Source organism: Bacillus sp. MMSF_3353, from assembly GCF_030733445.1.
In the GTDB taxonomy this organism is placed as follows: Bacteria; Bacillota; Bacilli; order Bacillales; family Bacillaceae_G; genus Bacillus_A; species Bacillus_A wiedmannii.
Window position 1 is genome coordinate 230687 of the sequence record NZ_JASHJA010000005.1, and the last position, 57671, is coordinate 288357.

At 33.7% G+C, this 57671-nt stretch carries 48 protein-coding genes, 3 pseudogenes and 2 other annotated features (1 of these 53 cut by a window edge); of the genes and pseudogenes, 43 read left to right on the forward strand and 8 right to left on the reverse strand.

The window, feature by feature from the left end:
- Positions 1 to 26: 26 nt before the first annotated feature.
- Positions 27 to 3128, forward strand: a complete 3102-nt coding sequence (ileS, locus tag RBB48_RS14690; RefSeq protein WP_306007798.1) for an isoleucine--tRNA ligase — start codon at positions 27 to 29, stop codon at positions 3126 to 3128.
- Positions 3129 to 3460: 332 nt separating this feature from the next.
- Positions 3461 to 4972 carry a M36 family metallopeptidase gene (locus tag RBB48_RS14695; RefSeq protein WP_097906562.1) on the forward strand — a complete coding sequence of 504 codons (1512 nt, stop codon included), beginning with the start codon at positions 3461 to 3463 and terminating at the stop codon, positions 4970 to 4972.
- A 103-nt stretch (positions 4973 to 5075) separates the two neighbouring features.
- On the opposite strand, the gene RBB48_RS14700 is transcribed toward RBB48_RS14695, so the two are convergent.
- On the reverse strand, positions 5076 to 5558 hold the full coding sequence (locus RBB48_RS14700) for a hypothetical protein (protein ID WP_306007799.1): 483 nt from the start codon (positions 5556 to 5558) through the stop codon (positions 5076 to 5078).
- A 244-nt stretch (positions 5559 to 5802) separates the two neighbouring features.
- Here RBB48_RS14700 and RBB48_RS14705 point away from each other — a divergent pair, with 244 nt between their 5' ends.
- The 21 genes and pseudogenes from RBB48_RS14705 to RBB48_RS14805 all read left to right on the forward strand — a co-directional run bounded on the left by RBB48_RS14705 (position 5803) and on the right by RBB48_RS14805 (position 29111).
- Positions 5803 to 7158, forward strand: coding sequence for a UDP-N-acetylmuramoyl-tripeptide--D-alanyl-D-alanine ligase (locus tag RBB48_RS14705; RefSeq protein ID WP_306007834.1), 1356 nt, complete (start codon positions 5803 to 5805; stop codon positions 7156 to 7158).
- A gap of 66 nt (positions 7159 to 7224) precedes the next feature.
- Positions 7225 to 7436 (forward strand) — a binding site (T-box leader).
- Positions 7437 to 7544: 108 nt separating this feature from the next.
- Positions 7545 to 8831, forward strand: coding sequence for an aspartate--tRNA(Asn) ligase (gene aspS, locus RBB48_RS14710; RefSeq protein WP_306007800.1), 1287 nt, complete (start codon positions 7545 to 7547; stop codon positions 8829 to 8831).
- 195 nt (positions 8832 to 9026) lie between these two features.
- On the forward strand, positions 9027 to 9791 hold the full coding sequence (locus RBB48_RS14715; protein ID WP_044792564.1) for a vWA domain-containing protein: 765 nt from the start codon (positions 9027 to 9029) through the stop codon (positions 9789 to 9791).
- 14 nt (positions 9792 to 9805) lie between these two features.
- On the forward strand, positions 9806 to 10576 hold the full coding sequence (locus RBB48_RS14720; protein WP_306007801.1) for a PP2C family serine/threonine-protein phosphatase: 771 nt from the start codon (positions 9806 to 9808) through the stop codon (positions 10574 to 10576).
- Positions 10577 to 10605: 29 nt separating this feature from the next.
- A complete protein-coding gene (locus RBB48_RS14725) occupies positions 10606 to 10968 on the forward strand; it encodes an EsaB/YukD family protein (protein ID WP_000391141.1) in 363 nt (120 codons plus the stop codon).
- A gap of 31 nt (positions 10969 to 10999) precedes the next feature.
- Entirely contained in the window at positions 11000 to 15007 is a 4008-nt protein-coding gene (gene essC, locus RBB48_RS14730) for a type VII secretion protein EssC (RefSeq protein ID WP_306007802.1), read from the forward strand.
- A 127-nt stretch (positions 15008 to 15134) separates the two neighbouring features.
- Positions 15135 to 15407, forward strand: a complete 273-nt coding sequence (locus tag RBB48_RS14735) for a WXG100 family type VII secretion target (RefSeq protein WP_000136048.1) — start codon at positions 15135 to 15137, stop codon at positions 15405 to 15407.
- Between the two features lie 83 nt (positions 15408 to 15490).
- On the forward strand, positions 15491 to 18166 hold the full coding sequence (locus RBB48_RS14740; RefSeq protein ID WP_306007803.1) for a tetratricopeptide repeat protein: 2676 nt from the start codon (positions 15491 to 15493) through the stop codon (positions 18164 to 18166).
- Between the two features lie 23 nt (positions 18167 to 18189).
- Positions 18190 to 20889 (forward strand): hypothetical protein, encoded by a 2700-nt coding sequence (locus tag RBB48_RS14745; protein ID WP_306007804.1) that lies wholly within the window; start codon positions 18190 to 18192, stop codon positions 20887 to 20889.
- 164 nt (positions 20890 to 21053) lie between these two features.
- Positions 21054 to 21809: a DUF975 family protein gene (locus RBB48_RS14750; RefSeq protein WP_306007805.1), complete on the forward strand. Its 756-nt coding sequence runs from the start codon at positions 21054 to 21056 to the stop codon at positions 21807 to 21809.
- A 69-nt stretch (positions 21810 to 21878) separates the two neighbouring features.
- Positions 21879 to 21995 (forward strand): annotated as a pseudogene (locus tag RBB48_RS14755) (SseB family protein); the annotation flags it as partial.
- Between the two features lie 91 nt (positions 21996 to 22086).
- Positions 22087 to 22743, forward strand: a complete 657-nt coding sequence (locus RBB48_RS14760) for a hypothetical protein (protein WP_097889502.1) — start codon at positions 22087 to 22089, stop codon at positions 22741 to 22743.
- Positions 22744 to 22823: 80 nt separating this feature from the next.
- Complete coding sequence (locus RBB48_RS14765) at positions 22824 to 23309, forward strand: deaminase domain-containing protein (RefSeq protein WP_141499179.1); 486 nt, start codon at positions 22824 to 22826, stop codon at positions 23307 to 23309.
- Positions 23310 to 23336: 27 nt separating this feature from the next.
- Positions 23337 to 23693 carry an Imm3 family immunity protein gene (locus tag RBB48_RS14770; RefSeq protein ID WP_098082497.1) on the forward strand — a complete coding sequence of 119 codons (357 nt, stop codon included), beginning with the start codon at positions 23337 to 23339 and terminating at the stop codon, positions 23691 to 23693.
- Positions 23694 to 24104: 411 nt separating this feature from the next.
- A pseudogene (locus RBB48_RS14775) lies at positions 24105 to 24419 on the forward strand (WXG100 family type VII secretion target); the annotation flags it as partial.
- Entirely contained in the window at positions 24393 to 24815 is a 423-nt protein-coding gene (locus RBB48_RS14780) for a CdiA family toxin C-terminal domain-containing protein (RefSeq protein WP_306007835.1), read from the forward strand. The pseudogene RBB48_RS14775 and the gene RBB48_RS14780, both read left to right, overlap by 27 nt.
- A gap of 95 nt (positions 24816 to 24910) precedes the next feature.
- A complete protein-coding gene (locus RBB48_RS14785; protein ID WP_306007806.1) occupies positions 24911 to 25300 on the forward strand; it encodes a hypothetical protein in 390 nt (129 codons plus the stop codon).
- A 361-nt stretch (positions 25301 to 25661) separates the two neighbouring features.
- Positions 25662 to 25968 (forward strand): annotated as a pseudogene (locus tag RBB48_RS14790) (polymorphic toxin type 15 domain-containing protein).
- Between the two features lie 29 nt (positions 25969 to 25997).
- Positions 25998 to 26354: a hypothetical protein gene (locus tag RBB48_RS14795; protein WP_098204519.1), complete on the forward strand. Its 357-nt coding sequence runs from the start codon at positions 25998 to 26000 to the stop codon at positions 26352 to 26354.
- A gap of 99 nt (positions 26355 to 26453) precedes the next feature.
- Positions 26454 to 26702 (forward strand) — a binding site (T-box leader).
- Between the two features lie 116 nt (positions 26703 to 26818).
- Positions 26819 to 28159, forward strand: a complete 1341-nt coding sequence (locus RBB48_RS14800) for a sodium-dependent transporter (RefSeq protein WP_087982573.1) — start codon at positions 26819 to 26821, stop codon at positions 28157 to 28159.
- Positions 28160 to 28196: 37 nt separating this feature from the next.
- Complete coding sequence (locus tag RBB48_RS14805; protein WP_306007807.1) at positions 28197 to 29111, forward strand: alpha/beta fold hydrolase; 915 nt, start codon at positions 28197 to 28199, stop codon at positions 29109 to 29111.
- Between the two features lie 38 nt (positions 29112 to 29149).
- Here RBB48_RS14805 and RBB48_RS14810 read toward each other — a convergent pair whose 3' ends face one another.
- Positions 29150 to 29725, reverse strand: a complete 576-nt coding sequence (locus RBB48_RS14810; RefSeq protein ID WP_306007808.1) for a nucleotidyltransferase family protein — start codon at positions 29723 to 29725, stop codon at positions 29150 to 29152.
- Positions 29726 to 29749: 24 nt separating this feature from the next.
- Positions 29750 to 30547, reverse strand: coding sequence for a lipid II flippase Amj family protein (locus RBB48_RS14815; RefSeq protein WP_087982567.1), 798 nt, complete (start codon positions 30545 to 30547; stop codon positions 29750 to 29752).
- Positions 30548 to 30738: 191 nt separating this feature from the next.
- Between RBB48_RS14815 and RBB48_RS14820 the strand changes: the two genes are divergently transcribed.
- The 6 genes from RBB48_RS14820 (at position 30739) to RBB48_RS14845 (ending at position 36301) form a co-directional block, all read left to right on the forward strand.
- Positions 30739 to 31404 (forward strand): HAD family hydrolase, encoded by a 666-nt coding sequence (locus tag RBB48_RS14820; RefSeq protein WP_306007809.1) that lies wholly within the window; start codon positions 30739 to 30741, stop codon positions 31402 to 31404.
- Positions 31405 to 31761: 357 nt separating this feature from the next.
- Positions 31762 to 33201 (forward strand): GntP family permease, encoded by a 1440-nt coding sequence (locus RBB48_RS14825; protein ID WP_087982563.1) that lies wholly within the window; start codon positions 31762 to 31764, stop codon positions 33199 to 33201.
- Positions 33202 to 33253: 52 nt separating this feature from the next.
- Positions 33254 to 34456, forward strand: a complete 1203-nt coding sequence (eutG, locus tag RBB48_RS14830; protein ID WP_088063241.1) for an alcohol dehydrogenase EutG — start codon at positions 33254 to 33256, stop codon at positions 34454 to 34456.
- 148 nt (positions 34457 to 34604) lie between these two features.
- Entirely contained in the window at positions 34605 to 35303 is a 699-nt protein-coding gene (locus RBB48_RS14835; RefSeq protein WP_098649408.1) for an aspartate/glutamate racemase family protein, read from the forward strand.
- A gap of 87 nt (positions 35304 to 35390) precedes the next feature.
- Entirely contained in the window at positions 35391 to 35864 is a 474-nt protein-coding gene (locus RBB48_RS14840) for an SAM-dependent methyltransferase (RefSeq protein ID WP_087982557.1), read from the forward strand.
- A complete protein-coding gene (locus RBB48_RS14845; RefSeq protein ID WP_061679521.1) occupies positions 35861 to 36301 on the forward strand; it encodes a GNAT family N-acetyltransferase in 441 nt (146 codons plus the stop codon). Before RBB48_RS14840 ends, RBB48_RS14845 begins: the two co-directional genes overlap by 4 nt.
- A gap of 57 nt (positions 36302 to 36358) precedes the next feature.
- Here the strand turns inward: RBB48_RS14845 and RBB48_RS14850 are convergent, their stop codons facing one another.
- Both RBB48_RS14850 and RBB48_RS14855 read right to left on the reverse strand, forming a co-directional pair.
- A complete protein-coding gene (locus RBB48_RS14850; RefSeq protein WP_306007810.1) occupies positions 36359 to 36886 on the reverse strand; it encodes an HAD-IIIA family hydrolase in 528 nt (175 codons plus the stop codon).
- A gap of 29 nt (positions 36887 to 36915) precedes the next feature.
- Positions 36916 to 37347, reverse strand: a complete 432-nt coding sequence (locus RBB48_RS14855; protein ID WP_087982553.1) for a GNAT family N-acetyltransferase — start codon at positions 37345 to 37347, stop codon at positions 36916 to 36918.
- Positions 37348 to 37500: 153 nt separating this feature from the next.
- Between RBB48_RS14855 and RBB48_RS14860 the strand changes: the two genes are divergently transcribed.
- The 8 genes from RBB48_RS14860 (at position 37501) to RBB48_RS14895 (ending at position 46439) form a co-directional block, all read left to right on the forward strand.
- Entirely contained in the window at positions 37501 to 38211 is a 711-nt protein-coding gene (locus tag RBB48_RS14860) for an ABC transporter ATP-binding protein (RefSeq protein WP_073518496.1), read from the forward strand.
- Positions 38204 to 39403 (forward strand): ABC transporter permease, encoded by a 1200-nt coding sequence (locus RBB48_RS14865; protein ID WP_306007811.1) that lies wholly within the window; start codon positions 38204 to 38206, stop codon positions 39401 to 39403. The genes RBB48_RS14860 and RBB48_RS14865 overlap by 8 nt, the downstream gene beginning before the upstream one ends.
- Positions 39404 to 39685: 282 nt before the next feature.
- Positions 39686 to 40273 (forward strand): YpjP family protein, encoded by a 588-nt coding sequence (locus RBB48_RS14870; protein ID WP_306007812.1) that lies wholly within the window; start codon positions 39686 to 39688, stop codon positions 40271 to 40273.
- Positions 40274 to 41163: 890 nt separating this feature from the next.
- On the forward strand, positions 41164 to 43302 hold the full coding sequence (locus RBB48_RS14875) for a DEAD/DEAH box helicase (RefSeq protein ID WP_306007813.1): 2139 nt from the start codon (positions 41164 to 41166) through the stop codon (positions 43300 to 43302).
- Entirely contained in the window at positions 43295 to 44053 is a 759-nt protein-coding gene (locus tag RBB48_RS14880; protein WP_270709146.1) for a DUF2290 domain-containing protein, read from the forward strand. Before RBB48_RS14875 ends, RBB48_RS14880 begins: the two co-directional genes overlap by 8 nt.
- Positions 44054 to 44474: 421 nt before the next feature.
- The gene (locus tag RBB48_RS14885) at positions 44475 to 45110 is read left to right on the forward strand and encodes an HAD family hydrolase (protein ID WP_306007814.1); all 636 of its coding nucleotides are present in this window, start codon (positions 44475 to 44477) and stop codon (positions 45108 to 45110) included.
- Between the two features lies 1 nt (position 45111).
- Entirely contained in the window at positions 45112 to 45498 is a 387-nt protein-coding gene (locus RBB48_RS14890; protein WP_306007815.1) for a VOC family protein, read from the forward strand.
- A gap of 11 nt (positions 45499 to 45509) precedes the next feature.
- Positions 45510 to 46439: an aminoglycoside phosphotransferase family protein gene (locus tag RBB48_RS14895; RefSeq protein WP_306007816.1), complete on the forward strand. Its 930-nt coding sequence runs from the start codon at positions 45510 to 45512 to the stop codon at positions 46437 to 46439.
- A 35-nt stretch (positions 46440 to 46474) separates the two neighbouring features.
- Here RBB48_RS14895 and RBB48_RS14900 read toward each other — a convergent pair whose 3' ends face one another.
- On the reverse strand, positions 46475 to 47758 hold the full coding sequence (locus tag RBB48_RS14900) for a S41 family peptidase (protein ID WP_088609127.1): 1284 nt from the start codon (positions 47756 to 47758) through the stop codon (positions 46475 to 46477).
- 124 nt (positions 47759 to 47882) lie between these two features.
- Complete coding sequence (locus tag RBB48_RS14905; RefSeq protein WP_306007817.1) at positions 47883 to 49340, reverse strand: serine hydrolase; 1458 nt, start codon at positions 49338 to 49340, stop codon at positions 47883 to 47885.
- A gap of 184 nt (positions 49341 to 49524) precedes the next feature.
- Here RBB48_RS14905 and RBB48_RS14910 point away from each other — a divergent pair, with 184 nt between their 5' ends.
- The 6 genes from RBB48_RS14910 (at position 49525) to RBB48_RS14935 (ending at position 57506) form a co-directional block, all read left to right on the forward strand.
- Positions 49525 to 52107, forward strand: a complete 2583-nt coding sequence (locus RBB48_RS14910) for an alpha-L-rhamnosidase (protein WP_306007818.1) — start codon at positions 49525 to 49527, stop codon at positions 52105 to 52107.
- Positions 52108 to 52214: 107 nt separating this feature from the next.
- Positions 52215 to 53171: a thymidylate synthase gene (locus RBB48_RS14915; RefSeq protein WP_002085878.1), complete on the forward strand. Its 957-nt coding sequence runs from the start codon at positions 52215 to 52217 to the stop codon at positions 53169 to 53171.
- Positions 53172 to 53190: 19 nt separating this feature from the next.
- Complete coding sequence (locus RBB48_RS14920; protein ID WP_061679531.1) at positions 53191 to 53679, forward strand: dihydrofolate reductase; 489 nt, start codon at positions 53191 to 53193, stop codon at positions 53677 to 53679.
- A 155-nt stretch (positions 53680 to 53834) separates the two neighbouring features.
- Positions 53835 to 55820 (forward strand): penicillin-binding protein 3, encoded by a 1986-nt coding sequence (pbpC, locus tag RBB48_RS14925; protein ID WP_087982535.1) that lies wholly within the window; start codon positions 53835 to 53837, stop codon positions 55818 to 55820.
- A gap of 219 nt (positions 55821 to 56039) precedes the next feature.
- Positions 56040 to 56675 carry an FMN-dependent NADH-azoreductase gene (locus RBB48_RS14930; RefSeq protein ID WP_048541201.1) on the forward strand — a complete coding sequence of 212 codons (636 nt, stop codon included), beginning with the start codon at positions 56040 to 56042 and terminating at the stop codon, positions 56673 to 56675.
- 111 nt (positions 56676 to 56786) lie between these two features.
- Complete coding sequence (locus tag RBB48_RS14935) at positions 56787 to 57506, forward strand: lysophospholipid acyltransferase family protein (RefSeq protein ID WP_306007819.1); 720 nt, start codon at positions 56787 to 56789, stop codon at positions 57504 to 57506.
- Between the two features lie 40 nt (positions 57507 to 57546).
- Here the strand turns inward: RBB48_RS14935 and trhA are convergent, their stop codons facing one another.
- Positions 57547 to 57671, reverse strand: the final stretch of a protein-coding gene (gene trhA / locus RBB48_RS14940) for a PAQR family membrane homeostasis protein TrhA (RefSeq protein ID WP_000136880.1). It continues 532 nt past the right edge of the window; the window shows 125 of its 657 coding nt (coding positions 533–657); the start codon falls outside the window, past its right edge — the gene reads right to left on this strand; its stop codon occupies positions 57547 to 57549.

Consider the following 57671-nt stretch of genomic DNA (forward strand, 5'->3'; position numbering starts at 1 on the left):
AAAATATTCAAAAGGAGTGATTGTAGATGAAGAAAGTAGATGTAAAAGAGTCAGCTGTAGGGAGAGAAACACGTATTCGTAAGCAGTGGAACGAGCAAAGTATTTTCGAGCAATCAATTCAGAATCGAGAAGGCGCACAGTCTTTCGTATTTTATGAAGGACCACCAACGGCGAACGGTTTACCACACGTCGGACATGCACTTGGACGGACAATTAAAGATGTAGTAGCGAGATATAAAACGATGGCTGGTTATAAAGTGCTACGAAAAGCGGGATGGGATACACACGGTTTACCTGTAGAATTAGGTGTTGAGAAGCAACTCGGTATTTCTGGTAAACATGAAATTGAAGAGTATGGAATTGAGCCATTTATTCAGAAGTGTAAAGAGAGTGTATTCACATATGAGAAGCAGTGGCGTGAATTCACTGAAAGCATCGGTTATTGGGTAGATATGGATGATCCATACGTTACGCTAGAGAATCCATATATCGAAAGTGTATGGCATATTTTAGGGACGATTCATGAAAAAGGATTATTGTACAAAGGGCATAGAGTCTCACCATACTGCCCAAGTTGTCAAACTTCACTAAGTTCACATGAGGTTGCACAAGGGTATAAAACAGTAAAAGACTTAAGTGCAACAGTTAAGTTTCAAGTAAAAGATAGTGAAAATGAATATTTCCTAGGGTGGACAACGACACCTTGGACACTTCCAGCAAATGTTGCGCTCGCTGTACATCCAAATATGGAATACGTGAAAGCGAAACAAGAAGGTCATGTATACATTGTTGCGAAAGAACGTGTACAAGATGTATTAAAAGAAGACTATGAAGTATTATCTGTTCATAAAGGTGAAGAATTAGTAAACACATCTTATATGCCACCATTTCCAATGAAAGAAGTTACAAATGGCTATCACGTTATCGCAGCAGATTTTGTCACGGCAGATAGTGGTACAGGACTCGTTCATATCGCTCCAGCATATGGGGAGGACGATTATAGAGTCGTTCAAAGTGAAGGATTGTCATTCTTGCATGTTGTAGATGAGAAAGGTGAGTATACAGAAGCAGTACCATTTTTGAAAGGGAAATTTGTAAAAGATTGTGACGTGGATATTGTTCGTCATTTAGCGAAGGAAGGCTTACTATATCATAAAGAAAAGTATGAACATAGCTACCCACATTGCTGGCGTTGTGATTCACCACTTCTTTATTATGCAGGAGAGAGTTGGTTAATCCGAACAACTGCAATTAAAGATACATTTTTGCAAAATAACGATTCTGTTACTTGGTATCCAGACCATATGAAACATGGACGCTTTGGTAAGTTTTTAGAAAATATGGTGGACTGGAATATTAGCCGAAATAGATATTGGGGAACACCATTAAACGTATGGGAATGTGAAAGTTGCGATCATCAATTCGCACCGAAAAGCATTGCTGATTTAAGAAAGCATAGTACAAAAGAAACACCGGAAGATTTGGAATTGCATAAGCCATATGTAGATGAAGTGCAAGTTTGCTGTGAAAAATGCGGAAGTACAATGAATCGTACACCAGAAGTAATTGATGTTTGGTTTGATAGTGGTTCCATGCCATTTGCGCAATATCATTATCCATTTGAAAATAAAGAGTTATTTGAAGAACAGTTTCCAGCGGATGTTATTGCAGAAGGCATTGATCAAACACGTGGATGGTTTTATAGTTTATTAGCAGTATCAGCACTATATACAGGAAAAGTGCCTTATAAACGAGTGTTATCACTAGGGCATGTATTAGACGAAGAAGGACAGAAAATGTCTAAAAGTAAAGGGAATGCACTAGATCCAGTTGATTTAGTAAATCAGTTTGGTGCAGATGCTTTAAGATGGGCGCTACTCGTTGACAGTGCACCGTGGAATGCGAAACGTTTTTCTGAAAGAACAGTACTGGAAGCAAAATCTAAGTTTGTAGATACATTAGTCAATGTGTATAGCTTCTATGTTTTATATGCAAATTTAGATGGGTATAATCCGAAAGAAACGTATGATGTAAAGCGGACGAAATTGGATGAATGGGTATTATCAAGATTGCATAGCACAACGAAAAAAGTGAGAACTGCACTTGATGATTATCAATTTACGAATGCAGCTCGTGAAATCGCGGCGCTTGTAGATGCAGTAAGTAACTGGTATGTAAGACGATCACGTAATCGTTTCTGGGAATCTGGTATGAATGCTGAAAAAGCAGCTGCGTATGAGACACTTCATGAAGTGCTTGTGACAATTAGTAAATTAATTGCACCATTTACACCGTTTGTCGCTGAAGATATTCATTTAAATTTAACTGGAAGTAGCGTTCATTTAGAGGATTATCCAGTTGTAAATGAATCACTACTTCAGCCGAAACTAGAAGCGGAAATGGATGCTGTTTTACAAGTTGTTGAACTAGGAAGAAGTAACCGTAATCAGCATTCTTTAAAAGTAAAACAGCCGTTAGCAGAACTTGTATTACTAGCGCATAATGAAAATGATATGGATTGGGAATCTTATCGTGATATCGTCATGGATGAGCTAAATGTCAAAGCGTTTCATGTTGAACTCGATGAAACGAAATATACGTCCTATCAATTAAAGCTGAATTTTAAAACAGCTGGGCCGAAGTTTGGTAAAAATGTGAATGCAATAAATGGATGGTTAAAACAATTATCAAAAGAAGAAGTACAACACTTTGTATCTACAGAAAGAGCAGTTTACGAAACTGCACCAGGAGAAGAAGTAGTTGTAACGGCTGAAGATGTAGTAGTAGAGAAAGTTGCGAAATCAGGGTTCTCTAATACGACTAACGGACAATATACAGTTATGTTAGATACGAATGTAACAGAAGAGTTGTTACAAGAAGGAGTGGCGCGTGAATTTATTCGAGCGGTTCAAGAATATCGTAAGCAGTTAAATTTACCGGTTAATTTACGAGTAGATGTTATTCTTGATACAGAGGAAGAGCTACAACGAACATTAACGAACCATAAAGATTTATTGGAAGAAAATTTACTCGTTAAGCAATTTACATTTGATCACTTAACGAATGAAGACGATGAACTATCTTTAGGTGAAGCGAAAGTTCGAATTAAATTAAGCGCGGCTCATTAAAGAAAAAAGGAAGTTGGAATCATTCCAACTTCCTTTTTGTATGATGGAAATTTATCCGGCTAACTTCCTCATAATCCGTTCGATAGGTCCTCTAGTAAATGTCTTTCTTCATAGCACACTAAATAAAATACTGTAGAAATATATTTCTACAGTATTTTTCTCATTTTATACATAAATATTGAGAAAATTTCACTCAACCTAAATGGAAAGGTAATAGAATTGTTTATAGAGAATTACTCGTAGATTCAATTTTTATCCCCCCATTTTGTGGGGAATGATTGCCTAGTGGTAATGGGATAAGGTTGAGCTACTTTATTAGGGGGAGTGGTTCTATGTTTAATAAAAAAATGGTGGCAATGGCAATGACTGTGCCGTTAGTAATGGGGACGATTTCTACGGTTTCGGCATTGGAAAAACAGCAGCAAGTAAAGCTAGAAGCTTATTCGCCGCAGAAAAAAGCAACTGAATATTTAAAAGAAAATGCTGCGCAGTATGGATTAAAAACAGACCTTTCAGACTTGCAATATATTTCTACAACAGAAACGTCAGTAGCTTCATATGTTAGGTTCCAGCAAGTTATTAATGGTGCACCTGTATTTTCAAAACAAATTACAGTTACTCTTAACGGAGAGGGAAAGGGCGTACTTGCTGTTTCTGATTATCAATCCGTCAAAGGTGTGAAGGAAGTAACGACAAAAATTAGTGAAAAAGATGCAATACAAAAATCAATGGCGTATGTTGGAGAAGCAAGTGAGCAAAACTTATGGGCTCCTACAGAGAAAGAATTTGGATATATTGTTGAAGAGGGAATTGCTCGTCCAGTATATAAAGTGGTAGTCCATTCTAATAATCCATTTGGTGCATGGGAAACATTTATTGATGCGGAAAATGGGAAGTTAATTAAAAAGGTTGATATAAACCGAAAAGCTGAAGGGACAGGAAAAGTATTTTTACCTAACCCAGTCGTATCTAGCGGTAGTAAAGTAGGCTTAAAAGATAATAACGATGCAGATTCAACAGCGTTAACGAATCAATTGAAGACTGTTACGTTAAAAGGTTTAGATGGGACAGGATTTTTAATTGGAGAGTATGTAACGATTTCTTCAAAAGCAAAAACAAAATCTACAAATTTACAATTTAACTATACACGTGCAAATGATAGCTTTGAAGATGTTATGTCGTATTATCATATCGATACATTACAGCGTTACATTCAAGGGTTAGGATTTAAAAATATTAATAATCGCTCTATTAAAGTGAATGTGAATGGAACGACGGCTGATAACTCATTTTATTCTCCGACAACTAAAGCTTTAACTTTTGGTACTGGCGGAGTAGATGATGCAGAAGATGCTGGTATTATCGCACATGAATACGGGCATTCAATTCAAGATAACCAAGTGCCTGGCTTTGGTAGTTCTGCAGAAGGCGGAGCGATGGGAGAAGGATTTGGTGACTTCTTAGGTGCTACGTATGAAGATGCAGTATCGACAACAGGCTACGGAAAAGCATGTGTTGGAGAATGGGATGCGACAGCTTATTCTAGTTCAGATCCGACGTGCTTGCGCCGATTAGATACGAATAAAGTGTATCCGAAAGATGTTACAAATGAGGTACATGATGATGGGGAAATTTGGGCACAAGGTCAATATGAGATGGCACAAGCTTTTGGACGTGATGTAGCAACGAAAATTATTTTACAATCACACTGGTCATTAACACCAAACTCTAAATTCAGTGATGGAGCAAAAGCGATTAAGCAAGCGGATGCTCTTTTATATGGCGGACAACATGCTGCTGATATCGATCGTATTTGGGCAGCAAGAGGAATTAGTACGAATTAATATAAAAAGTCGTGGCGTTTATAAGCCACGACTTTTTAATTTGCTTAAGAACTGGTACTAGTAAAGTAAGCTATATGAATGCTAATGTAAATTCATCCGCATTCTAGTTGTTTTTTTCGTCTTTAAAAACAAAATGCTCTTTAAATTTTCTAGACTCAACTTTTTGACCGTTTCTCATGGAGCGGAAAGGGTGTTCTTGCCAAGTAATGATTACATCAACTTCATCTGCTTTTGTAGCAACTGGAAAATTAGCATGTTCAAATCCAGTTTTTCCACTTGCTAAGCGACTTTCCTTTTGTGAGAAAAGTTCATATTTCGTTTTCGTTTTTGGCTCGTTGCGGAATACGTCGACTTGTACGTTATATACTTCACTGTTACCAACATTTTTTACTGAAAATTGATATGTTTTAAATTCATCTTCTTTAGCTTGAAGCATATTGTTACCTATGTTCTTCGGTTCATCAAAATTCACTTTCCATTGATCAGAGTTTTGGGAGATTGGTAAAGATTTTGGTGAATAGGCGTATGTTTCATTCACTGCAATTAGGCATAACAAAAGAAGAAAGAAACTAATCGCTTTTTTCATATAAACACCTCGCTATAAAATTTTTATCCCGCTATTTGCCGGGCAGTAAGACCCTCCACCTCAAAATTCAGGGAAAGCAAAGAAGTTAGGTGGGGGGCGGGCTTACCGTAAAAGCCCGATTGGTGAGGGCTGATAATCAGTGGGGAGGAACAAAATCCCCACTGATTAAAGTTTCACTTTATCAATATGCGTAAATAAAACGGAAATTATGTAATAAAATGGAAAGGGTGATACTTTGATTCAAATGAATTTGAAAAAACTTGAAGAGGTAGTAGGCGGTGAAGGGTTACAAGAATCGTTTCATCACATAGAGATACATGGAGTCTGCATAGATTCCAAAAGCATTAAAGAAGGAAATGTATTTGTTCCAATCATTAGGGTGAAAGATGGACATGATTATGTGAAAGAGGCATTCGATAATGGAGCTGTCGCTTCCTTATGGAAAAAGTCTTACAGCACTCCGCCAAAAGGGATGCCAATTATATTTGTAGATGACACTTTGTTTGCTTTGCAACATTTGGCACAATTTTATCGGAAAGAGCTAAATGTAAAAGTAATTGGAATTACAGGTAGTAATGGCAAGACAACGGTAAAAGATATAATAAGCACGATTGTAAGTACAACTCATCGTGTGCATAAAACAAAGGGAAACTTTAATAGTCAAATCGGTTTACCATTAACTATTTTAGAAATGAAACGAGATACAGAGTTTTTAATTCTTGAAATGGGGATGAGTGAAAAAGGACAAATTCGAAACTTATCAATAATAGCACAGCCAGATGTAGTGATCATTACAATGATTGGTCATTCTCACTTAGAGACGCTTGGATCAAAAGAAGAAATTGCGAAGGCTAAATTAGAAATTATTGATGGATTAAAAGATGAAGGATTATGTTTGTATAATGGTGATGAGCCATTGCTTTTGAAAAATAAGAATTTATCGAGTATAACTTGTAAGGCATTTGGTGAAAAGTATACAAATGATTTGTTTCCAACAAACGTGCAATTAGATGAATATGGTGTTCATTTTAAATTAAATGATTCAAAAATACAGTACGATGCTCCCTTGCATGGAAAACATAATATTTTAAATGCGATTGTCGGAATCGCCGTAGGTCAATTTTATAATGTCCCCACAGAAAAAATACAGAAAGCATTGCGACAAGTAAATATTACTCATATGCGCTTTCAATTTTTAACTGCTAAAACAGGTTTTACAATTATTAACGATGCATGGAATGCCAGTCCCTCTTCAATGAAGGCCGCAATTGAAACGTTACAGACATTAAATGCCTATAAGAAAAAAATGATAGTAATTGGGGATATGTTGGAGTTAGGGAAGAATGCTGAAACATATCATAGAGAAATTGGTAAAATGTTAAATCAAGAGAGCATTCAATATGTATTCACTTATGGAGAGTTAGCTGAAATTGTAGCGGAAGAAGCGAGAAAGAAATATGATATAGGAAAAGTACAGTCATTTAATAGTAAAGCCAAGATAGCAGAGGAAGTATTAAAAGTTATAACGAAAAAGGATATCATATTATTGAAAGGCTCACGTGGAATGGCTTTAGAGGAGATTGTACAAAATTGGATATGAAAGATCAAAATATATTTAAAAAGGCTTGCGTTTTATAAAACAAAGAGATAGAATACTCTGTAAATATAAAAAGTGAGGATCAGGAAAAGTACATGATGCAAAGGTCTACAGAGAGCAATCGGTTGCTGAGAAGATTGCGATACCGCATGATGGAAAGACACCTGTGAGTGTTGCTTTGAACGTGATAATTAGTAAAAGCAAACGGTACCTACCGTTATCAGGGCTAAGATGGTCATTATGACAATTTGGGTGGTACCGCGGAAAAATCCGTCCCTATTTATAGGGGCGGATTTTTGTATTCTTTGAAAGGAGGTGAGTGACCGTGGATGATGACGATGACAACAACAATAACGTAAATAAATATAAAATTACTGGAGGGAAATGTAATGAAGCGTTCACTCACAAAAGAATGTACGGAGCAAGGCGGCAAGGTTGTATTACTTCAAGGATGGGTAAAAAAAATTCGTCATCTAGGTAATATTAGTTTTTTATTAATAAGGGATCGATCAGGAGTTATGCAATGTGTACTAGAAAATGAGTTAGCTGGATATAAGGTAGATGTGGAAAGTGTCGTTCAAGTAGTAGGCCAGATAGTAGAGACTTCGAAAACAGAATTAGGAGTTGAAGTGCTCGCTCACGACGTGAAAATATTAAATTGCGCAGAACCACTTCCGTTTGAAATAAATAAAAAGAAATTGCAAGTTGGCTTAGATCAACTACTGAATGAGCGGGTATTATCATTAAGACATGAGAGAACTGCGGCGATATTTAAAGTGAAATCTACACTTGTTCAGAGCTTTAGTGAATTTCTTATAGAGAACGATTTCACACGTATATTTACTCCGAAAATTGTTTCACAAGGGGCAGAAGGAGGAGCGAATGTTTTTAAGCTTCCATACTTTCAAAAAGAAGCTTATTTAGCACAATCGCCACAGTTTTATAAACAGATGATGGTAGCGGGAGGGTTAGAACGTGTTTTTGAAGTTGCACCTGTTTACAGAGCGGAACATCATAATTCTTCCCGTCATTTGAATGAATATATATCGTTAGACGTAGAACTTGGATTTATTCATGATTTTTATGAAGTGATGCAATTAGAAACGGATGTTTTACGATATATGTTTCAACAAGTAGCAAAAAACTGTGAAAAAGAACTACAACTATTACAAATAGAAGTACCTGTTATTACAGAAATACCGAAAATTACATTGTTACAAGCGCAAGAAATTTTGAAAAGTAAGTACCAGAAAGAATCGCCAATTGGGGATTTAGATACAGAAGGTGAGAAGCTATTAGGGAAATATGTGAAGGAAACATATAAGAGTGAGTTTGTTTTCATTACACATTATCCGAAAGAAGCTAGGCCGATGTATACGATGCCAAATAAAGAGAATCCATCTATTACTGATTCGTTCGACTTACTATATAAAGGACTAGAAATAACTTCAGGGGCGCAGCGAATTCATGATTACGAAATGTTACTCACTTCTTTTAAAGAAAAAGGATTACATCCAGATAGGTTTCAATCTTATTTAAATACATTCCGATATGGTTGTCCCTCGCACGGTGGCTTTGGAATTGGATTAGAGAGAGTTGTATACAAACTATTGGAATTAACAAATGTACGAGAGGCGAGTGCTTTTCCGAGAGATTGTACGCGTCTTATACCGTAAGAATAACCCCCTTCTATAGTGTAGAAGGGGGTTATTCCTTTCAACACATGTTAAAAGGAATAATTTTTTGTGTGAAAATATGTAAATTATATTAAGAACATTTTATAATGAATTGAGAAAAAGAAAATTCATAAGTTATAATGAAATATGAATATAAAAAAAGTTCATATAATAATGTATGGAAGGGTATGAAACATGTTATATCAAACTCAAGCAACACAACAAACACCAGCTTATATAATTTATCTTCTTGATGTAAGCGCATCAATGAACCAAATGATGGATGCAGGCGGAGAAGAAAAAAGAAGAATTGATATTGTAACGGATGCTCTTTCTTTAGCGATTCGCCAAATGGTATTTCGTTCAACAAAAGGTAGTCGCTTGCTTCCAAGGTATAAGTTATCTATTTTAGCCTATAGCGATCATGTTTTTGATTTATTGGGTGGTGTGAAAACAATAGACGAGGTAGCAAGACTGCGTCCATTAGAAAAAATTCAAACGCATCGTTTAACTGATACAGCAAAAGCTTTCTCTGTAGTGGAGAAGTTATTGCAAAAGGAATTACCAAATTTACAAGATGGACCAGCTCCTGTTGTTTGTCATATGACAGATGGGGCATCAACTGGTGAAGATCCAGAATTAATTGTACGAAGAATTATGAATATGTCTGTACCTGATGGAAACGTACTAATTGAAAATATTTTTATTTCAGATGAAATTATGCAAGAACAAATTTCTAATATAAAGAAGTGGGAAGGGATTATGCCAAATACAGAGATTACAGATGAATATGGTGCAAAGTTGCAAAGACTTTCATCGCCTATACCTCAAAGCTATCGTGAGATGATGACGGAACATGGGTTTCATATTGCAGATGGTGCTGTGATGATGTTTCCTGGGACAAATGCGGACTTAGTATCACTTGGATTTCAAATGTCTGCTGCAACGCCGGTTCGATAGGAGGGGGGAGTAAGGTGAAATATACCCTATCGCAAAAGGAAGAAACGGTATTGCAAGAAAAGGAAACGAAACATTTTACTTATAGATATAGTTATGTAAGAGCAAAAGAAACGCAGGATTTAAACGAGAGTGGACAAGACTTTCTAGTATTTCTAGATAATGGAACTAGTTTCGTATTTGCCTTATGTGATGGTGTAGGGCTATCTTTTCATGGTGAAATTGCTGCGGAATTTCTTGGTATGAAGTTAGTAAACTTGTTTGATACATGTCAAGAAAGTGGACTGGATATTGCTACATTATTAAATGAACAGTTAAATAATTGGATAGAAGAAGCTTCAGAGAAAGTGAGTGCATTTCGATTGCCAGAAGAAACACCGTGGTTACTACGCGATGTTTTGGAAGAAAAGCGAAAAAAAGGTAGTGAAGCGATGTTTACTGGCGGGAAAATAGAACTCATTCCAAATCAAGATAAAGTACAAATAACGATAGTTACACATGGCGATTCATTTGTACAATTGTTTCAAGATAAGGAGAATTGTTCGAATGTAATGAAGTTTAAGAGAAATATAAAGAAAAGATGGTCTACACAGCGAGGCATTATTGGTGGGGAATTGGCGGTTTTTTCAAAGGTATTATCTAGACAAGAAGCTAATCGGATAGTTATTCACTCAGACGGACTTTTGCCACTTAAGCAGTATAACTTTGAGGAAGTGTTAAAAGAAATTGAGAGGGCACAGAACTCTCCGACAAGCGATGATATTTCATTTTTAGATGTTTCTTGGTAACAAACATGATGGAAAAAAGGTGAATAAGCGTGGAAGAGATTATTGTGACATACATAAAACAGTCAAATGAAGAAATTGATATTGCAATTCCAAATGACGTAAAAGTGGTGCAAATTATTGAAGCGATTTTACATCATGAAAAAATAGATGAAGCATTAAGCGGAATCTATGAAATTAGAGTAGCAAAAGATAAAGAAGAGTGGCATTCTATTCGAAATGATGAAACGTTGCGCGATAATGATGTGTGGGATGGACAATATGTAATGCTACATAAAAAAGGAGCAATTATCCCTTCTTTTGAAATGATGCCAGCAGAAGAAGTTTATAATGAACCTGTTAAACAAGATATGTCTTCTAGTGAAGAAGATTATGTATGGAAAATCATTGAGTAATAGTTTTGGGATGGGGAAGGAGAAATGTTTTGTGCAAAAATCACCGTATTTTCAACGCTCTCCGCGTGTGAAAGTAGATATACCAACAGGGGATGTTATTATTCATGATCCACCGAACATACCGGAGGAGCCGAAGTTTTCAATTGAAACAATGTTACTGCCTGCAATGATGACAGTTTTAACATTGGTATTATATTTTGTAATGATGAAATTTATGAAGATGAATGCAAGTTATATGCCATTAATGATGGTTTCAAGTATTCCGATGTTGGGATCATATATAATTACAACGATGGGGCATTTCCGTAAAAAGAAAGAACATCGTCAAATGGTTGAACAATTACAAACAAGATATTTAGAGCAAATTCAAAAGCATCGAGTGGAATTAGATACATTAAAGGTTGAACAAGCAAAATATTTAATTACACAAAATCCAAGCCCATTAAAAAGTGTACAAAGAATTGAAAATCGGGAAAGTAATTTATGGGAGAGAACACCTGAAAGTCCAGACTTTTTAGATATTCGTATTGGTACAGGAGAAAGACCATTTCTTGTAGAATTGAAGGTGCCTGAACAGAAAGGTTATGAAGAAAATCCATTAGTTACAGAAGCGCAAAATGTGAAAAGGGATTTCAATACGATACCAAATGGACACATTTCCATTTCTTTGAAAAAAAACGATGTAATTGGTGTAGTTGGAAATAAAGAAGATAGACTAAACTTTATTCGAATTGTAACGACGCAAATTATGACGCATCATGCACCAAATGAAGTGAAAATAGCTGCATTTTATCATGAGAAAGAGAAAAAGCAGTGGGATTGGATGAGGTGGCTTCCTCACGTATGGGATGAACAGAGAAGTATGCGCTTTTTATCTGAAAATCAACAAGATGCACAGAAACTAGCTGAAGTACTATTTACCCCACTTAACATGCGTAGAATCTATAATTCTTCTGCGCAAGCGGATGCAAAAGTTCCTTTAATTCCGATGTATGTTTTTTTCTTATCAGCGAGAGAATTTTTAGAAGATGATCCTTTAACTCCAATGTTACTTAGAGAAGGTGAAAGCGTAGGAGCTTCTACATTTATTTTTGCGGAACAAAAGGAACGGTTACCGATGGAATGTGATCTTGTAATAAGTTTAAATGGAGAAGATGGTGAGTTAGTAGAAACGTTTTCAAGTTCAGCTGAAAATAGTGGGACAACGCGTGCTAGTTTTAAAGTAGATCGACTTTCATTCGAACGATGTGAACTAGGAGCGCGAAGCATTGCTCCAATTCGAATGAAAAGTTCTACAGCAGCCAACATTCCGAAAGTATTAACATTTTTAGACTTGTTTCAAGCTAAAAACATGGAAGAATTACAAGTGCTAGAGAGATGGAAAGAAAATCGATATCCGACTTCATTACCGGTTCCAATTGGTGTAAGAGAAGGAAGTAAACCTGTTTTTCTAAATATTCACGATAAAATAGAGAAAAAAGGGCATGGTCCGCACGGTCTAATGGCTGGTACAACTGGATCCGGAAAAAGTGAAGTGATTCAGTCTATAATAGCGGCGTTAGCGGCAACCTATCATCCTCATGAGATGGCATTTATGCTTATCGACTATAAAGGTGGTGGAATGTCAAATACATTTGCGGGATTACCGCACATTATTGCATCTATTACGAACTTAGAAGATCCAAATTTAATTGAGCGTGCCAGAATTTCATTAAAAGCAGAATTAGAGCGTCGACAAAAATTATTCATTCAGGCTGGAAATGTTCAGCATTTAGATGAATATTATGAAACAAGCTGGCGTGAAAAAGAACCTTTACCACATTTATTTATTGTTATTGATGAGTTTGCTCAAATGAAAAAGGAACAACCAGAATTTATGGACGAGCTAATTAGTGTCGCTGCAATAGGAAGGACATTAGGAGTTCATTTATTATTAGCAACTCAAAAACCTTCGGGGGTTGTAAATGACAAGATTTGGAGTAACTCGCGTTTTCGAATTTGTTTACGTGTCCAAGATGATGCGGATAGTCGTGAAATGTTAAAGATTCCAGATGCCTCTAAAATCAATGTACCAGGACGAGGGTATCTCCAAGTTGGTAGCAATGAAGTATTGGAATTATTCCAATCAGCATGGAGCGGAGCACCTTATAATCCAGATGAAGAGAAAGTTCTTGATATTGTTGATTTTACAGAAGTTAAGCTCTCGGGTGAAAGAATAAAAGTGAAAAAGCGTCCAAAACCAATGACAAATAGTCCAAAACAACTACAAGCTTTTATTCAATATGTACAGAGCGTATCAGAAAAAGAAAATATTAAAGCATTACCAGGACCTTGGCTGGATCCATTACCGGAAAAATTATTGTTAAAAGAATTTTATGCTATGGAAGATTGGACAATTGCTGAGTGGAATAAATCAAAAGAATATTTACAAGTAACAGTAGGATTAATTGATGATGTTGCAAATCAAGCGCAATTTCCGCTGAAGTTAGATTTACAAGAAGGACATTTAAATATTTATGGTATGCCAGGAACAGGAAAAACAACGATGTTACAAACAATTATTATGTCCCTAGCAGTATCTCATACACCAGAAGAAGTGAATTTTTATATTATTGATTTTGGTCGTATGTTCTTAGATTTTAGAGATTTACCTCATGTAGGCGGGGTTGTACAAGAGGACGAAAATGAAAAAATGAAACGTCTATTCGGATTTTTAAAGAAGGAAATCACGCATAGAAAAGAGAGTTTTTCTAATATCGGTGCAAAGTCATTCTCTATGTATAATCGAATGGTTGGAAAGAAAATTCCTGCTATCGTTGTAATGGTAGATGGTTATATAAGATTTAAAAATGAATTCGAAAAAGAGAATGAAGTATTAGAAATATTATTACGCGAATCAAGCACATATGGCGTGTACTTCTATTTCTCACTTAATCAAACAATTGATATGTTTGATCGTGTTCGTAATAATATACCGATGGCAATTACATTTGAATTGCAAGATAGAGCTGAATATCCTAGTTTAGTTGGTAGACCGAATTTCCCGTTAATTGAAGTTCCTACTGGCCGTGGGTTAATGAAAGGTCAACCACCGGAATTGTTCCAAGCAGCACTACCGTTTATAGGTGAAAGTGAATTAGAATACTCACAGCAATTAAAAACGATTATTCAAAAAATGGGCAGTGAATGGAATGGTGAAAAAGCAAAAGAGATTCCAATGGTTCCTAAAGAAATATTTGTAGAAGATTTAGTTGAGCAATTAGAACCAACTCAAATTTCTGCAGGAGTTGAAACAGACGATATCCTTTTGCAAAATTTTTCATTGGACGAAATGAATCATATATTTATCGGTGGAAGAATAGAAGGTGGAAAAACATCATTATTACAAACACTTCTTTTTACTACTACATACCAATACTCTCCAGAAAAGGTTGAGCTATACTTAGTAGACCTTGGTGAAAGACCTACTGGCATATTAGCTCTTGGAGATTTACCTCATGTGAAGAAGAAAGTTACAGATGATATGCAATTAAAAGAAATGTTAGATGAATTGTTAGAGCTAATAAATAATAGAGAAGCAGTAGTACCTTCTATAGATCCAAACGTAACAGTGGAGTTTCCATATAAGAAAATAATCATTGCAATTGATGATATTGATCAAATGTTAACTGTATTATCTATTGATTATGAGGCGAAAAATAAAATGGAACTAATAGTTCAAAATTGTAAAAATAAAGGGATTCATTTTTTAACGGCGGCTACAACATCTAGTGTAAATAACTTTTCACATGAAAAATGGTTTGCGGAAATTAGAAAGAGAAGTATTGGTTATTTATTAGGAACGACTCACAATAACGATGTATATTTCTTTAATATGAAACTTCCACATGCTGAAATCGATCAAGAATTATTAAGTGGGGATGGATATTGCATACGTAGAAAGCCAATAAAAATAAAATGTGCATATACACCGTTACATTTACTGCGCACGATGACAGACAAAATTAGTGTGAAATGGTCTGAATTAAAAGTGAAATAATATTAAAATAGGGTTAAATTACTATAAAATAGAATTTTTTTGCAATTTAACTCTTTTAAAATTGTATGAATATAGTTTATAATCTAATTGTTGTATCATTTATGATTTGAAAGGGGAAATTAATAAAATGACAGAAATTAAAATTAGACCAGAAGACCTTGAAAGAATTTCTAATAACTTTAATAACGCAGCTGCGGAAGCGCAAAGTCAAGTTAATAGACTTGAAGGCGATATTAAAAGTTTAGATGGTCAATGGGCTGGGTCAACACAAGCGAAATTCAGAGGGGAATTTGAAAATTCTAAACAAAAAATGCAACAATACATTCCTATTTTAGAAGGAATTTCGAGAGATCTAAAACGTATTGCTGAGAAATTCCGTAGTACAGATAATACATACTAAGAATAGAACAATTGCAAAAGATCAGGAGCTATTGTTCCTGGTCTTTTTTTTGAAAAATTGTTATACGAGAGTAAGGGGATAAAATGGGATTCCGACCAGAAGTAGGAGAAAAAATTAATCTTAATAAAGATGTTTATCGTTTTGAGAAACACCCAGCTGTAATTGGTATTGAGATGCCCTATGGTCAAGAGGGAAGACAAGGAACAGTTTATCAATTACAACAGGAAAATGGTGTAGAACGAATTGCATTAAAAGTTTTTAAGGAACGCTATCGTGAGGAAAAACATCAACTAGCATTTTTGAAACCACTTTCTTCCTTAGTGGGTCTGAAAGTATGTTCGCGCTATATCGTTACTAAAGAAGAACATACATCTGCTATCGAAAAATCAGAAGATCTTGCTAATAGTATTGTAATGCCTTGGATTGAAGGTCCAACTTGGGCTGATATTTTACAAGAACAACGAGTGTTATCAAAAGAACAATGTTTCTTTATTGCAGAAGCATTTCTTACAACACTTAAAATGATGGAGGAAAATGAAGTTGCTCATAATGATTTATCGTCTAGCAACGTACTCGTACCTTTCTTAAGTGAAAATGCAATTGAAGGTCAACACTATATCGAACTTGTTGATGTTGAGCAAATGTATGGCCCAAAAACGAAAAGACCTTCGTTATTGCCAGCAGGTTCAGCGGGTTACGCACCAATGTATTTAAAAAGTGGAGTATGGCAAAAAGAAGCCGATCGATTTGCAGGCGCTATTTTATTGGGAGAAATATTAAGTTGGTGTAGTGAAGAAGTTCGAAATAAAAAATGGACGGATGCAAGCTACTTTAAAACGGAAGAAATGCAGACAGAATGTGGAAGGTATACGTTACTTCAGCAAGTATTACATAATCAATGGAACGGGGAAATTGCAAAATTATTTAAGCAGGCATGGAGTAGTAATTCTTTCGCAGAATGCCCAAGCTTTGCACAGTGGTACGATGTATTTAATAGCGCGAGAGAAAGAATAAAAATTGATGCGGAAAGGCAGTCAGCAGAAGAACACTCTCTTTTTGTATCAAAATGTTTGGAAATTGCAAGATTATTAGAAGAGAGAGGATTTAAACAAGCGGCATTATATGAATATAAAATAATTTTCAATTCACTCAATCCATCAACAGCTCTGCAAAAAGAACTCGCATATATCATTCAAACTATGGAGAGTCAAGAGCCTGAAATAAATAATAAAATGGTCCTACAACATTATTTGGAATTAGCTACTGAATTGGAACGAGAAAACAATGCAGCATTTGCTTGTTTCGTCTATTCACGAATCGTACAATTTCCAAACATTGATCAGGCGTTAAAACAGGAAATTGAAAGCATTATTAAAGAGATAGAAGAAGAGCAAGGAACACAGTCGCAGCAAGAAGTAGCAGCTACAATTACAGTGCTAAATAGCATTCTACAGAGCCGAAAACAAACGAAAAAACAAGTGGAATATGATATAGATGATGAGATTTTAAATGCAAAAGCATCCAATCAACCACTTACAGTAGCGCATGAACAAAGTGAACCGTCACCTTTTTCAAAATGGTGGAAAAAGAATAAAAAACGGATTTTGATTATTGGCTCAACTGCAGTTGTTGTAATAGGTGGTTCGACGTTGTTTTATTTCTACACAACAAATGCTAAATATCAAAAGTTTATGGAACAAGCACGACAAGCTTATGATGATAAAAAATATACAAAAGCAGAAGAAGCTGTTGGACAGGCAATTGCTGTGAAGGGGAAAGACGAGGCATATCTCCAATTAGCAACGATTTACGTTGCTGAAGGAAAAAATAAAATTGCAATTGATTATATTACAAAACTAATAAAAGATAGAGAAATAGATAAAGAAAATAATGAAGCTGCTTATTTATTAGCTTCAGCGAATTTCCGCATTGGAAAATATCAAGAAGCAGTGCAAAATTTTGAACAAGCGTTAGCGAATAATGCAAAAGGAATTGAACCATACAAAAAAGATGCGATGCGAGATTTAGCTGTAAGTCATATGAAAATGAAAGAATTTGAAAAGGCAGAAGATGTTATTGTCAAAATGAGTACGAAAACAAATGAAGATAAAGCAATTGTTTCGTATTTAAAAGGTCAATTATCAACCGCAACGGTACAGTTAGATAAAGCAGAATCTTTCTTTAAAGAAGCTATTATGCAAGATTCAAAGAATGCCATATATACAATTGAACTTTCAAATTTATATGTGCTTTGGAATAAAACAAATCTAATTGATAGTGCGAAGAAAGAAATGAATTATCAACAAGCATCTCACATTTTACAAGTAGCGATTCAAAAAGATATGAAAAATATTGAGTTGTTAAATCAACTAGGAATTGTGTATTACGAAGCGGGTCAATTTTATGAAACGCGAGATGGTGCAAAGAGTACTGCTGCATATCAGCAAGCGTTAGAAGCTTACAATAGAGTTGTCAGTAGTGGAACACGCGACATAAATACGCTTGTAAATATAGGGATTTTATACGATAAAGTGGGACAAGGGAATGAAGCAGAGAAGCTTTTCACAGAAGCGTACTCACAAAACGATGAAAATCCACATGTGAATTTTGCATTCGGGATGTTTAAAATTAAACAGAAAAAATACGAGGAAGCAAGTCGTTTCTTAAGAAAAACAGTGCAAGCAAATGAAAATGAATCCGAAGTAAGAGCTGCGCAAGAAAAACTAACAGAAATGAAAACAAACGGTTGGATTCAATAAAGATAGGAAAAGGGGAAAAGGACATGGAGGAAAACAATAATAACTTAGGGAAAAAGGTCGCTATATCCGTAATGTCGGTAGCATTACTAGGAACATCAGGATATCTTGTGTATGACAAAGGCTTTAAGACAGCAGGAAAAGAACAAGTAAAACTAGCTAGTAATACAGAAGAGAAAAAAGATGATCGTATTACAGGGGGCGATTTACAGTCTATGTTCCCAAATTTAGTCGCTGATCCTGCAAAAAAAGATGAAAAACCAGGTGAAAAACCAACTATTAATTTAGCAGACTTAATTGGAAATAATAAATCACCAATTACACCAGTAACGTATAAACCAGATGAAGTATCGGTGGAAAAGAAAGATCCACAAATCAAATTATCGGATGCACCAACTCCACAAAAACTAGATTTACCAACTAATATGGTTGGACCTGTGGCAGAGCCAAGTAAAAATAATGATAATGCTCAATTACCTATCTCTACTGTAGAACCGCCAAAAACTAATACCGGAACAGGAGGAACTGAAACAGGAGGAACTGAAACAGGAGGAACTGAAACAGGAGGAACTGGAACAGGAGGAACTGAAACAGAAAAACCAAAACCAGAACCAGAACCAGAACCAGAACCAGAACCAGAACCAGAACCAGAACCAACATACCCAACAATTACAATATCACCAAAAACGGGCGATATTTTAGTTGAGTGGTACGCTGGAAATGGACAATACTACTCATCTGTCTTCTTTAATGATTTTTATACGAATCAAAAAGAACCGAAGCAAAATGCATTAAATAATTTAACGAATTATGACAGCAAAAAGGAAGACTGGACGCTTGTTAGCCAATTAAATACACCATCAAAATCGAAATCGATAGCTGAACACAAGCTAGCATTAGATAATTTAGAACAAATTCGCTCAAGTGGTGAATATTCAAATGAGAGAGTATTATTCTATTTACGTAATCAAATCAATGTGCTAAATGAATCGGTTACCACACAAGAAGAGTTACAAAATTATTTAAGTGAAAATAAGAAAGATTACATTAAATCTGTAACAGAAAAAGTTTATCAGACAGCAATAGAAGAAAAAAGAGAGTGGTCAAATACAGGGGATGTAGCATCTTTAGAACAAGCATTAAGTAAATTTTATTTAGTTACATCAGTATTTGAAAGTGTAGATCCTACATTAGTAGAAAAAGCGAATCAAGATGTAGAAGATATTTTCAACGAGCTACTACAAGAAGAATTAAAGAACCTTAATATCCAAACATCAGTAGTGATGTCTACAGCTGAAACAAAAGAAAAAGCAAGCCAAGTAAAAGAAGATACTAGCAGTAATGAAGGAAAAGCAGTGAAAGAAGTTACTAGCAGTAATGAAGGAAAAGTAGTTAAAGAAGAAAATGTAAGTGAAAATGAGGCAACAGCTACATCAAGTGAGAAAAATCTAAAAGATTCAATAACTGAAGGTGCCACAGATAACGATAAAACAAATAATGTAGATTCAAGTAATCAAAAAGAAAAAGTGAAATCTGACCCAGTGAAAGAAGCAATTGCTCAGATTGATGTATATTTAAATCCAGCGAATCCACATTATGAAAATGCTTTACTATTAACAAATCAGTATATTGACGGGGCAACAGGCGAACAAAAAGAAAAGTTAGAAAAGCAATTTGTTGGGGCTGTAGAGGGGCTTCGTGGACAAATAAAAGATCCTAATTTTACAGTGGAAGATGCTATAAAGAAAGCAAATTTATTAGCAAATACGGCAAGAGTAGAAAAATCTGTTCAAGACGAATCTCATAAGTTATTAATGCCGCTAATGTTTGAAAGAAAAGCAAACGAAGCTGCAAATAATGGAGAATACTATACAGCGGTATTAAATATTGCAAATGCAATTCGTACAAAACACCCATTGGAACGTTCAAGAGAAGAAATGGTTAACTATGCGAACAAATTATGGGCAGATACAGAAAATGAATGGGATAAAATGAATGGAACGACAGGATGGCAAAGTGAAGTAGGAAAAACAGTATTACCATCATACACATTACTTGCACAGTTAAAAGATATTGATAAAACGATTGGTCAAATTAGCGGTATGAATATGATTGATAATGCATCAAGAAAAATGGAGGGAATTCAACTTGTACAATTAGCAAGTGATGAAGCAAATAAAAAAGAGCAAACGAGCCTTTATAATGCTTTACATTATTATGGTCAAGCAGCTTCCCGTGGTGTGGTTGACAAAGCAGGATTTTCTAATGTTGCTAGTCTTGTAATTAAAGAAGCAAAACAGTTAGAAAAAACGCAATATAAATCAGCGTTAAACAACTATCAAATTTTATATAAAACACCAGGTATTGAAGAATTAGGAATTAAAGAGGGGGTAAAAGCGGCAATTGAGTATTTGAGTACATTTGAAGCTGCAAAGGCAAGCGGGAATAAAGATACGATTGAAGATTTAGCTTCAGCAATTGAATTAACTTATCGTTCTATGGAATTAGGATATCCAGAAGCAGATGCAAAAGAATGGATGAATACGGTAGCTCTAAAAATGTTTAATAAAGGTGCAGGATATATGTCCGCAACTGACACGAATAATGCATATAAATGTTTTGAATTTTTAAGTCGTGATAAATATGCAAGTGCTATTAATGGAGAAATAACGAAACAAGCAAAAGTGGAGGTAGATAAAATTAAATCTATGAACGTTAAAAAATAATTAGATTTAACATTCGCCATCTTACCTTGAGTAAGATGGCGAAATTATTTCGTATAAGGAGTAAATATTAATGAGTTTAGTAGAATTTTAAATTTTACTAAACTCATTAATTATTCATTAAAGCCACACTATGCATAATAAAGAATTTGAAAGGTGGAAAAAAGATGATTAGCAATTTAAAAAGGGAAGCATTAGCCTCATTGAAAGGCCGATGGGGATTAGGGGTAGGTTCAACGTTTCTTAATTATCTCATTCCCGTAGCAAGTATGTATATCATTGGTATAGTAGTATTTCTAATTTTTGGTTTGTTTATAGATGTTATAGGACCTGAGAACTTTGTATATCATTCATATGGCGAACCTCAAATTAATTTTGGATTAATTTTATCTCAAATTATTGTATGGGTTATTATTTCTATTCTTTATATTGTTGTACAGAGTGTTATGAGTTACGGCTATTATACAATCACATTAGGTTTAGCGAAAAATGAATCTACCACAATAGGTGATCTGTTTACGGGTTTCAATTCAAAGAATATATTTAGAGCTATGAAACTAGGTATCTTACAAACAATATTTATTAGCTTATGGAGTCTTTTGTTCATAGTTCCAGGTATTATTAAATTTTTCTCTTATTCTATGGCTTACTACATTATGTTAGAGGATCCAGAATGTACAGCAAGTGAGGCAATTAAAAAAAGTAAAATGATGATGAAAGGACATAAGTTAGATTTATTTATCACTTGGCTAAGTTTCATTGGATGGTTTATTTTAGGTTCATTGGTGGGAATATTTACCCTAAATCTCCCATATCTTTGGATTTCGCCATATTATACTACTACAGTATCGCATTTCTACCTAAATCTAGTAAATAGAACTAATAATACAAATGAAGTACCAGTAATCAATATTCAAAAATAACGGATTTAACATTCGCCATCTTACTTTAAGTAAGGTGGCGAAATTATTTCACATAAAGAGTGAAGTTCAATGAGTTTACTAGAAATTTGTCCATTAGATGAGGTGTTAGTGGAAGCTTTATAGAATGAAGAAAAAAGATTTCGTTTTTATGAAATATTACAGAAATCAAATTTGCACGTTGTTGCAGATGACTGGAGACTTTTAGGAAGAATACTCAAGATTTAAGGATTGAGTTTAAAATATATGAATCTTAGGTAGTTTGAATTGGAGATGTAATATGAAAGCGAATAAAGCATTTGAGCGCGTATGTAATCTAATATCTGAAAAGTATTTAGATAATGGTTGGAAATATTCTAAGTCGGGTCATTGGATGAGTAAAAAAGATAAAAATTTCATTTATAAGGTATCCTTTTATACAAGTTGGAATAATATATCTGATAAAAATGTAGTATTTTATGGTGAATGCGCAATTCTTCCTTTAAAATCTAAAGATAAAATATTTCATATTAATACACGTCAGTACAATCTACCAAGCAATCAGTTATATTGGAACATAGCAAATGAGGAAGAGTGGGAGCGGACAGTTAACGAATTCATCAATTGGTTAAATAGTGTATTTATGCCAATTGTAGAAAGGTGCACGAATGATTTGAACAACTTTGTAAAAGAGGTTGTTGAAAGGGGTTTTTATCCTCAAAAGGGTTATATGGTAGATATTAATTTTATATTAAAGCACGGGTCACGTGAATTGGCAGAGGAAGCTATCAAAAGATACTATGACAGTTTGGAAGAGTCAATAAAAAAAGAATTTAAAGATAACTATGAAAGTATGGTGTATGGTAATGAAGCAGTTAGTGCATATGGTAATAACATGATGAGGAATTACACCAATTTTAGAACTATCATAGATAATAAAATACTTGTTACTTTATAGTACATCAAATGGTTTGACTTAGTAAGCGATAATTGGTAACCCAATTATCGCTTTTGGTTTTAAATAAGGGTACGGGAAAAGTGTATCCAACGAGACAAATAGATTCAGTAACAGAAGCACATATAATTGATAGAGTGAAAGAAATAAGAGGGAATTTAACAAGTAGGTATAAGAAATCTGGTAATTTTGCTGTTGCAGAAGTGGATGTCAGTGGGATAAGTAAATCTGAATTTTATGCTCAAAGTAGCATAAATGAACTCAAAGGAAATCTTGAGCATAAGGTGCCTGATATTTCTTTACAACCTGAAAATCCAATGTTTAAAGCTACAGAAGCAGTTGGTAAAGAGGGAGAGAGTTATTTAAGGAATACAGATACGGAGTATAAAATACTAAATGATATTGCTTCTAGGCTTGGAGAGAATACACAAGCTACTGGAAAAATTAAGTTATTTACAGAATTGGATATTTGCGACAGTTGCAGTAAAGTCATAGCAGAGTTTGCTACTAAATATAAAAATATTGAATTAGAAGTCATACACAACAATGGTAATAGAATTATTCCTTAAATTTAATTTTTTTGGAGGGGAAGACTGATGAAAGACTGGGAGTATAATGAATTATTTGATGCGATTCAGGAGACATATGAAGAGTTGTTAGATGAAGACAGGGGATATAGGTATGCTATAGCAAAACTAGCGGGTGAATTTGATAACTTAGGTAAGATAGAAGATGTTATTGTTGATACTGCTATTGGAGAAATTGCAATCGGCCATGAGAAAGTTTTTGTTGGGCGCATTGAAGGTATAACAAAGAGATTAAGCATGTTTAATCCACAAGAAGCAGGAGATGAATTAACTTTAGAAGAAATAAAAGACTTATCGAGAAGAATAAATAAAGTAATAGAAGGACTAAAAAATGTAGAGGTTGATTATAATCCTTCAGCAGAATAGTGATATTTATAAAGGATTGATTATATTAGCTGATTAAATAAGAGTAAAAAGCTCATGATAGTTGTATCATCATAGAGTACTGTATACAATGATAGAATAGAAAAAGAAGTACGAGCTTAGGCGAGATGACATTTTATTGGGCGACGAATATAAAACACATGGAATGTATATGAAATAAACGAACTCGTACAAACTCGTAAGTTTTAATGTAGTAGTTGTCATGACATGTAAAAGGTGTCATATTGTTACTATAAAACTTACAAATTTAATGTTACTTAAAAAACATATGAACTTAAAGCACTTGATTGTCTATGAAAGGCAACAAGTGCTTTTTTCGTCTTAGTATAGAAATAAGATATAATAAAAAAGTTAATATTTTGTTAGATTGAGAAAATAAAAAGTATCTACTAAAAAGCAGCTGTCGATGGCATAAAAACAGCCAGCCACAAAGTAACAGAAGGTGTAAACTTTGTAGCCTCGACAGCAAAAGGCTTTGCCGATAAAATCGGAAGTCTATGGAACAAAGGTGCCACAACCGTAAAAACAACCTTCTTGCAGGGGAATGAAAAGATCGAGCACGCAGTAAAAACATTACTGGTATACAAATGGATCCCAGGCGAGGGAAAAGGCTTCGCCATGGCTGGAGTAGGAAAGGTCTCAGGAGGAGGACAGTATTCTTTGAAAGAGGCTTATCAGTATATGGAGAGTAAGGTTGTTAAGGGTACGGTTGGAGCTAATAACTTTAAATTTGGAGATAATGCTAAAAATCATTTAAAAAATGTTGAGAATATAAGCACTAAGAAAGGAGTTAGTGGTGGACATAACATGGATGAATTTTACAATGCTTTGAAAAATCAGGGTGTTGATGTAGAAGACTTAATTATATCTAAAAAATCACATTCTTCAATTGAAGGGATTTATGAGATAGAATACAAAATACCTAGAAAAGATATGGCTGGAAATATTGCCGAACCTGTTTCATATAAAAATATTAAGGAGCCTAAAACAATATATGATCCAGCAATGATTAGTGATGATAAGATATATCAGTGGGGAAAAGAAGCAATGGAAAAGGGAACAATAAATGGTAGGCTTGTTGAAGGTACTGCTCAAATGAATTAAAGTTCAGAGGTTATTTAAATGATGCTGGGGAGATAACTAACTTTTTCCCAATTCTAGACTGATATTATAAGATACAATATTTATAGGAGGATAAAATGAATAGTAATTTTGAATTTATTGAAGATAAAGAGAAAAACGATGAATTGATGTCAATATATTTTAACTTTATAAACGGTAAGTACTTGGAAAGAGCTTTGAGTTTTTTTGTAAAAAAAGAGGGGTTTGGACAAGAAATAGTATTTGTTCATTTTCAGTCTGATTTAGATGAATTTGATATGTCACAGCTACCTACACCTTTAGATGATAAGCATGTGTTAGTTGAATTAGATTCTCCAGCTGTGGAGTCTGAACAACAAGTGTATTTGGACTTTGAAACTTTTTATAATTATTTGGAAGAACACGTGAAAAAAGAAGTGGAAAAAAATCCAGAAAGAAATGAATTAATGAATTTATTAGTACAAGTTAAGCGTAGCTTAAATTTGTAATATCTTATAGCCGTTTTACTAGATTCGAAGGGCAGAAAAAGAACTTTTTGAAGAACGCGTTTTTATTAGGATTTTATTATATTTCAATAAGGAAGATTGTCTGATATTGAATAAGTAAAGAGGAAGTTATAGATGAAGAAGACTCAACAAAAGAGACCTCATATTTGAGGTCTCTTTTGTTGAGTGTATTGAAAAAATCCCTAATTAAAAATTATCGTTAGATAACAACTATAAGCGTGCGGGTGAAGTGAGGAAGCTAGATAATGTTGCGCGAATTGATGAAATTGAAATAAACTTTAATTATAAAACTAAATTCGATTTAGAGAAATTTGCAAGACAGTTAAAGGATTAAGAAAAAGGTATGAATGAATTAACTGTATATGAGTACCAGAAAAATCGAGAGTATTTTATTGATAAAGGTAGAGCAATAGAAGGAAATGCAGCTCAACAAGCTGAAAGGGAAAACAATTAAGCAAAAAACAAAAGAATTTAGAAGAGAAGGGCTATCTAGAGAAGAAGCTGAAATAAATGCTAAAAAATGGATGAAGACACAAGCAGCTCTTCTTAATCCTGATCAAGTAGCTGGTGGAAATCATTTGAAAATTGGTGGCATGGCGGAAGGTATAGTAAAAATGCACCTGGTAAACCTGTTAATCCAAACTATTTAGAAGAATTTTAATGGAAAGGAGAATAATAGATGAGTAAAATGGCAATTAAAATAAGCTCTAATGGTTTATTTAGTAAATGTGTAGTACCATTAAGAAAGTACACCGGTTTAGGAATTACAGAGATAAAAAATAAAATTGAAAACAAAGATTTTTTTGCCGAAACAGATGCAAATGATATTGATGATATGGAAAATTTAAAGGAATTAGTTGATAACTTGTTGAAGTTAGGTGCGGAAGTGAAAATATTTGATAGCGATGAATACGGTGAGGGAATTTTCGATTACCAAGAAATTTCTTACGGCGAATTTATAAATAATATTGACCGGTTAAAAGAAATTATGGAAGAATTACAGGATTACGATGATGCTTTGTCTGACGAAGGATAATAAAAAGGTTTCTCAACAAATTTTAATATATCCCTTGACAGTTATAAATATAACCGATATAATTCATATTAATTTCAAAAGAAAATATATTCTAAATATTTAAATGTGTTGAATAGGAGTAGTAAGGTCGTGTATTTGTACAGAGAGCTATGGGTTGGTGTGACATAGTCAAATGACATCCTGAACTCGCCTAGGAGCAGTAAGGTGGAACGGAATCACATTCTTAGTAAATCTTAACGGTTAACCTTCGATATTAGGTTTGTAATCAAACGATTACTACTAAGGTGGATTCATAATGGAATCAATAAGGGTGGTACCGCGTTAAGTAAATGGCTTAGCGTCTCTTTATATAGAGACGTTGAGCCATTTTTTTATTTTATGGAAATAGAAATGGAGGGTTTATTCGGATTGGTTTATAAAATTTAATTATTTATATAAAGTAATTTATCTAGGAGGAAAATAAGATGAAACAGACGGAGCAATGGACTTCGAAATTAGGTTTTATAATGGCTGCAGCAGGATCAGCAATTGGACTTGGCGCAATATGGAAGTTTCCTTATATCGCTGGGAAGAGTGGGGGAGGGGCATTCTTTTTAATCTTTATATTATTTACTGTATTAATTGGATTACCACTACTTATAGCTGAATTTATGATTGGGCGCAGTACACAGAAACAAGCAGTTGGAGCATTTAAAAGTATCGCACCTAATACAGGATGGCACTGGATTGGACGCCTTGGCGTTGGAACATGTTTTATACTACTTTCGTTTTATAGTGTTGTAGGTGGATGGGTGTTAATTTATTTATTCAGAGGAATAACGGGACAACTTATTACTCCGGGACAAAATTATGGAGCGTTATTTACTGAAACAATTGGAAATCCCGCTTGGGCGATTATGGGACATTTCGCTTTTATGTTCATTACGATTTGGGTTGTATCAAAGGGTGTACAAAATGGAATTGAAAAAGCAAGTAAATATATGTTGCCAGCATTGTTTGTTTTATTTGTTGCTCTTATTATTCGTTCATTAACACTTGATAATGCAATACAAGGTGTGAAGTTTTTCTTACAACCAGATTTTTCAAAGATTACTTCAGAAAGTATTTTATTCGCGATGGGACAATCATTTTTTGCGATTAGTATCGGGATTTCGATTATGGTTACCTATAGCTCGTATTTAAATAAAAAAGAAAGTTTACCAAAATCAGCAGTTACAATTGTTGGATTGAATTTATTTGTTTCATTATTTGCAGGTCTTGCTATCTTTCCGGCCGTATTTTCATTAGGAATGGAGCCGACAGAAGGACCTGGATTACTATTTATCGTATTACCATCTGTATTTAGTCAAATTCCATTCGGTGGGTTGTTCTTAACAGTATTTCTTGCACTATTTACATTTGCAACATTAACATCGGCATTTTCTCTACTAGAGACAGTTGTTTCAGCATTAGCAAATGGTGAACAAGAAAAAAGAACGAAATTATCATGGATAATCGGTTTCGGCATTTTCTTAGTAGGTATACCATCCGCGTTATCATTTGGAGTATGGAGTGATATTACGATTTTCGGAAAGAATATTTTTGATGCAGTAGACTTCTTATCTAGTAATATACTAATGCCACTTGGTGCACTATTTATTAGTATTTTCGTTTCATTCAAAATGGAAAAGAAGGTACTAGAAGCAGAGTTTTTTGTAGGGGGAAATTATGGAAAGAAAGTATTTATTTGTTGGGCGTTTTTACTTCGATTTATAGCACCACTTGCAATAATCATCGTCTTTTTAAATGTAATAGGGATTATTTAAAATTAAATGTTATAATATTCAGTAAAAAAAGAAGGTGATGGTCATAAAAGCGAATTTGATAAAAGTAGGAAAATATATGAATATTAGAGGGGAAAAACTATACGTTGAAACGCATGGAAATCCTAAAAATAAACCAGTCCTATACTTGCATGGTGGACCAGGAGAAAGTTGCTATGATTTTTCATTTCATCAAGCGGAACGTTTAAAAGATTCTTTATATGTAATAATGATAGATCAAAGAGGTGTTTGTCGCTCAGAAGAAATTACTGAGGACGAAGCTTTTGGATTAAATGATTTGATTGAAGACTGTGAGGAACTAAAAAAAGTATTACAAATTGAGAAATGGTCTGTCATTGGACATTCTTTCGGTGGATATTTAGCATTGTTTTATGCGTCGATATATCCAAGTTCAATAGAGAAAATCATATTTGAAGCGCCAACTTTTGATTTTGCATTAACAAGTAGAGCTTTGTTACAAAAGACAGGGCATTTATTAAAAAAGTATGGAAAAGAAGAAGTAGCAGAAGAGTCTATCGCTTATTCATCTAGCAATGCTACTTCAGAAGAGTTGCTAGAAGCTTATATAAGACTAAGCAATGAATTAGAAGAAAATAGAATGGAGATTTACAATTATAAGGAAGATGTGACAGACGAGAGTTTGTATAGTGATGAAGAGTGGGAAGTATTTTCAAATCGCTCCAAAATTCATTTTGATAGATTAAAAATAGAAGGAGCAGTTCATACTTCATTATTACAAAAAATAAAAGATATACAAAATCCAATGTTATTAATTGTAGGAAAACATGATGCAGTAACGTGTGAAAAACAAATTGAAATATTTAATAAAGATGCTCAAAATGGGGATTGTATTGTATTCGAAGAGAGTGGTCATACACCGCATTATGAAGAAGCAGATCGATTTGCGGAAATAGTCATTCAGTTTTTGAAATAAAATAGAAAGGGAGCTTCGTATAATGAGAAGCTCCTTTTTTAGATTTTAGGATAAGTGATTGCAATGTTAGGCCATATGTTTTGCCATTTCTTTTTATTAACTCTAGTGTTGTACATATGTAATCGCTCTTTTGTTTCAAGAAAATGAGCTGTTGGCCTCACTTGTAAGGAAAGTACATCTTCAATACCGCATGGGGCCGTTAATATGACGTTGTTTAATTCATCAAGTGTAACTCCTAAAGCAGTTGCTGTTTCAGGAAATTTAGAAATAGCATCAACAGAAGAAGAATACGGTGGCATATTATTCACTACATGCATACGAGCTTGATTTTTTACCGACCAAGGTATAGAAGCATCCATATTTACCAGTGCTTTCTCTAGTGATTGCTCATATACCTCATCTGTATGTAATTGATCAAAATAAATGACATCAATATCTGGTGTAGCCGTTCGTATTTCGTAGTCATGTAAAGTATCCCAAATTTTAGAGCGAACAAATCCGGCGCAAATCCACCAATCTGGTAGCTCTAGTGATTTTGCCATTTGTAATATACCCATCATCCATTCGTCGTTTTCTATTAAGCGAATTATATCTTGCTCTGTTTTTATATTCATTGATAAATCTACCTTTCTAGTAAATTAATGCATCAGTTCAATAATCCATAAAATCCAGTAAGCACCTGGTACAAATAGTAGCTGTGCTAATAATGTACCGAGAAGTCTAGATATCATTAGCCAACCATACATTTTACTCATAGATTCAACGCCATTTTCTGATTGTAAAGCACGTTCTGTTAAAAGTGCAATACGTGGATCGAGTAACACTGTTAATAAAATAGTAGCGAAACCATTCACAAGTCCAGAAGCTGTACTTGCATTTGTTGCATAATCTGGATTTAAAAAAGAAGCGTAAAGGGCTGAAAGAACACCAGCTGTATAAATTGCAGTAGCAAACATGTTAATAAGCATAATACGTTTTGGAATACCACCAATACGTAGTCTATGAATCATTTCTAATTTTGGAAATCGTACATATTTTTTTGTATACTTTAATTTTTGAATGTTATTTGTTTTCATCATTCGAATGAAAGAACCGTCTGTTTCAAAGTTTCGAATGACATATCCAAATAGTTTTGTCAAAGTTGGGTACAGAATAATCGCAAGCAGTGTACCGACAGAGGCAGATAATAGAACGAGCCGTATAATATGCTCTAAATCAATAGAAGAATCTAGTTTTGCTTCATCGACAATCCCGCCAATTAAAAAGGCTTGTAGTAAGTTAGATGTTCTTGAAATAAGCAGTACCATCCCTACGACGGATAAGGCAACGACAATCTTTTTTAAACGAACACCGGCTAATCGAATACTATAAGAACTTGTTTCGACTGCGTGGATAATAATTGTGAAAGCCAGAATAAATATTAAGGTAATTGACATTTAGTTCACCAGTTTCTATTTAGTTAATTGTAACTTTTTTACTTTATCATATCTATTACATTTTGTAACTGAACGTATGTGACATAGAAGAAGAAATTTCCGAAAAGATAAATAATGGTAGTATAGTAAAAGGTAGGCATGAAAAAGCCTTCTATATAATATGTAAATTAAATAGGAGCGGGGGATTAAATTTGTACACAACATTTCTATTTGACCTAGATGGAACATTGACGGATCCGAAAGAAGGAATTATAAATTCAGTATTATATGCATTAAAAAAGGTTGGAATTGAAGAATTACATGTAAGCGAGTTAGATTCATTTATTGGTCCACCCATCCAGCAATCATTCATAGAGAGATACAATATGAATGAAGGAGAAGTAGAACGCGCTGTTTTTTATTTCAGAGAATATTTAAAGCAGCGTGGATTGTTAGAAAATAAGGTATACGATGGTATTCCAAATCTTTTAAAACAATTAAAAGATACCAGAAATCGTTTATTTATAGCAACTTCAAAACCTACTGTATTTGCAAAACAAGTACTAGATCATTTTCAATTAACGGTTTATTTTGAAGATATCATTGGAAGTAATTTAGATGGTACGAGAATAAAAAAAGAAGCAATCATTGCTCATATTTTACAAACAAATGAAGGCCTAAATAAAGAAGAAATTGTTATGATTGGAGATAGAAAGCACGATATAATCGGTGCGAATAATAATGAAATTGCTTCAATCGGCGTTTTATATGGTTATGGTAGTAAAACAGAATTGACTGAAGTTGGTGCAACTCATATAGTAAATGATGTAAAAGAACTACATCATTTTTGTGTAGACAATAGTTTGATAAAGCAGTAAATATAGAGACTAGCAATCCCTTTATAACGTATGACGATGAATTCGTTTATCCCGCGTTAACGGACAGTAAAACTCCCACCTCAAAATTCAGTTGGAGCAAAGAAGTTAGGTGGGGATCAACTGTCCGTAAACGTCCGATTGGTTCAACTAATAATCAGTGGGGGATGAACAAAACCCCCACTGATTAAAGTTTCACTTTATGTTTAAAGGGATTTTTCATATGTAATCGAATACTTATAATTAGACATTTTTAGCATGAAAAATTTGTATGAATAAGAGGAGGGATGTCAGAAATAAAAGATTAGTAGAAGTTTATCGACAAAAGTTTGAATTTTCAGTTTAAAAGGAGGGGTATGATTGGAGCTAGTTATTATATTATTAGCACTTAGTTTACTTATGTTTGTAGCATATAGAGGGTTTTCTGTTATTTTATTTGCACCGATATTTGCATTATTTGCCGTATTTTTGACAGAGCCTAGTTTTGTATTACCTTTCTTTTCGAATATCTTTATGGAGAAAATGGTAGGGTTTATTAAACTATATTTCCCTGTATTTTTACTTGGGGCAATATTTGGGAAAGTAGTAGAAATGTCAGGAATTGCAGACTCGATTGCAAAGACAATTATAGAGTTAGTTGGTGAAAAACGTACAATTTTAGCGATTGTATTAATGGGTGCTATTTTAACGTATAGTGGCGTTAGTGTGTACGTAGTAGTGTTTGCTGTATATCCGTTCGCAGCTAAGCTGTTTCGACAAGCGAATATTCCGAAGCGTTTAATCCCTGGAACGATTGTACTTGGAGCGGTCACGTTTACGATGGATGCGCTACCTGGATCACCACAAATTCAAAACGTAATACCTACAACATTTTTTAAAACGGACATTTATGCTGCACCGATACTGGGTATTGTAGGGGCAATTTTTGTACTGACGTTAGGATTACTATATTTAGAGAGTAGACGTAAGAAGGCGAAGGCGGCAGGAGAAGGGTATTTTGGTTTTAACGATGGGGATACTGAAATGGCAGCTTCTTTGCAAGTAGAACAAAAAGATATGCCGGTGCTTAAAAGCATTGAAATTACAAGAGTTCAGCAAGTGATTGCTTTTATACCACTTATTTTAGTAGGTGTAATGAATAAAGTTTTTACTATTATGATACCGAAGTGGTATCCAGATGGTTTTGATTTTTCTGAAATTGGTATGAAAGCATTTGGAAAAGTAGAATTAAGTGCAGTAGTTGGAATCTGGTCAGTAGAATTAGCACTTATTATAGGTATTGTAACAACGTTATTATTATATTGGAAACGAGTAGTAACAGGATTTCAAGCTGGATTGAATACAAGTATTGGTGGAGCGTTACTTGCAACGATGAATACAGGTGCTGAGTTTGGATTCGGTGGTGTCATCGCAGCACTTCCAGGTTTCGCGATTATGAGAGACGGCATTTCTGCCACATTCACGAATCCTCTAGTGAATGGAGCTGTAACGACGAATATTTTAGCTGGAATTACAGGCTCTGCATCAGGAGGAATGGGAATTGTTTTAAGTGCGATGGGAGATAAGTTTATTGCAGCGGCCAATCAATTTGATATTCCATTAGAAGTAATGCACCGTATCGTGTCAATGGCATCGGGAGGAATGGATACATTACCACATAACGGAGCTATTATTACTATTCTTACAGTAACAGGTTTAACACATAAACAGTCATATAAAGATATTTTTGCCATTACAGTTTTGAAAACGGTTGCCGTATTTTTAGTAATTGCATTCTATACTGCAACAGGAATTTATTAAGTCGATATTTTATAAACTAAAACATTAATTAAGGTAAGAAGGGGTGGAGTACTTGCAAGAAGTTGCTGAGTTTCGTATGCCGAAGTCCGTATTATATGGAAGAAATTCGCTTGAAAAGCTGGGGGAACAATCTAAGAAGTTGGGGAAAAGAGCGTTTATAGTTACGGATACAATTATGGAGAATTTAGGATATGTTGAGAGGTGTATACAACAATTAAATACGAAAGGTATTACTGTTAGTACATATAATAAAGTAAATGCTGAGCCTACAAATATACACGTGTTAGAAGCGTTAACACTTTGTAAAGAAGGAAAGTGTGATTTTATTATTGGTATTGGTGGTGGAAGTTGTATTGATGCAGCGAAAGCAGTTGCGGTGTTATATACAAATGGTGGAGAAGTGGAAGATTATGTCCAAAAAGATATGGAAATAGACAACGATCCGCTACCACTAATTGCAATCCCAACAACTTCTGGTACTGGATCGGAAGTAACAAGTGTAGCAGTAATTACGAATAAACGAACAGATGTAAAAATGATGATGAAGCATCCAAATTTCACACCGCAAGTAGCGATTATTGACCCAATATTAACGCGTTCGGTACCACCTCATATTACAGCAGCAACAGGGATAGATGCATTATGTCATGCAGTCGAAGCATATATTTCTAAAGTTTCACAATCACTTACCGATGTACTTGCACTTTCTGCTATTGAAAGTATTATGAAATATTTACGTATTGCATATGAGGATGGAGAGAATATGGAGGCAAGAGAAGCGATGATGATTGCTTCCTTACAAGCTGGAATCGCATTTTCCAATGCATCTGTTACGTTAGTTCATGGAATGTCAAGGCCGGTAGGAGCGTTATTTCATGTACCACATGGTATATCGAATGCAATACTATTACCTACAGTTTTACAATATACAAAAATTAGTGCAGTAAAAAGACTAGCGGATATTGGACGTTGTTTAAATAAAGATTTGTATTCCTATTGTGATGAAGAAGTAGCCGACTACACGCTGAGGGAAATAAAAAAACTTTGTTTTGATCTTCGTATTCCAAATTTAAAAGAATACGGAATTGGTGAAGTTGAATTTGAAACAGCTATTTCTAAAATGGCATCAGATGCAATTGAAAGTGGAAGTCCAGCAAATAATCCACGTGTGCCATCATATGATGAGATTAAACAGTTGTATCGAGAATGTTTTCATTATCAATATGAAGATTTTATAAAAACATCAAAAAAATAATTTCAGAATATTCTTATAAAATTTCCTTGGAAATAGTTAAAACAAGACTTTATATTATAAACGTAAAGTCTTGTTTTATTGTGTATAATATACATAATAAAATGTTGTGATTAGTTTTAAAAAAACAGTATAAGGTGGGTGTTGTGTAATGAAAACAATAGGTTTAATTGGTGGTATGAGTTGGGAATCAACTTCTGAATATTATCGAATCATAAATGAAGAAATAAAAGAGAGATTGGGAGGATTACATTCAGCAAAATGTATGATTAATAGTGTGGACTTTGAAGAGATTGAACGATTCCAGTCTAACGGAGATTGGAATGGAGCAGGAGAAATATTAGGAAATGCGGCATATTCGTTACAGAGGGGAGGAGCAGATTTTATAATTATTTGCACAAATACAATGCATAAAGTAGTTGAGAAAATAAAGGAGAATATTCATATTCCAGTCTTACATATCGCTGATGCAACTGCGAAAGAAATTAAAAGGAAAGATATTCAAAGGGTTGGTTTGCTTGGAACTAAATATACAATGGAGCAAGACTTTTATAAATTACGCATAGAAGAGAATCGTATAAAAGTAATGGTTCCATCAGAAAAGGATAGAGAAAAGATAAACGAAGTAATATATACAGAATTATGTTTAGGAAAGATAACATCTCAATCTAGAGAGTATTATAAAAGAGTTATAGAAGAGCTAGTACAAGAAGGGGCCCAAGGAATTATATTAGGTTGTACAGAAATAGGATTATTAATAAAGCAGGAAGACGTATCAGTTCCGATATTCGACACAACTTATATACATGCAGTTGAAGCAGTTAATTTCGCTTTACGAAATAGATCATAATTATATTATGTAACCTATTTCGTGTTTGTGGAAAACATTCTGAAAATACTTTATAATGTAAGTGGTTACATTTAAGGGGGAATGCGTATGTTTTCAGTTCAACCAATCGCATTTGTACATAATGAAAGAAAGGAAATAAAAGATGATGAGTGGGGAGAAGTAAGATCCTATATTACTTTAACTGAAATATATACTGAGGAAAGTATACAAGGGATTGAAGATTTTTCTCATATTGAAGTTGTTTTTTATTTTCATAAAGTAACTGATGAACAAATTCAATATTTTGCTAGACATCCTAGAAATAATAATGATTATCCTAAAGTAGGCATTTTTGCACAGCGCGGGAAAAATCGTCCGAATCGTATAGGAGCAACAATTGTAAAGGTGATCAAAAGAGAAGGTAAATCAATTATTGTTGAGGGGTTAGATGCTATTGATGGCACACCTATATTGGATATAAAGCCGATAATGAAAGAGTTTATGCCGAAAGAAGAAATTGTACAGCCTAAATGGGCAACGGATATAATGAGACAGTATTGGAAGGGGAATGGAGTAAAATGAGAATATATGAGGCAACAATTGCAGATTTAGATGGACTAGCATCAGTTTTTAATAACTATCGTATGTTTTATAGACAAGATTCCGATTTAGAAGGAGCAAAAGTATTTTTGCGAAATCGAATCGAGAGAAAAGAATCCGTTATTTTTGTGGCAGTTGAAGACGGCGAATATATTGGCTTCACACAATTATATCCATCATTTTCTTCCATTTCGATGAAAGAATTATGGATTTTAAATGATTTATTTGTACAAGCAACTAAGCGCGGAGCGGGAACAGGTAAAAAATTATTAGAAGCTGCTAAAGAATTTGCATTAGAAAATGGTGCAAAAGGTGTAAAATTACAAACGGAGATTGATAATTTATCAGCACAGCGATTATATGCTGAAAATGGTTATTTGAGAGATAATCGTTATTTCCATTATGAATTAACGTTTTAAAAAAATATAAGATTAAAAGAGACGTTTTCATTGTGAAAACGTCTCTTTTAATTTGTATTATTGTTGATTTAAAATCCAATTTGTAGCATCTTCAAAGTTTTCTGCAATGTAGTTTGGTTCAATATGTGCCCATTTGTCTCGGTACGTATGTAAAGCATCATATCCAGCGCCTGTTCGAACTAATATCGTTGTCGCATGTACTGTTGTGCCTGCAACGATATCAGTCCAGCGATCACCAATTACAGCGCATTTTTTTAAATCAAGCCCATGTTTTTCAGCTGCTTGCAGCAGCATACCTGTACCTGGTTTACGGCATTCACAACCATCACCGTGTTTATGAGGACATACGTATATATCATCAAAACCGAAGTCTTCTAATTCTTGTGCAAAATCAGCTACAGTTGCTATTCCATCTGCGATACCTGGTTGATTTGTGAAAGAGAAAATTTTTATATTTTGAGCTTTTAGTTTTTGCAGAGCTGCTTTTGTGAAAGGAAATAATGTAAAAGAGCCTGGATAATGTATTGTAGTGTCACCACCAATTGTACCGTCACGATCAATAAAAATAGCTTCGATGTTTGTCATAGTTATAGTCCTTTCCATTTATAAGTAGTTTAAAAATGTTTCACAAATCGATATCCATTCACTTCATATCCTAATTTTTTGTAAAAAGGATGTGCTTCTAATCTTTTTGTTCCACTGACTAGCCATGTGCCTATACAATTATGTGTCTTTGCTAATTGCTCAGCATAATCCATTAATACTTGCCCAATGCCTTTTCGTCGTATTTTAGAATCAACGCTAATAATTGAAATTTCCCCATAACGAGTTACATCTTCTAAATTTTCACGAATACGAAACCCAAGTAATCCACATATGGTTTCTTCTTCCTCATAAACATATAAAAAATCAAAGGGACTCATTTGTACGAATTGCAATCGGTTGTTCATATCTTCATACGAAATAGAGGAACCTTTTAATTCTGTTGTTAAAGAACAAAGTGCATCTATATCGTCTATCGTAGCTTCACGAATTTGAAAAGACATATTATCCACTCCAATTAAATGTAATCAAACATTAAATATTCTGTTAAAAAGTATGTATTCCTGCTATGAAAATAAATATTTTATAATGATATATAGATGGTTATATGTTATTCTTTTCCTTGATTGTATTGGAAATGGAAAGAAGGGGAATGTATGTTAGAAGTGAATATTCGCTCTGCCGGATATGATATAGGGGAAAAGACAATTCATGATATTGCCTTTTCAATTGAAAAAGGTGAATTAGTTGCACTTATTGGTGCGAATGGTGCCGGGAAGAGTACGACGATTAAAACGATGCTCGGTTTACTTGTAAATATGAATGGTGAAATATCATTTGGTGAAAAGAAAAATCCTTATGCATACGTGCCGGAACACCCGACATATTATGATTATTTGACGCTTTGGGAACATATCGAACTATTAATGGCTGCTCGCGAGAACGAAGTAGGAAGCTGGGAAAGAAAAGCAGAAGAGTTATTACATATGTTTCGAATGGATAAACATAAACATGAGTATTTATCAAAGTTTTCAAAAGGTATGAAACAAAAATCGATGCTCATTTTGGCATTTTTAACTGAACCAGATTTTTATATCATTGATGAACCTTTTATCGGTTTAGATCCAGTAGCTACGAAAGAGTTTTTAAGTTATTTATATAAAGAAAAAGAACGTGGCGCAGGTATATTACTTTGTACTCACGTATTAGACACAGCTGAAAGAATTTGTGAGAGATTTTTACTCATTTCACAAGGTACATTAGTCGCAGATGGAAATCTAGAATCTATCCAAGCGTTAGCAGAAATGCCAGGGAGTTCATTATTAGACTGCTTTGATGTAATCGTAAGGCGTGAACAGCATGATTAAACAACAATTTTATAAAAGATTGCGTCATGAACTGAGGCGTAAATGGAAGTCCATACGTTCTATAACTGATTGGACAGTTGCGCTATATATTATTATTCCAGCACTTATATTTATGGGGATTTATTATCGTTCACTATGGATAGAAGAATTATCGATGGGAGAGACAGTTTATTTCGGATTAGGTCTATTCGCATTTTATGTGATTACATATTCAAGAGGAGTTCGTTCATTTTTTGAACAAGCAGATAGTTTATTTTTAATTTCGTATCCCGCTCACATGCAAAAGTTAATCCAGTATGGTATGACATATACGTTTATTCGAATAGCTATAACGAATGTAATAGTAGTAGTTACTATGTTACCAGTGTTGATGAAAAGTATCGGAGTGACGAAAATACAAGTCGTATTATTTTGGCTATTTTTTACTGTATTTCGATTTCTGTTGTCGTTATTAACGAGATTTATTCATGTACGTGTGGGGAAACGATGGCTACTATGGATTATAAAAAATGTAATTTTTTCTATAAGTTTAACCTTTTTTGGATTGAGTCTGTTTCTTATTTATACAAATCCAGTTTATTCTATACTAAGTATCGGTCTAGCAGTTTTTCTAATTATCGGGTTGATAAAAGAAAAATTGAATTATAAAAATTGCTTTTTTAAAGAAGTTGAGAAAGAGAAAGAAGAAAGTATGCGCTGGACGAGTGGGATTATGCAAGCTGGTGGTCATACAGCTAAACCGAGTAGTTCGAATAAAAAACCGTGGATGTTTCCGCGTTCTAAAAAGTTTTTAGGGAAGAAAAAGGAATCTCGTATTGTTGAATCCTTTTTAAAAGAATTTTTCCGTACAAGTAGTGCACGAATATTTTATATTCAAATTGTATGTATAAGCACCGTCAGTATTATTATGAGTCCGAGGTGGATTGCAGCTATTATTCTTGCATTTGCTTTAGTTGGAATTTCTCGTTATGCGCGCGATTATTGGAATGAATTTACGAAAAAAATGTTTCTCCATCTATATTGTGATGAAGGAAAATTATTATTGTTAAGATGGAAGGCCGATCGCTATTTATTACTTCCAGTACTGCTTTTGTATGGAATAGTTATACTTTCTCATTTTTATTTATTACTAGCTGTAATTGCCGGGATTATTTTTATAGTATGGATTGGTTGGATTGTATTTTTACCGTAGAAAAAGAGCCGAAAAATGGCTCTTTTTTTAATCTGTTACACATTGATAAAGAAAATATACCAAAACGAGTATGCTTGCGGCGGAATACATGACATCTAAAGTCATCGGATTGCCTCCTCATTGTTGTTGTATTTTATTGTATGAAATCTTACAATTTCATATTCAAGTGAAAAATATGTGAACGTTAACAAAATTGTAAAGTGCAAAAATTACAATCATTTTGTATAATAGAAGAAACAACCGTTATTTAAAATATAATGAGTGAAAGGGGAGGGAACATACATGCCAAATTGGTTTAGAAAAACCTTAGTCGCCTTAATTACCGTATTTACATTTGGTTTAGTGACGCCTCCTTCCATATTGCTTGATAATGCCAAAGCTGCGGACAAGCCTACGAGCACAGCTGGGCAACAAAATTTGGAGAGTACGTCCTATACATATGAGGAAACGAATGACAGGTTAACCACCGATACTTTTATTACGTATGCAATGCAAGAAGCAGAGAAACAGTCGATGCAAAAGTTTGGCACTAAAATTGGTCCAGTAATTGAAGATGAGTTTAAAGATGTAATATTACCGAAAATTGAAGAAGCAATTGCTGAACTTGCCAATGATGTACCAGAAGATTCGCTACAATCATTAGCGATTTCTCAAAAACCAGCTGGTGGCAATAATGAAAAAATCTTTCACGTTTATGACATGAAATCAGGAAACGACTTATTGCGATTTCATGTAAGGAGAGATCATCCACCGCAAGATGGTTACTATTTTAATTTCCACTATCACCGTTTTGATGATGGGTACTCTGGACACTATGAATTAGGGAATATTTATTGGAATACGAATGTACCGCCAAAATGGCTTTCTTAAGGGGAAAGTAAATCTAAAGGATAGTAGGTATGTATCAAGTGAAAATCTAGATAATATGGTGAGCCTTTCGACGATTTGTGATGAATAGTTGAAAGGTTTTTTTAATTAATATGTACTAATATATCTTCAAACTATATTAGTTTTTTGATCACATTAAGCTTGTTCACCTGATTTTGTCTTGGTGCGAACTCAAGTGTTTATCGTCGGCATTAAAATATTTTTTCGCTTTTTGACATAAGCAATATATTCCAGTGCATTTATTAATATAAGCATGAAAAATCCAGTTTAGCCCATAACTATCTGTAAAATATTTTTGTGTTGTTGATTTGTAGTGATAGATGTATTTAGAAATACTGGATAAAATAGTTGCGATGATATCTTAATATTCGATAATTTTGGGTGTTTTTTTTATTTTTTTTGGTTTAAATCATTTTAATTATTTATAAGAAATTCGGCCTTGATTGTTTGATTTTATCACTTATAATTTAGTTTTGTTGAGCCTCTAAGAGTTTTAGTTTCAATATCTAATCCTCAAACTAATGAATGTAGAATTAGTTTGGGGAATTATGTTAATATTGCAATTGGAAATTTGTTATTTCGATTAAGGAAATATTATAAAGTAATAGGGACTAAAAAGAGATGATTATTGGATTAATTAATGAATATATTTAATATTACGAATTATAATCAAATATAAAGTGAAATAGTCTAAAAAATATTGATGTAATATGAGAGATTCTCCAATAGTATTGATTTTTAAAAGTTACATCTAAAAGGTGTAGAAAAGATAGTAAGAGTTTAGTCTATATGTAAATTTTGCCGAAAATATATGTAGGTAAAAGTTACTATTTATAATATAATTTAAGGTATAAATTATTGGAGGGATAAGTATGATACATGTTATCAATGGTGAAAAAAGAAATGCAAAAGCGATTTCATCTTTTGAAAAAGTAATACCTTCTTTAAAAGAGAAATATTCAGGAACTATATATTATGGCTTTGCATTATCTGAAATTGATAATATAAAGATATATATAGATTTATTGATAATCACAAAAGAAAAAGGTATCTTAGCTGTTAACTTTTCTAATAATGATACTGATAATGATATTGAGAATATAGATAGAATTTCAATTCTTTTAGAAACATTATTAAGGAAAAATGCTAGATTAAGGGATCGAACAAAACTTGCTATTCCAGTACATGTAATTAATTATGTACCAACACAAGATTTAATTGATCAGAATTATCCTGATGAGTATACCTGTGAACAAAGGTTTTTAGACTATTATGACTCACTTGAGCAATTTGATGAGAAATACTATGAGGCATTAAATGAATCGTTAGATAAAATTGTTTCTGCGAAGCCCAAAAAATCCAGGAAGTCTGTAATTAAAGAGGACTCAAAAGGTGCTGTCATAAAAAAAATTGAATTAGAAGTGGCAAATATGGACCATTGGCAAAGAGCAGCAGCTTATGAAATTCCAGATACACCTCAAAGGATTAGAGGTTTGGCAGGTTCTGGAAAAACGGTGGTACTGGCACTGAAAGCTGCATATCTTCATTTTGTCGATCCTGATGCACAAATTGCCATTACTTTTTACTCGAGAAGTTTATATCAACAATTTAAAAGTTTAATTAAGGAATTTTATGAACAATATAGTGATGAAAAAGTGGATTTTGATAAAATACATGTTATTCATGCATGGGGAACAATAAGGGAAAATGGACTGTATTCTAATGTAGCTGAAGAATTGAATTCTGAAATATATACTTATAATCAAGCAAAAAGTAAGTTCGGAGAGAAGAATGCTTTTGGTGGAGCTTGTGAAGAATTATTGAAACATATGGATATTAATAGCATTAGTAACATTCCTATGTATGATTATATACTAATTGATGAGGCGCAAGACTTTCCAGCCACATTCTTTAGACTAGTATATAGATTGTTTAAAGGATCTAATAAAAGAATAGTCTATGCATATGATGAATTACAAAATTTAAATAAGAGTTCAATGCCTACGCTAAAAGAAATGTTTGGTACAGATGCAAATGGTAGAGATCTAGTTGATATTTCTAATAGTGAAGATATTAATAAGCCTAAAACAGATATTATTTTACCTATTTGTTATAGAAATAGTAAATGGGCTTTGACTGTAGCACATGCATTAGGTTTTGGTGTATATAGAAATGATGAACAGCCACTTGTTCAATTTTTTGAGGATTTAAAGGTATGGCTAGACATAGGCTATGAAAAAATTGGTGGCGAGTTAGAATTTAATTCGTCTGTGAAATTAAGACGAGATAAAGATTCAACTCCAAAATATTTTGATCAGCTTATGAGTCATAGTGATTCTATTGAAGTGTTAGATTCATTTGCGAGTAAAGAAGAGGAATATATGTGGGTTGCGCAAGCAATTAAGAAAAATATTGAAGAAGAAGAATTAGATCCGGATGACATTTTAGTCATTTTTCCTGAAACTATGACATCCTATTCAAATTATGAAGCATTTTTAAATTATTTAGAAATGGCAGGTATCAAAAGTATTATGCCTGGTAAAGATGTCGATAGAGATACATTTACTAAAAAGAATCATATAACTTGTACTCATATTCATAGGGCAAAGGGTAATGAAAAACCCATGGTTTATTTAATGGATAGTGAATATGGTGCTAAAAAATATGATCTAATAAATGTAAGAAATACTTTGTTTACAGCTATTACAAGATCCAGAGCTTGGATTAGAATTACTGGAACTGGAATAGGCATGACAGAAATAAAAGAGGAAATTAATAAATGTATAAGGAATGAATATACATTAGAAATGAATATTCCTACTAGAGAAGAAATTAAAAAATTAAATTTATTGAATCAAGAACCTGATAAAGTAAATAAAAACAATATAAATAGTGCAGAAAAAGCTACAAGTGACCTAATTAAATTAATTCAAAGTGGAGCAATTTCAGTGGACGCTTTACCACAACTAAAAGATTTAGCGAATCTATTAGATTCGGATAGCAATGACTAAGATAAAAAAAGTTACTTTACAGTCGGTACCACTAAAAAATCTACAAGAACAATTTAATACGGTCAATGCAATGTATCAAAATGATTTAATTATAGATTCAATAAAACCATTATGTCAAAATAATATTTTTACTTTTAAGAATGATGTGCATAGATCAGATGAAAGAAGTCCTATGAGCGCTAAGTTCTTTAATAACTGTGTACAATATTTAGCGATGTTTAGGAGTAGATCTTATCATTTTTTATTATTTGATGCTTCAATCATAAGGTTTTATTATAAATTTGATAATGCAAATAAATTAGAGTCATATAACCTCTTGTGGTTTCCTTGCCCATTTAATGAGCAAGTTGTAAAAATATTTGGTGAGGATAGGCAAGACTTATATAATTTTTTAGATGATTTGAGTAATGAAGACAAATTTAGTTTCGGTGATTTTGAATTTCGTACCCCTATTAGAGTAGATTATGATGCTCTTTATTCAGGTACAAAAAAAGATTTTCATCCAACATCACATATTCACTTTCAAAATACGAATACAAGAGCAAAGAATAACAATATATTTTGTATATATACTTTTATGGCATTTATTATTGAAAATTGTTATCCAGAAAAAAATGCAGAGTATCATAATCAAGAGAATAATTTAAATGACAGGATGAGAGCGGAGAAAAGTTCTTGGTTAAAAATAAATCAAATTAATGATGAGAAAATAGGCTTAGGAAATAAAATTTTTACAAATTATCATTTTTAATAAAAGAAGGTTGTGATATTTAGCAACCTTCTTTTATTTTTATAAGAAAAGTATTATTGATAAATGAATTATGTGGACTACAGGTAGAAAATATAGATTCCGATGTGGTCTACATATCATAAATAGATGAATATAATATATTAATCCTATTGTAACTTAAGATTAATAGCTATCAATATCATTGGTTTTTAGTACAATAGATTTACTTAAGAAAAATAAAATATGTAAACATTTATTTCCTTAAAAGCAGTATTTAACATACAACGGTAACGAATGTGTAATAAACTATAAAGTCTAAAGAAATAAAAATGGCTATCTTAGTAAATGGAAATCAAATATATTCTTTTTAATTTGTATAAAAGGCTAAATGTATCTCATGAGCGAATAATATAAAGCTAGATTAAAAAAAGGGAGTATGGGAATGCAAAAATACATTGTTTTTGATTTTGATGGCACATTAGTAGATTCACAAAATATATTTGTACCCATTTATAATCAAATTGCTGAAAAACACGGATATAAAACGGTCAGGGAAGAAGAAATTGAGTATTTACGTAAATTAACGATGCCAGAAAGATGTAAACGGCTAGATGTGCCACTGTATAAACTACCGATATTAGCGCTGGAGTTTTATAAATTGTATCAACCTGCCATAAAAGATCTTATTTTATTCCATGGGATGAAGGATGTATTAGATGAACTACATAAAAAAGGCTACGGAATTGCAGTCATCTCATCGAACTCAGAAGAGCACATTCGGGCATTTTTACACAATAATGATATAGACAATATACAAGAAGTGTATTGTTCTAAAAATTTGTTCGGTAAAGATAAAATGATAAAAAGATTTTTAAAATCGAAAAAAATAACTGAGAAAGATATGTTATACGTCGGTGACGAACAGCGAGACGTAGCAGCATGTAAAAAGGCTGGGGTGAATGTAATATGGGTATCTTGGGGATATGATGTTATTGAAACAGTGAAAAAAGATGCACCAGATTATATGGTCAATACACCGATGGAAATTGTGCAGGTAGTACAAGGAGCGTATTCTTAATATGAATACACTTCGAGCAGGTATTCATCATATTGAATTTTGGGTAGCGAATTTAGAGGAGTCCATTTCTTTTTATGATATGTTATTTTCAATAATTGGATGGAGAAAGTTAAATGAAGTAGCATATAGCACAGGAGAAAGTGAAATATACTTTAAAGAAGTAGATGAGGAAATCGTAAGGACGTTAGGGCCTAGACATATTTGTTATCAAGCTATTCATAGAGAAGTAGTTGATGAAGTAGCAGATTTTCTTTCTAGTACGAAAGTGAAGGTAATACGTGGTCCAATTGAAATGAATCATTATTCGGAAGGTTACTATACAATTGATTTTTACGATCCGAATGGATTTATTGTAGAAGTTGCCTATACACCAAATGCAGAAATGTAAGGGGAATAAAAATGAAAACAATGACAGCATGGCAAAATAATATACAAATAGTAAAAGATGCAGCGAATATTGAAGAAATTTCCAAAGGTTTTTCACCTGATAAAAAATATATAGTTACGACAATTGATGATGAAAAATATTTGTTACGGATTGGCGATATACAAGAGTATGAAAGAAGGAAAATAGAATTTCAAATTTTAAATGAAATGGTAAAACGTAACGTACAGGCACAAAGACCGATTGAAATAGGTATATTGGAAGAAGAAGGTGTATATAGTATTTTCTCATATATAGAAGGGGAAGATGCGAAGAAGCTATTGCCTACGTATTCACCAAAAGAACAATATGAAATTGGTATAGAAGCAGGAAAAGATTTAGCGAAAATGCATACATATGAAGCTCCTAAGGATATCCTTCCATGGTATGAAAGAGCAATGGAAAAACATCGAAAATATGTAGAGGCATATAAAACATGTGGAATAAAAATAAAAAATGATGATAAAATCATAAAGTTTATAGACGAAAATGGAATATATTTAAAGAACCGCCCAAATCGATTTCAACACGATGATTTTCATTTAGAAAATATAATTGTACGTGATGCGAAATATGTAGGTGTTGTTGATTTTAATGGTTATGATTGGGGTGACCCACTTCATGATTTCGTAAAAATTGCACTATTTGCAAGAGACATTAGTATTCCGTATTCAATCGGACAAATAGAAGGCTACTTTAATGGGGGAATACCAGAGGAGTTCTGGAACTTATATGCGGTGTACGTTGGCATGACAGTTTTCTCATCAGTTGTGTGGTCCTTACGAGCAGCACCACATATGTTAGAGGATACGTTAGAGCGTCTTACTATCGTTTTAGAAGATCATAAAGACTTTGAGTCATTAAAGCCAATTTGGTTTCAACCAGAGAAGATTAAGATGAAATAGAAAAGGTAGGTGTGATTCACATCTACCTTTATTTTTTACCATTCTTCGTTTTGAAGCAGTTGTAATGCTAATTTTAAATCAACATCTTCTTGTATATGTTCCGGAGTCCACGGGATATGTATATGCGGCTGTATACCAATTCCGGACATTCCTTCGCCTTTATCTATAATAGAGAGCCGTGAAGTAGGGTAGTAAAGTGCGAATGTATCAGCCCATTCCATTACCGCTAAATTAGAATAATCATTTAAACCAGCAGTAGGACGACCTATTACTTTTACTTTCAATGATTTTTTTGCAACTTCTACAAAAGAATCACCAGAACTTCCACATGTAACATCTGTTAATATAACTACTCTATTAGGTGATTTTCTTCCGTGTATTTTTAATGATTGAAGTTCTTTTGGTAACTCAGAAGTATCAAATGTAACGAATCCTTTTTTATAATTCTTTTTTAAATCTTGAATAAATATATCAGTGAATAATTTGGAAAGTTCGTCTAAAGAATCGTAATCTTCCATTTTGATGTCTTTCATACGTAAATGAAAGTTTCGTTCTGTATGATTTAATTGCATTGTATCTGAAGGATCTAAAAGGGAGATCTCTTTGTCTTCGAATAAGTAAGGAAGTAATTTAAAAAATGCATCATCACTTCCACCACGATTCAAACGCACATCAATAATTAAGTTCGGAAAAGAATTAAGCTCATTTTTGTGTGAGTCTAATAATTTATTAATCGCTTCAGTATTTGCGAAATCAGTCAAAGTAATTAAGAGTGTGTCTTTATTATGCTGTTTAAATGAATAAATAGGCGTGTATTCATTTTGTTTATACTTTTGTAAAGTAATGGTTTCGATTACGCCATCTTCATTTATAAGTGTACAAGTTGATGATTGTAATAAAACATAATCCCATTTTTCACGTTCATATGTATTCGCATTTAAATATTTCCTATATTTTATTATTAACTCAGGGATTTTCATATTATCTAATGCTAGAATAGACTGCCCTTTTTTCACTCTTATTTCTTGTGAAGTGGATGTAATATATAGGCGGTCTTCGTATCTTTTCACTTGGAAGCCAGCACTGTTAAGTGGTTGATTGTTAGAGTTCATTTTGAAAAACATATGATTATCTTTAAAGTCTAGTAAGTAATCACGTACAATTTCAGTAAATTGTATTGGTGTTAGTTCTCCTTGTTTCTCTAGTTTCTCGACTGTCTGTAAATATGTAGTAGGATCGTCCCATCCTTTCTTATCTATACAACCTGAATAATCGTGATGAGTGATCGAAACAATTTCTTTGAAAATTTCTGTATACACAGCTTTTCCTCCTGGTAATTTAATTAGTTGAATAATAGAATTCTGTATCCTTTACGTATTATCCTTTTTTTGCATAGAGAAAAGGGGAATAGAGGGAAGTGTTATCTTCCCTCTATTAAAATATTTATTTAATTTTCTTAAATACAAGCGGCTGCGTACTTAACATAACTGGTACATGTAACTGAAGGGATGGGAATTCACCACTTACATTCATTTCATAAGCGAATAATAAACTCATTTTCATTTGGAATAAATCAACTTTTGCAGAGAAGATGTCGTAATGATGATGAGCTAATTGAATATCCATCTCCATAAATTGTACATATAACGAATCATCTCGTTTGTATACTTGTAATGTTCCATATGCAGGATGCTCGAAAGTACCGGTATAATCCTCTAACCTGTGAGAAGGTGTAGTCCCTTCAATTTGTTCAGGAATGGATTCAGTTGCTTCTTTCATCATTTCCTTCATTTTTTCAGTATCTTCTACAGCACGTTTATGCCAATCAATGGATTCTACTTCAAGTAGTTCGTCATAAATTTGATTAGCGAGATAAGTAGGTAGTAATGTGCCTCCAGCATTCGTTAAAATAACAAGGCCTATGTTTTCTGTTGGTATGAATGAAACAAGTGCTGAAAACCCATCAATATTACCGCCATGATGAATTACCTTATTACCACGGTAAGCGCTAATAAACCAACCAAGACCGTAACTATTTAATGGAGATTCCGGAAGTGATAAAACTGGTTGATCTGGAATGGAATTATGTGGTGTATACATTTGTTGTAATAATTCAGAGGAGATTAATTCATGATCTCCAAATTTCCCTTCGTTTAAGTGAAGAAGGACCCAATTTGCCATATCTTCAATTGTAGAATTAATACACCCAGCAGCGCCGACTGTATCGATGTTATGGAATGGAACTTCTTTTAGTTTACCGTCATTTTCAACGTAAGGTAATGCATAATCATCTGTATTTTGTGAGTCTGTAACAGAGAAGTTTGTTTGATCCATATTTAAAGGCTCTAAAATATGTTCTGCAACATATTGTTCCCATGTTTGATTCGTAATGTTTTCTACAATATAACTAATTGTCGCATACATTAAGTTGTTATAAAGAAATGCTGTACGAAACGGAGCATCAAGTGGTAAATATTTTATTTTTTCAACGAGATCTTTTCGAGATAAGGAAGAGCTATACCAAAGAGCCTCATGACGGCTTACACCAGTTCGATGAGAAGCTAAATCTCGTCCGGTAACTTGTGAGCTAGCAAGTAGTTCAGATAAAGAGAAGTTAGGTATATAAGTCTGGACAGGAGTATCCCAATTAAACTTATTTTGTTGTGCTAACAAGCTTAATGAAAGTGTACCAAAAGCTTTCGTTGAGGAACCGATTGCGAACCGAGTATTCGGTGTAACAGCCTCTTTTGTCTCTATATTACGATAGCCAAATCCTTCTGAAATAATGACTTCACCATCTTTTATAACAGCTATAGCAGTGCCAGGAACATTTAAATCCTTCATCATTTTTTCAACCGTTGTTTGTAAAGAAGTCATAACAGGAGTTTCAATTTTAGACATACTTCTAACCTCCAAATATAAATTTTATCCTACCGCACTATACTTTCGGTAATAGAAAATGAAAACCTTTATAAATTTGGAAAGTTAATAATTTTGTAAGAATGAATAAAGTTATTATTTATTTAGAATTTTAATTTTATTATAATTAATTTAAATTAAGATATAGAAAAGATGGTGAAGAAGTGTGCTAACAATAAAGAGAGTGCTTTGCGACAATAAAAAAAATCCGATAGGTATAGATTCAAAAGTTGTTAAAATGAGTTGGCTGCTTGAGTCGAGTAACCGAAATGTAAAACAACTTGCTTATCAATTGCAGGTTGCGAAAGATAGAGATTTTGAAATTATAATGTTTGATTCGCGAAAAGTAGAAACAGATCAAAGTTTACATATACCAATCAATTCATTTTCATACAGAGCGGAAACGCGTTATTTTTATCGGGTAAAGGTATGGGATAATTACGGAGAAGAATCATCGTGGTCAGAAGTAGCATTTTGGGAGACTGGATTACAAGGGCAAGATAACTGGAGCGGGAACTGGATTGCCGCGAAAAAAGAACGAGCGCAAGTTATGTCCTTTAATAAAAATTTTACTATTAAAAAAGTAGTTAAAAAAGCGCGTTTATATATCACAAGTTTAGGATTATACGAGGCTTCTATAAATGGAGAGCGCATTGGAGATTGTTATTTTACCCCTGGATGGACAAGTTATGATAAGAGAGTACTGTATCAAACGTATGATATAACGCATTTATTAAAGGGTGAGCACAATACTATTTCGGTTCTGCTAGGTAATGGATGGTATAAGGGACCACTTACCATGCATCATGTACGTAATTATTACGGTAGAAGACGTGTGATAATTGCTCAAGTACATATAACGTATGAAGATGGAACGAAAGAAAAAATTGTAACAGACGAAACATGGAAGGTAACTCCAAGCCCAATTTTGTATTCAGAAATTTATGAAGGGGAGGTTTACGACGCTAGGATAGAAGAAAGTAGGCAAGGGCTAGAAGATGTTGAAGTAATTGAGCATTCCAAACAAATAATTGTTGCGCAAGAAAACGAAGCAATTCGTAAAATGAAAATTATTAAACCGATTTCTATTTCAAAACTACCGAATCACGAATGGCTCATTGATATAGGGCAAAATATGGTAGGTTGGGTTCAATTTACAGTCCGTCATGTTTATATTGGCCAAAAGATAGAATTGCATCATGCTGAAATATTGAATAAAGATGGTAGTTTTTACACCGGAAATCTCCGAAAGGCAAAACAAAAAATAGTGTATATAGCAAAAGGAGAAGAAGAGGAAACGTTTGAACCTCATTTTACATATCAAGGCTTTAGGTATGTGAAAATAAGTGGATTAACCCAGCCACCTCAAATAGCAGATTTTGAAGGGGTTGTATTACATACGGATATGGAAAAAGCGACTGAATTTGAAACGTCTAATCCATTAATCAATCAACTTCATCATAATGTGGAATGGTCTCAAAGAGGGAACTTTTTTGATGTGCCAACAGATTGTCCGCAGCGAGATGATCGACTTGGATGGACCGGAGATGCACAAATGTTCATTGGGACAGCTACGCAAATTATGAATGTACAATTATTCTTTAAAAAGTGGCTCCAAGATTTATCATTAGATCAAAATGTTAATGGAGCTGTGCCTTTAGTTATTCCAGATGCTTTTGGGAAAAGAGCGGATTTTGATTTACATACTTCTGGTGGTTGGGGCGATGCAGCAATTATATGCCCGTGGGTTCATTATTTACATTACGGAGATGTATCGATTTTAAAAGAACAATATGACAGTATGAAGAAGTATATAGATTACATACGTTCACAAGGTGAGAACGAGTATTTATGGGATACAGGCTATCATTTAGGGGATTGGCTCGCATTAGATACGAAACCAGATGTATATGAAGGCGGAACAGACAAGCATTTTATTGCGACAGCTTATTATGCCTATTCTACATCGCTTTTACGAAGGATTGCTGAGATTTTAGGTGAAAATACAGATGCTAAATTATATGCAGAGTTACATGGGAATATTGTTCAAGCATTTCAAAATGAATTCGTTACACCAAATGGTAGGTTAATTTCAAATACACAAACAGCCCACATATTAGTACTTCTTTTTGAACTAGTGAAAGATGATGTGAATGAGAAAGTATTTAATCGCTTAATTGAGCTATTAAAAGAAAATAAAAATCATTTAACAACAGGTTTTATAGGAACACCGTATTTGAATTTAATATTAAGCAAGTTTAACTGGCATGACCTTGCTTGTAAGCTTCTATTTTATGAAGATTATCCATCATGGTTATACCAAGTGAAAAAAGGTGCCACAACGATTTGGGAACATTGGGATGGCGTGAAAGAGGATGGAACACTTTGGAATGATAGCATGAATTCTTATAATCATTACGCATATGGCTCTATTGTTGAATGGATATACCGATATATTATTGGATTAGAAATAGATGAGACAAAACCTGCATATAAACATTTTTATGTACAACCACATTTTGATTCGAATATAGAATGGGTTAAAGTAAAACGTGAGACAGCTTATGGAGAAATTAAGATTGAGTGGCGGGTAGAAAAGGAACAAGCCTTTTTATATATTTCTGTACCACCTAATACAAGCGCTACATTACGGATAGACGAAACAAATTGGAAAGCTGAACATGACGTTGGAAGGCATTTAGGATCAGGTAATTATAAATTTACATTTTGTAAAAATATATTGAAGTAGAATTCTGTTTATATAGAAATATATTTTTATTCATTAGGATTATTTAATTCACTGTTTTTCATGTTATGATAAATTTCATATAAGATTGAAAGAAGGTTTTACTACATATGAAACATGCTGAATATGAATACTTAAATTTATGCCGCCATGTAATGGAGCATGGTACGAAGAAAGAAGATCGTACAGGGACAGGCACTGTATCTGTATTTGGATATCAAATGCGTTTTGATCTAAGTAAAGGTTTTCCTTTATTAACGACAAAGAGAGTGCCGTTTCGCCTTGTAGCAAGTGAACTGCTTTGGTTTATGAAAGGTGATACAAATATTCGTTATTTATTGCAGCATAATAATAATATTTGGAATGAATGGGCATTTAAGAGCTGGGTAGAAAGCGATGAGTATACTGGTCCTGATATGACTGATTTCGGTCTTCGCTCACAACAAGATGAGGAATTTAAAGTGCAGTACGATGAGCAAATGGAATTGTTTAAAAAGAACGTTTTAGAAGATGATGATTTCTCGAATAAATATGGTTATTTAGGAGATGTATACGGAAAGCAGTGGCGTGCCTGGAAAACGACAGCTGGTGAGACGCTTGATCAATTAAAAGATGTAATTGAAATGATTAAAAAAACGCCAGACTCCCGTCGCCTAATTGTTTCTGCCTGGAATCCTGAAGATGTACCAAGTATGGCATTACCACCTTGTCATACGCTATTCCAGTTTTATGTAGCGGATGGCAAACTTTCTTGTCAGTTATATCAAAGAAGTGGTGACATATTCCTTGGAATTCCATTTAACATTGCAAGTTACTCACTACTAACACATTTAATTGCACATGAATGCGGACTTGAAGTGGGAGAATTTGTTCATACAATTGGAGATGCACACATTTATACGAATCATTTTGAGCAAGTGGAAAAGCAATTGGCACGTGAACCACGTCCGTTCCCAAAACTTACATTAAATCCAGATGTGAAATCTGTGTTTGATTTTGAAATGGAAGATTTAACGATTGAAGGATATGATCCACATCCAGCAATTAAAGCACCGGTTGCAGTGTAATTGTAGAGGAGATGAAAAGATGATAGTTTCATTTATGGTCGCAATGGACGAGAATAGAGTAATTGGTAAAGATAATAATTTACCTTGGCGTTTACCGAGTGAATTACAATATGTAAAGAAAACAACGATGGGTCATTCGCTTATTATGGGAAGAAAAAACTATGAAGCGATTGGTAGACCACTGCCTGGAAGACGTAATATCATTGTAACTCGTAATGAAGGGTATCATGTTGAAGGTTGTGAAGTAGCACATTCTGTAGAAGAAGTGTTTGAGCTATGCAAAAATGAAGAAGAGATTTTTATTTTTGGCGGAGCGCAAATTTATGATCTCTTTTTACCATACGTAGACAAGTTATATATAACAAAAATTCATCATGCATTTGAAGGAGATACATTCTTCCCAGAAATCGATATGGCAAATTGGAAAGAAATTTTTGTTGAAAAAGGGTTAACGGATGAAAAAAATCCGTATACGTACTATTATCATGTATATGAAAAGCAACAATAATAATAGAGGTTGATGTGAATATTCGCATCAATCTTTTTATTTGTATCCATCAATATAGGTTTATAGATGAGATTCGATAGTGCTATAATGAATGGTAGCATGTAAAAATGCTAATATTTTCTAAAGTATTGATGTAGAAAGAGGAGGAGAATCGATTGAGAAAGATATGGGGGATTCTTTTTCTTTGCTTAACATTCATGTTAGTTGGATGTGGTAAAGAAGAAAAACCACAAGAAGCGTTTGATACATATGCAAAAGCATGGAATAAACAAAAATTTGCAGAAATGTATGATCAATTATCAGAAAAGGCAAAAAAAGATATTTCAAAGAAAGATTTCACTGAGAAATATGAAAAAATTTATGCTGGCATTGAAGTGAAAGATTTAAAAGTAGAAACAGGGGAAGTAAAAGAAGATAAAAAAGATGAAGGTCCTGTTCCTTTTAAAGTAAGTATGGATACAGTTGGCGGTAAAATCACTTTTGGTCATGAAGCAAAAATGGTGAAAGAAAAAGATGGAGATAAAGAATCTTGGAAAATAGATTGGACTCCTGATTTTATCTTCCCAGGGATGACAAAAGATAGTAAAGTGCGCATGCAAACGACAGAGCCAAAACGTGGAGAAATATATGACCGCAATGGTAAATATCTTGCGGTAAATGGTAAAGCTTCTGAAATCGGATTGATTCCTGAACAGTTAGGGGATGCTGCTCCGCAAACGAAAGAAACGGTAGCGAAGTTGCTAAATATGTCTGTAGAAGAAATTGATCAAAAACTAGCAGCTAAATGGGTAAAACCAAATTACCTTGTACCAATGGGAATATTGCCTGAAGGAGCAACACAAAATACGTACATAGATTTACCGGGTGTTGCAACAAAACCAGTCAATATTCGTTCATATCCATTAGGAGAAGAAGCAGCACATCTTACTGGCTATATTGGAAAAGTGAATGCTGAAGATTTAAAAACGCTACAAAAAAAAGGCTATCAAGCAGATGATCCAGTAGGTAAAGCTGGTTTAGAGCAAGTACTGGAAGAAAAGCTACGCGGTAAAAAAGGCGGCCGTGTCTTCATAGAAGATGCACAAGGAAAAGAAATTAAAAATTTAGCAAAAACAGATGCTGTTGATGGAGAAAATGTAACTTTAACGATTGACAGTGCAGTTCAAAGCGAAATTTATAATGAAATGAAAAATGAGGTAGGGTCAAGTGCAGCAATTAATCCAAAGACTGGAGAAACACTTGCACTAGTGAGCACACCAGCTTATAACCCAAATACCCTTACAAGAGGGGCGTCAAAAGCGCAACGTGATGCGGTATATAATGATCCGAAAAAACCGATGACGAATCGATTTACACAATTATCAGTTCCAGGATCTGTATTTAAGCCGATTACAGCTGCAATCGGTCTTGAAACGAAAACAATTGATCCAAAAGAAGAGTTAAAAATTGAAGGATTAAAATGGACGAAAGATTCTTCTTGGGGTAATTATTATGTAACACGTGTAAAAGATGCAAATCCAATTGATTTTGATAAGGCAATGAAATACTCGGATAATATTTATTTCGCACAAGAGGCTTTGAAAATCGGAAAAGATAAATTTATGAGTGAAGCGAAAAAGTTCGGATTCGATGAGAAATTACCAATTGAATATGGATTCCCAGCTTCTAAAATTGCAAATGGTGGTATTAAAAATGATATTCAAATGGCAGACACAGGTTATGGACAAGGGCAAGTATTAATGACGCCACTCCATCTAGCGTTAACGTACGCACCAATTGTTAATGATGGAAACATACCTTCTCCATATATTATTAAAACAGATAAGCAACCGAAAGTTTGGAAAGAGAATGTCATTTCAAAAGGAAATCAGGATATATTAAAAACTGCTATGACGAAAGTAATTAATGATCCAGATGGTACTGGGAAAATTGCTAAAATTGATGGAATGACTCTTGCTGGAAAAACAGGTACAGCGGAATTAAAAGTATCAAAAGAGGCCGAAGGAAAAGAACTAGGCTGGTTCGCTGCATTTGATTTAAATTCACCAGATATGGTCATTACAATGATGATTGAAGATGTAAAAGGTAGAGGCGGAAGTAATATTCCAGCTGAAAAAGTGAAACATGTGTTTCAAAAATAGAAAATGATGAAGACTATCTCCATGGAATGTGGAGGTAGTTTTTTGTTTCACCAAAAACATATTGAAAAGATAGTGTTTATTAACTTACGAAAAAAAAGTAGCTATTTTTTATTGACATTGAACATAACTTTTTGTATCATACTTACATAAGGTAAGTTATTTACTTTCGAATTATAAATCTCAAATTAAAGATAAGATGTGTAAAAGGGAGAGAATACAATGACAAAAGTACTATTTATTACAGCAAATCCAAATTCAGCAGAAGGTTCTTTCGGAATGGCAGTAGGAGAAGCTTTCATCGAAGCTTATAAAAACGAACATCCACAAGACGAAGTTGTAACAATTGATTTATTCAACACTACAGTACCAGCAATCGATGCGGATGTATTTGCTGCTTGGGGTAAATTTGCAGCAGGTGAAGGCTTTGAAACTTTAACTGAAGTTCAACAACAAAAAGTTGCAGCAATGAACACAAACTTAGAAACATTTATGCATGCGGATCGTTATGTATTCGTAACTCCAATGTGGAACTTTAGCTATCCACCAGTAGTAAAAGCATACTTAGATAACTTAGCAATCGCAGGTAAAACATTCAAGTATACTGAAAATGGCCCAGTTGGCTTATTAGAAGGCAAAAAAGCACTTCACATTCAAGCAACAGGTGGCGTTTATTCTGAAGGAGCATACGCAGCTGTAGACTTCGGCCGCAATCACTTAAAAACAGTATTAGGATTCATTGGTGTAAATGAAACTGAATACATTGCAGTTGAAGGTATGAATGCAAACCCTGAAAAAGCACCAGAAATTAAAGAAGCAGCAATTGCTAATGCTCGTGAATTAGCAAAACGTTTCTAATATAGAATACTTAAAAATGTCCAAGCACTTGCTGTTTGGACATTTTTTCTTCTTTTTCCTTCGTTTGTCTAGTATAATGAAGGTCGGAATGATAATAGGTGGGGGTTCTGTATGATTCAAACGTTTTTTAAAATCTTTTATTTAATTTTAATCGTAATTGCGATTACACCGAGAATGTGGCGTCTGAAAAGACAAGTAAATACGATGTCGCCACAAGAAAAAGATAATGTTGTGTATAAAACGACAAATTGGTTTGGTAAGAAAATGGTACGTGTAGCTGGTGGGACAGTTGAAGTAAAGGGACTGGAAAATGTTCCAAAAAATAAGCCGGTACTAGTTGTAAGTAATCATCAGAGTAATATGGATATTCCTGTTTTACTAGGTTACTTAAATAAACCAATTGGATTTGTTTCAAAAGCAGAGATTAAGAAGTTTCCAGTTGTACCAACTTGGATGGAACTTATGAATTGTGTATTTATGGTTCGTAATGATCGTCGTCAATCTCTTCAAGCGATTAAAGATGGAATTGGGCTGTTAAAGAACGGGCATTCAATCGTAATCTTCCCAGAAGGGACGAGAAGTAAGGGTGGCGAAATTGGAGAGTTTAAGGCTGGGAGTTTTCACCTTGCAGTAAAATCTGGTGTAGCAATCTTACCTGTAACATTAGATGGGACATATAAAATGTTTGAAGCGAATGGAAACCGTATGAAACCAGCTCATGCAACAGTAACAATTTCTAAGCCGATTACAGCTGAAGAGTATGCGAATATGGATATTAAAGAATTAACGAAGCATACACAGGATGTTATCGCATCACAATTACATAAGTAATAAAAAAAGGTTTCAGCTTAATATAAGCTGAAACCTTTTTTTATGCTGTAGGTAAGACATAAAAGAGTACGCAGAAGAACATCATCGCACTACCACCTAAAACGAAAAGATGCCAAATGGCATGATTGAAAGGTAACTTTTCCCAAAGGAAGAATATAGCCCCTA

Excerpts from the sequence above, each read along its gene's own strand:
- ileS (WP_306007798.1), top strand. The coding sequence starts at position 27 with ATGAAGAAAGTAGATGTAAAAGAGTCAGCTGTAGGGAGAGAAACACGT.
- RBB48_RS14695 (WP_097906562.1), top strand. The coding sequence starts at position 3,461 with ATGTTTAATAAAAAAATGGTGGCAATGGCAATGACTGTGCCGTTAGTA.
- RBB48_RS14700 (WP_306007799.1), bottom strand. The coding sequence starts at position 5,558 with ATGAAAAAAGCGATTAGTTTCTTTCTTCTTTTGTTATGCCTAATTGCA.
- RBB48_RS14705 (WP_306007834.1), top strand. The coding sequence starts at position 5,803 with ATGAATTTGAAAAAACTTGAAGAGGTAGTAGGCGGTGAAGGGTTACAA.
- aspS (WP_306007800.1), top strand. The coding sequence starts at position 7,545 with ATGAAGCGTTCACTCACAAAAGAATGTACGGAGCAAGGCGGCAAGGTT.
- RBB48_RS14715 (WP_044792564.1), top strand. The coding sequence starts at position 9,027 with ATGTTATATCAAACTCAAGCAACACAACAAACACCAGCTTATATAATT.
- RBB48_RS14735 (WP_000136048.1), top strand. The coding sequence starts at position 15,135 with ATGACAGAAATTAAAATTAGACCAGAAGACCTTGAAAGAATTTCTAAT.
- RBB48_RS14740 (WP_306007803.1), top strand. The coding sequence starts at position 15,491 with ATGGGATTCCGACCAGAAGTAGGAGAAAAAATTAATCTTAATAAAGAT.
- RBB48_RS14745 (WP_306007804.1), top strand. The coding sequence starts at position 18,190 with ATGGAGGAAAACAATAATAACTTAGGGAAAAAGGTCGCTATATCCGTA.
- RBB48_RS14750 (WP_306007805.1), top strand. The coding sequence starts at position 21,054 with ATGATTAGCAATTTAAAAAGGGAAGCATTAGCCTCATTGAAAGGCCGA.
- RBB48_RS14760 (WP_097889502.1), top strand. The coding sequence starts at position 22,087 with ATGAAAGCGAATAAAGCATTTGAGCGCGTATGTAATCTAATATCTGAA.
- RBB48_RS14770 (WP_098082497.1), top strand. The coding sequence starts at position 23,337 with ATGAAAGACTGGGAGTATAATGAATTATTTGATGCGATTCAGGAGACA.
- RBB48_RS14780 (WP_306007835.1), top strand. The coding sequence starts at position 24,393 with ATGGAGAGTAAGGTTGTTAAGGGTACGGTTGGAGCTAATAACTTTAAA.
- RBB48_RS14785 (WP_306007806.1), top strand. The coding sequence starts at position 24,911 with ATGAATAGTAATTTTGAATTTATTGAAGATAAAGAGAAAAACGATGAA.
- RBB48_RS14795 (WP_098204519.1), top strand. The coding sequence starts at position 25,998 with ATGAGTAAAATGGCAATTAAAATAAGCTCTAATGGTTTATTTAGTAAA.
- RBB48_RS14800 (WP_087982573.1), top strand. The coding sequence starts at position 26,819 with ATGAAACAGACGGAGCAATGGACTTCGAAATTAGGTTTTATAATGGCT.
- RBB48_RS14805 (WP_306007807.1), top strand. The coding sequence starts at position 28,197 with ATGGTCATAAAAGCGAATTTGATAAAAGTAGGAAAATATATGAATATT.
- RBB48_RS14810 (WP_306007808.1), bottom strand. The coding sequence starts at position 29,725 with ATGAATATAAAAACAGAGCAAGATATAATTCGCTTAATAGAAAACGAC.
- RBB48_RS14815 (WP_087982567.1), bottom strand. The coding sequence starts at position 30,547 with ATGTCAATTACCTTAATATTTATTCTGGCTTTCACAATTATTATCCAC.
- RBB48_RS14835 (WP_098649408.1), top strand. The coding sequence starts at position 34,605 with ATGAAAACAATAGGTTTAATTGGTGGTATGAGTTGGGAATCAACTTCT.
- RBB48_RS14840 (WP_087982557.1), top strand. The coding sequence starts at position 35,391 with ATGTTTTCAGTTCAACCAATCGCATTTGTACATAATGAAAGAAAGGAA.
- RBB48_RS14845 (WP_061679521.1), top strand. The coding sequence starts at position 35,861 with ATGAGAATATATGAGGCAACAATTGCAGATTTAGATGGACTAGCATCA.
- RBB48_RS14850 (WP_306007810.1), bottom strand. The coding sequence starts at position 36,886 with ATGACAAACATCGAAGCTATTTTTATTGATCGTGACGGTACAATTGGT.
- RBB48_RS14855 (WP_087982553.1), bottom strand. The coding sequence starts at position 37,347 with ATGTCTTTTCAAATTCGTGAAGCTACGATAGACGATATAGATGCACTT.
- RBB48_RS14860 (WP_073518496.1), top strand. The coding sequence starts at position 37,501 with ATGTTAGAAGTGAATATTCGCTCTGCCGGATATGATATAGGGGAAAAG.
- RBB48_RS14865 (WP_306007811.1), top strand. The coding sequence starts at position 38,204 with ATGATTAAACAACAATTTTATAAAAGATTGCGTCATGAACTGAGGCGT.
- RBB48_RS14870 (WP_306007812.1), top strand. The coding sequence starts at position 39,686 with ATGCCAAATTGGTTTAGAAAAACCTTAGTCGCCTTAATTACCGTATTT.
- RBB48_RS14875 (WP_306007813.1), top strand. The coding sequence starts at position 41,164 with ATGATACATGTTATCAATGGTGAAAAAAGAAATGCAAAAGCGATTTCA.
- RBB48_RS14880 (WP_270709146.1), top strand. The coding sequence starts at position 43,295 with ATGACTAAGATAAAAAAAGTTACTTTACAGTCGGTACCACTAAAAAAT.
- RBB48_RS14885 (WP_306007814.1), top strand. The coding sequence starts at position 44,475 with ATGCAAAAATACATTGTTTTTGATTTTGATGGCACATTAGTAGATTCA.
- RBB48_RS14890 (WP_306007815.1), top strand. The coding sequence starts at position 45,112 with ATGAATACACTTCGAGCAGGTATTCATCATATTGAATTTTGGGTAGCG.
- RBB48_RS14895 (WP_306007816.1), top strand. The coding sequence starts at position 45,510 with ATGAAAACAATGACAGCATGGCAAAATAATATACAAATAGTAAAAGAT.
- RBB48_RS14905 (WP_306007817.1), bottom strand. The coding sequence starts at position 49,340 with ATGTCTAAAATTGAAACTCCTGTTATGACTTCTTTACAAACAACGGTT.
- RBB48_RS14915 (WP_002085878.1), top strand. The coding sequence starts at position 52,215 with ATGAAACATGCTGAATATGAATACTTAAATTTATGCCGCCATGTAATG.
- RBB48_RS14920 (WP_061679531.1), top strand. The coding sequence starts at position 53,191 with ATGATAGTTTCATTTATGGTCGCAATGGACGAGAATAGAGTAATTGGT.
- RBB48_RS14930 (WP_048541201.1), top strand. The coding sequence starts at position 56,040 with ATGACAAAAGTACTATTTATTACAGCAAATCCAAATTCAGCAGAAGGT.
- RBB48_RS14935 (WP_306007819.1), top strand. The coding sequence starts at position 56,787 with ATGATTCAAACGTTTTTTAAAATCTTTTATTTAATTTTAATCGTAATT.